The sequence below is a fragment of the Azohydromonas lata NBRC 102462 genome (genome assembly GCF_001571085.1).
In the GTDB taxonomy this organism is placed as follows: domain Bacteria; phylum Pseudomonadota; class Gammaproteobacteria; order Burkholderiales; family Burkholderiaceae_C; genus Azohydromonas; species Azohydromonas lata.
The window spans coordinates 54,085-109,937 of sequence record NZ_BCTC01000005.1; the positions used below are offsets into that span (position 1 = coordinate 54,085).

General features: G+C 70.1%; 52 protein-coding genes (2 of these 52 only partly in view). 27 read left to right on the forward strand and 25 right to left on the reverse strand.

The window, feature by feature from the left end; genetic code table 11:
• Positions 1-813, forward strand: partial view of an SIS domain-containing protein gene (locus ALA01S_RS03480; protein ID WP_066332250.1) — the 3' portion only. It extends 63 nt beyond the left edge of the window; 813 of the gene's 876 nt are visible here — the last part of the coding sequence; the start codon falls outside the window, past its left edge; the stop codon is at positions 811-813.
• A gap of 279 nt (positions 814-1,092) precedes the next feature.
• Positions 1,093-2,265, forward strand: coding sequence for a right-handed parallel beta-helix repeat-containing protein (locus ALA01S_RS03485; protein WP_066332086.1), 1,173 nt, complete (start codon positions 1,093-1,095; stop codon positions 2,263-2,265).
• A 128-nt stretch (positions 2,266-2,393) separates the two neighbouring features.
• On the opposite strand, the gene ALA01S_RS03490 is transcribed toward ALA01S_RS03485, so the two are convergent.
• The 17 genes from ALA01S_RS03490 to pilM all read right to left on the reverse strand — a co-directional run bounded on the left by ALA01S_RS03490 (position 2,394) and on the right by pilM (position 21,667).
• Positions 2,394-2,693, reverse strand: coding sequence for an STAS domain-containing protein (locus ALA01S_RS03490; protein ID WP_066332088.1), 300 nt, complete (start codon positions 2,691-2,693; stop codon positions 2,394-2,396).
• Entirely contained in the window at positions 2,693-3,307 is a 615-nt protein-coding gene (locus ALA01S_RS03495; RefSeq protein WP_373862975.1) for an MlaC/ttg2D family ABC transporter substrate-binding protein, read from the reverse strand. The genes ALA01S_RS03490 and ALA01S_RS03495 overlap by 1 nt, the downstream gene beginning before the upstream one ends.
• 94 nt (positions 3,308-3,401) lie before the next feature.
• Complete coding sequence (locus ALA01S_RS03500) at positions 3,402-4,229, reverse strand: MlaA family lipoprotein (RefSeq protein ID WP_238455679.1); 828 nt, start codon at positions 4,227-4,229, stop codon at positions 3,402-3,404.
• Between the two features lie 34 nt (positions 4,230-4,263).
• Complete coding sequence (gene mlaD, locus ALA01S_RS03505; RefSeq protein WP_066332093.1) at positions 4,264-4,788, reverse strand: outer membrane lipid asymmetry maintenance protein MlaD; 525 nt, start codon at positions 4,786-4,788, stop codon at positions 4,264-4,266.
• A gap of 47 nt (positions 4,789-4,835) precedes the next feature.
• Positions 4,836-5,627, reverse strand: a complete 792-nt coding sequence (gene mlaE, locus ALA01S_RS03510) for a lipid asymmetry maintenance ABC transporter permease subunit MlaE (RefSeq protein ID WP_084267177.1) — start codon at positions 5,625-5,627, stop codon at positions 4,836-4,838.
• Positions 5,624-6,448, reverse strand: a complete 825-nt coding sequence (locus ALA01S_RS03515; RefSeq protein ID WP_066332107.1) for an ABC transporter ATP-binding protein — start codon at positions 6,446-6,448, stop codon at positions 5,624-5,626. The genes mlaE and ALA01S_RS03515 overlap by 4 nt, the downstream gene beginning before the upstream one ends.
• Positions 6,449-6,666: 218 nt before the next feature.
• A complete protein-coding gene (locus tag ALA01S_RS03520) occupies positions 6,667-8,133 on the reverse strand; it encodes a glutamate synthase subunit beta (protein WP_066332109.1) in 1,467 nt (488 codons plus the stop codon).
• Between the two features lie 122 nt (positions 8,134-8,255).
• Positions 8,256-13,016, reverse strand: a complete 4,761-nt coding sequence (locus tag ALA01S_RS03525) for a glutamate synthase-related protein (RefSeq protein WP_066332115.1) — start codon at positions 13,014-13,016, stop codon at positions 8,256-8,258.
• A 133-nt stretch (positions 13,017-13,149) separates the two neighbouring features.
• A complete protein-coding gene (locus tag ALA01S_RS03530) occupies positions 13,150-14,049 on the reverse strand; it encodes a transposase (protein WP_238455680.1) in 900 nt (299 codons plus the stop codon).
• Positions 14,050-15,189: a deoxyguanosinetriphosphate triphosphohydrolase gene (locus tag ALA01S_RS03535; RefSeq protein ID WP_066332117.1), complete on the reverse strand. Its 1,140-nt coding sequence runs from the start codon at positions 15,187-15,189 to the stop codon at positions 14,050-14,052.
• Positions 15,190-15,301: 112 nt separating this feature from the next.
• Positions 15,302-16,396 carry a 3-dehydroquinate synthase gene (gene aroB / locus ALA01S_RS03540; RefSeq protein ID WP_066332119.1) on the reverse strand — a complete coding sequence of 365 codons (1,095 nt, stop codon included), beginning with the start codon at positions 16,394-16,396 and terminating at the stop codon, positions 15,302-15,304.
• 9 nt (positions 16,397-16,405) lie between these two features.
• Positions 16,406-17,008, reverse strand: coding sequence for a shikimate kinase (locus tag ALA01S_RS34600; RefSeq protein WP_259375500.1), 603 nt, complete (start codon positions 17,006-17,008; stop codon positions 16,406-16,408).
• A gap of 97 nt (positions 17,009-17,105) precedes the next feature.
• The gene (locus tag ALA01S_RS03550; RefSeq protein ID WP_084267178.1) at positions 17,106-18,728 is read right to left on the reverse strand and encodes a type IV pilus secretin PilQ; all 1,623 of its coding nucleotides are present in this window, start codon (positions 18,726-18,728) and stop codon (positions 17,106-17,108) included.
• Positions 18,725-19,279 (reverse strand): pilus assembly protein PilP, encoded by a 555-nt coding sequence (locus ALA01S_RS03555; RefSeq protein ID WP_066332125.1) that lies wholly within the window; start codon positions 19,277-19,279, stop codon positions 18,725-18,727. Before ALA01S_RS03555 ends, ALA01S_RS03550 begins: the two co-directional genes overlap by 4 nt.
• Entirely contained in the window at positions 19,276-19,932 is a 657-nt protein-coding gene (locus ALA01S_RS03560) for a type 4a pilus biogenesis protein PilO (RefSeq protein ID WP_084267179.1), read from the reverse strand. The genes ALA01S_RS03555 and ALA01S_RS03560 overlap by 4 nt, the downstream gene beginning before the upstream one ends.
• Positions 19,929-20,552, reverse strand: a complete 624-nt coding sequence (locus tag ALA01S_RS03565; protein ID WP_066332129.1) for a PilN domain-containing protein — start codon at positions 20,550-20,552, stop codon at positions 19,929-19,931. Before ALA01S_RS03565 ends, ALA01S_RS03560 begins: the two co-directional genes overlap by 4 nt.
• Positions 20,543-21,667, reverse strand: a complete 1,125-nt coding sequence (gene pilM / locus ALA01S_RS03570; protein WP_084267180.1) for a type IV pilus assembly protein PilM — start codon at positions 21,665-21,667, stop codon at positions 20,543-20,545. Before pilM ends, ALA01S_RS03565 begins: the two co-directional genes overlap by 10 nt.
• A 208-nt stretch (positions 21,668-21,875) precedes the next feature.
• Here pilM and ALA01S_RS03575 point away from each other — a divergent pair, with 208 nt between their 5' ends.
• Positions 21,876-24,257 (forward strand): penicillin-binding protein 1A, encoded by a 2,382-nt coding sequence (locus ALA01S_RS03575; RefSeq protein WP_084267181.1) that lies wholly within the window; start codon positions 21,876-21,878, stop codon positions 24,255-24,257.
• A gap of 95 nt (positions 24,258-24,352) precedes the next feature.
• On the opposite strand, the gene cyaY is transcribed toward ALA01S_RS03575, so the two are convergent.
• Positions 24,353-24,706 carry an iron donor protein CyaY gene (cyaY, locus tag ALA01S_RS03580; RefSeq protein ID WP_066332255.1) on the reverse strand — a complete coding sequence of 118 codons (354 nt, stop codon included), beginning with the start codon at positions 24,704-24,706 and terminating at the stop codon, positions 24,353-24,355.
• 22 nt (positions 24,707-24,728) lie between these two features.
• Between cyaY and lptM the strand changes: the two genes are divergently transcribed.
• Entirely contained in the window at positions 24,729-24,935 is a 207-nt protein-coding gene (gene lptM, locus ALA01S_RS34605; protein WP_238455682.1) for an LPS translocon maturation chaperone LptM, read from the forward strand.
• Positions 24,936-25,090: 155 nt separating this feature from the next.
• Here lptM and ALA01S_RS03585 read toward each other — a convergent pair whose 3' ends face one another.
• Positions 25,091-26,170, reverse strand: a complete 1,080-nt coding sequence (locus ALA01S_RS03585) for a porin (RefSeq protein WP_066332138.1) — start codon at positions 26,168-26,170, stop codon at positions 25,091-25,093.
• A 249-nt stretch (positions 26,171-26,419) separates the two neighbouring features.
• On the opposite strand from ALA01S_RS03585, the gene coq7 reads away from it, so the two are divergent.
• A complete protein-coding gene (gene coq7 / locus ALA01S_RS03590) occupies positions 26,420-27,070 on the forward strand; it encodes a 2-polyprenyl-3-methyl-6-methoxy-1,4-benzoquinone monooxygenase (RefSeq protein WP_066332140.1) in 651 nt (216 codons plus the stop codon).
• Positions 27,071-27,125: 55 nt separating this feature from the next.
• Here coq7 and ALA01S_RS03595 read toward each other — a convergent pair whose 3' ends face one another.
• Positions 27,126-27,548 (reverse strand): OsmC family protein, encoded by a 423-nt coding sequence (locus ALA01S_RS03595; RefSeq protein ID WP_066332146.1) that lies wholly within the window; start codon positions 27,546-27,548, stop codon positions 27,126-27,128.
• Between the two features lie 363 nt (positions 27,549-27,911).
• On the opposite strand from ALA01S_RS03595, the gene ilvA reads away from it, so the two are divergent.
• Positions 27,912-29,480: a threonine ammonia-lyase, biosynthetic gene (gene ilvA / locus ALA01S_RS03600; RefSeq protein ID WP_066332148.1), complete on the forward strand. Its 1,569-nt coding sequence runs from the start codon at positions 27,912-27,914 to the stop codon at positions 29,478-29,480.
• 78 nt (positions 29,481-29,558) lie between these two features.
• On the opposite strand, the gene ALA01S_RS34365 is transcribed toward ilvA, so the two are convergent.
• Positions 29,559-30,260, reverse strand: coding sequence for a type II secretion system protein N (locus tag ALA01S_RS34365; RefSeq protein WP_218011422.1), 702 nt, complete (start codon positions 30,258-30,260; stop codon positions 29,559-29,561).
• Between the two features lie 49 nt (positions 30,261-30,309).
• Here ALA01S_RS34365 and gspG point away from each other — a divergent pair, with 49 nt between their 5' ends.
• The 12 genes from gspG (at position 30,310) to ALA01S_RS03665 (ending at position 42,349) form a co-directional block, all read left to right on the forward strand.
• Positions 30,310-30,744 (forward strand): type II secretion system major pseudopilin GspG, encoded by a 435-nt coding sequence (gene gspG / locus ALA01S_RS03610; RefSeq protein ID WP_066332153.1) that lies wholly within the window; start codon positions 30,310-30,312, stop codon positions 30,742-30,744.
• Between the two features lie 71 nt (positions 30,745-30,815).
• The gene (locus ALA01S_RS03615) at positions 30,816-31,262 is read left to right on the forward strand and encodes a prepilin-type N-terminal cleavage/methylation domain-containing protein (RefSeq protein ID WP_066332155.1); all 447 of its coding nucleotides are present in this window, start codon (positions 30,816-30,818) and stop codon (positions 31,260-31,262) included.
• Positions 31,259-31,624, forward strand: coding sequence for a type II secretion system minor pseudopilin GspI (gspI, locus tag ALA01S_RS03620; protein WP_066332157.1), 366 nt, complete (start codon positions 31,259-31,261; stop codon positions 31,622-31,624). Before ALA01S_RS03615 ends, gspI begins: the two co-directional genes overlap by 4 nt.
• A 4-nt stretch (positions 31,625-31,628) precedes the next feature.
• Positions 31,629-32,300, forward strand: a complete 672-nt coding sequence (locus ALA01S_RS03625) for a prepilin-type N-terminal cleavage/methylation domain-containing protein (RefSeq protein WP_066332160.1) — start codon at positions 31,629-31,631, stop codon at positions 32,298-32,300.
• Positions 32,300-33,289, forward strand: a complete 990-nt coding sequence (gspK, locus tag ALA01S_RS03630) for a type II secretion system minor pseudopilin GspK (protein WP_066332163.1) — start codon at positions 32,300-32,302, stop codon at positions 33,287-33,289. Before ALA01S_RS03625 ends, gspK begins: the two co-directional genes overlap by 1 nt.
• A gap of 110 nt (positions 33,290-33,399) precedes the next feature.
• A complete protein-coding gene (gene gspL, locus ALA01S_RS03635; protein WP_066332165.1) occupies positions 33,400-34,635 on the forward strand; it encodes a type II secretion system protein GspL in 1,236 nt (411 codons plus the stop codon).
• Between the two features lie 8 nt (positions 34,636-34,643).
• Positions 34,644-35,150 carry a type II secretion system protein M gene (locus ALA01S_RS03640; protein ID WP_066332167.1) on the forward strand — a complete coding sequence of 169 codons (507 nt, stop codon included), beginning with the start codon at positions 34,644-34,646 and terminating at the stop codon, positions 35,148-35,150.
• Positions 35,147-36,028, forward strand: a complete 882-nt coding sequence (gspN, locus tag ALA01S_RS03645) for a type II secretion system protein N (RefSeq protein ID WP_307189666.1) — start codon at positions 35,147-35,149, stop codon at positions 36,026-36,028. The genes ALA01S_RS03640 and gspN overlap by 4 nt, the downstream gene beginning before the upstream one ends.
• Before the next feature lie 2 nt (positions 36,029-36,030).
• Positions 36,031-38,466, forward strand: coding sequence for a type II secretion system secretin GspD (gene gspD, locus ALA01S_RS03650; RefSeq protein WP_238455683.1), 2,436 nt, complete (start codon positions 36,031-36,033; stop codon positions 38,464-38,466).
• 48 nt (positions 38,467-38,514) lie between these two features.
• A complete protein-coding gene (gspE, locus tag ALA01S_RS03655) occupies positions 38,515-39,936 on the forward strand; it encodes a type II secretion system ATPase GspE (protein ID WP_066332169.1) in 1,422 nt (473 codons plus the stop codon).
• Between the two features lie 8 nt (positions 39,937-39,944).
• Entirely contained in the window at positions 39,945-41,165 is a 1,221-nt protein-coding gene (gene gspF / locus ALA01S_RS03660; protein WP_066332171.1) for a type II secretion system inner membrane protein GspF, read from the forward strand.
• A gap of 179 nt (positions 41,166-41,344) precedes the next feature.
• Entirely contained in the window at positions 41,345-42,349 is a 1,005-nt protein-coding gene (locus tag ALA01S_RS03665; protein WP_066332260.1) for an AAA family ATPase, read from the forward strand.
• 31 nt (positions 42,350-42,380) lie between these two features.
• On the opposite strand, the gene ydiK is transcribed toward ALA01S_RS03665, so the two are convergent.
• The 3 genes from ydiK to ALA01S_RS03680 all read right to left on the reverse strand — a co-directional run bounded on the left by ydiK (position 42,381) and on the right by ALA01S_RS03680 (position 45,437).
• On the reverse strand, positions 42,381-43,493 hold the full coding sequence (gene ydiK / locus ALA01S_RS03670) for an AI-2E family transporter YdiK (protein WP_238455684.1): 1,113 nt from the start codon (positions 43,491-43,493) through the stop codon (positions 42,381-42,383).
• Positions 43,494-43,567: 74 nt separating this feature from the next.
• The gene (locus ALA01S_RS03675; protein ID WP_066332174.1) at positions 43,568-44,509 is read right to left on the reverse strand and encodes a hypothetical protein; all 942 of its coding nucleotides are present in this window, start codon (positions 44,507-44,509) and stop codon (positions 43,568-43,570) included.
• 199 nt (positions 44,510-44,708) lie between these two features.
• Positions 44,709-45,437, reverse strand: a complete 729-nt coding sequence (locus tag ALA01S_RS03680; protein WP_066332176.1) for a Crp/Fnr family transcriptional regulator — start codon at positions 45,435-45,437, stop codon at positions 44,709-44,711.
• 127 nt (positions 45,438-45,564) lie between these two features.
• On the opposite strand from ALA01S_RS03680, the gene ALA01S_RS03685 reads away from it, so the two are divergent.
• From ALA01S_RS03685 to ALA01S_RS03725, 9 genes are all read left to right on the forward strand, one after another.
• Positions 45,565-47,505 (forward strand): AMP-dependent synthetase/ligase, encoded by a 1,941-nt coding sequence (locus ALA01S_RS03685; RefSeq protein WP_066332177.1) that lies wholly within the window; start codon positions 45,565-45,567, stop codon positions 47,503-47,505.
• 44 nt (positions 47,506-47,549) lie between these two features.
• Positions 47,550-48,365, forward strand: a complete 816-nt coding sequence (locus ALA01S_RS03690) for an ABC transporter ATP-binding protein (RefSeq protein WP_066332262.1) — start codon at positions 47,550-47,552, stop codon at positions 48,363-48,365.
• A gap of 32 nt (positions 48,366-48,397) precedes the next feature.
• Entirely contained in the window at positions 48,398-49,327 is a 930-nt protein-coding gene (locus ALA01S_RS03695) for a branched-chain amino acid ABC transporter permease (protein WP_066332179.1), read from the forward strand.
• A 13-nt stretch (positions 49,328-49,340) separates the two neighbouring features.
• Positions 49,341-50,402, forward strand: coding sequence for a branched-chain amino acid ABC transporter permease (locus tag ALA01S_RS03700; protein WP_066332181.1), 1,062 nt, complete (start codon positions 49,341-49,343; stop codon positions 50,400-50,402).
• Positions 50,403-50,510: 108 nt separating this feature from the next.
• Positions 50,511-51,824 (forward strand): ABC transporter substrate-binding protein, encoded by a 1,314-nt coding sequence (locus tag ALA01S_RS03705; RefSeq protein WP_066332182.1) that lies wholly within the window; start codon positions 50,511-50,513, stop codon positions 51,822-51,824.
• An 81-nt stretch (positions 51,825-51,905) separates the two neighbouring features.
• Positions 51,906-52,736, forward strand: a complete 831-nt coding sequence (locus ALA01S_RS03710) for an ABC transporter ATP-binding protein (protein ID WP_066332265.1) — start codon at positions 51,906-51,908, stop codon at positions 52,734-52,736.
• Between the two features lie 17 nt (positions 52,737-52,753).
• Positions 52,754-53,047 (forward strand): hypothetical protein, encoded by a 294-nt coding sequence (locus ALA01S_RS03715; RefSeq protein ID WP_066332183.1) that lies wholly within the window; start codon positions 52,754-52,756, stop codon positions 53,045-53,047.
• Positions 53,040-54,311 (forward strand): phenylacetate--CoA ligase family protein, encoded by a 1,272-nt coding sequence (locus tag ALA01S_RS03720; protein ID WP_066332184.1) that lies wholly within the window; start codon positions 53,040-53,042, stop codon positions 54,309-54,311. The genes ALA01S_RS03715 and ALA01S_RS03720 overlap by 8 nt, the downstream gene beginning before the upstream one ends.
• A 102-nt stretch (positions 54,312-54,413) precedes the next feature.
• Positions 54,414-55,382, forward strand: coding sequence for a tripartite tricarboxylate transporter substrate-binding protein (locus ALA01S_RS03725; protein WP_066332186.1), 969 nt, complete (start codon positions 54,414-54,416; stop codon positions 55,380-55,382).
• A gap of 76 nt (positions 55,383-55,458) precedes the next feature.
• Here ALA01S_RS03725 and dtd read toward each other — a convergent pair whose 3' ends face one another.
• Positions 55,459-55,853: the 3' portion of a D-aminoacyl-tRNA deacylase gene (gene dtd, locus ALA01S_RS03730; RefSeq protein WP_066332189.1), read on the reverse strand. 46 nt of this gene lie beyond the right edge of the window; 395 of the gene's 441 nt are visible here — the last part of the coding sequence; the start codon falls outside the window, past its right edge — the gene reads right to left on this strand; it ends in the stop codon at positions 55,459-55,461.

The following is a 55,853-nucleotide window of genomic DNA, read 5'->3' on the forward strand; positions in this document are numbered from 1 at the left end:
CTGCTGCTGGCCGATGCGCGCGCCTTTGCCGACCTGCCCGTGGCGCTGCTGGCCGAGCGTGCCAACGTCAGCAAGCCCACGGTGGTGCGCTTTTGCCGCAGCGTGGGCTACGGCGGCCTGGCGGACTTCAAGCGCCGCCTGGCCGGCGCGGCCAACGAGGGCGTGCCCTACGTGCACCGCGCGGTGGCCCCGGAGGACAGGCCCGCCGAGCTCATCGTCAAGGTGGTGGACAACGCCATTGGCGCGCTGCTGGCCTACCGCAACCAGGCCGCGCCGCAGGCTTTTGAGCGCGCCATGGACGCGCTGGAAGCCGCGCACCGCGCGCACCGCCGCGTGGAGTTCTACGGCGTGGGCACCTCCGGCATCGTCGCGCAGGATGCACAGCAGAAGTTCTTCCGCTTGGGCGTGACGGCCGCGGCGGTGAGCGACGGCCACGTGCAGGTGATGAGCGCCACCATGCTGCAGCCCGGCGACTGCGCGGTGATCATCAGCAACTCCGGCCGCAGCCGCGACCTGCTGGACGTGGCCGACATCGCGCGCCGGCGCGGCGCCACGCTCATCCTCCTCACGGCCAGCGCCACGCCGCTGGCCCAATCGGGCAGCGGCAACGGCGCGCACCAGATCCTGCTGGCCGTGGACCACCCCGAGGATGCCGACCGCTACAGCCCCATGGTGTCGCGCCTGCTGCACCTGCTGGCCATCGACGTGCTGGCCACCGGGCTGGCGCTGCGCCTGGGCATAGAGACGCTGCAGCCCATGCTCCAGGAGATCAAGAAGAACCTGCGCGCGCGGCGCTACGTCAACACGCCCTGAGCACGAGCGTCCGCAAAGAACAGGCGCCGGATCTTTCGCCTCACGCAGCGGCCTTTGCGCCAGGCAACAGGGTGAAACGGTCGGCAACGAATCGCGGCGGGCTCTCAACTGCCTCCGCCAAGCGACGATGAACAGGGAGACCGGGCCCTGATTTGCCCACCTCCTCCAGGCCCCGGCGACGTGCGTCTGCTCGGCCCCCTTGTGCGGCGCAGGCGCGTGTGAAGAACGCAGGCACAGCGGCGATGGGGCCGGGAGGGCCCCCTCGCCGGGATGAAGCAGATGAACAGGCGCCAACTCGTCCAATCCCTGGCTCTCGCGGGGCTGCTGCCCTCGCTGCCCTTGCCGGGGCGGACCGCCGGTACGGTACGCACGCTCTACCCGGGCATGTCGCTGAGCGCCCTGCTGGCGCAGTGCGTGGACGACGACGTCATCGAAGTCAAGCCCGGCCTCTATTCCGCGCAGGTGGGCGCCATCACGCAAAGGCGGCTGACCATTCGCGGCATCGGCTCGCCGCGCCCGGTGTTCCGGGCCGACGGGGTCTCGGCGCTGGGCAAGGGCATCCTGGTGGTGCGCAACGCCGAGAACGTGCTGATCGAGAACCTGGAGTTCCGCGGTGCGCGCGTGGCCGACCTCAACGGCGCCGGCATACGCCACGAGCTGGGCAACCTCACGGTGAGGAACTGCGCCTTCTTCGACAACGAGATGGGCATCCTCACCAACAACGACGCCAACTGCACGCTGGACGTGAGCAACAGCGAGTTCGGCTTCGCGGCCAACAGCCCGGCCGCGACCTCGCCCTACCCGCCACACCTGATCTACGTCGGCCGCATCAAGCAGTTCAGCCTGACGGGCTGCTACTTCCACGACGGCCGGGTGGGCCACCTGGTCAAGTCGCGGGCGCAGACCAGCCTGATCTCCTACAACCTGCTGGTGGACGGCCCAAAGGGCACGTCCTCCTATGAGCTGGACTTGCCCGAGGGTGGGCTGGTCTGGGTGATTGGCAACGTCATCAGCCAAGGTGCGCTGTCGCCGAACTCCAACATCGTGAGCTACGGCGAGGAGACGTCCACCCTCACTCAGCACGGCCTCTACATGGCCAACAACACCATCATCAACAACCGCAGCGCCGGCACCTTCGTGCGCGTGAGCCCGGCGCGGCTGTCTGCCGGCCTGAGCATGCGCTTTACCAACAACCTGCTGGTGGGCGCGGGCAGCGTGGCCACGGGCACGACGCCGTGGACCACGGACAACCGCCTGACCACGCTGGGCTCGCTGGTGGCGCCGGCTTCGCTGAACTTCAAGCTGCTCTCCACCTCGCCGCTGCGCGGCACCGGCGTGGTGCCGGGCTGGGCCGGCGGCCGTTTGCTCAACCCCATGGCGCAGTTCAAGTTGCCCCTGGGCACCACGCCCATCACGGCACCGGCCGCATGGTCGCCCGGCGCGTTCCAGTAAACGCACGGGGGCGCGGCGGGCGGGCTGCCCGCAGGGCTTCGACCAAAGAAAAACCCGCCGTTGCGCTCACGCGGAACCGGCGGGTTGCTTGTTTCAGGCGCGGGCCGCTGCGCCGTTGACCGTCGATCTCAGGCGGCGGCCTGCTCTTCCAGCCCCGGCAGCGCGCCGTCCACGCCGTAGAGCTGGGCCAGCTCGGCCAGCAGCTTGGGCGCACCCTTGATGCACAGGTCGCCGCCGGCAGCCTGCACGTTGCGGCGCAGTTGCAGCAGCACGGCCAGCGCGGCGGAGTCGTAGTCGCGCAGCGCGGTGGCGTCCACTTCCACCTGCGCCCCACCGCTGCCGGCCAGCGCCGGCTCCAGCCCCCGCAACGCCTGGGTTGCCGTGGCCATCGTCAAGGTATCGGGCAAAGCCAGCAGCGCCACGGTCATCAGCCCTTGCCGCCGGTCTTGTTGCGCTCGGCCAGCTTGGCGATCAGGCCATCGATGCCGCCGGAGGCAATCTCCTGCGCGAAGCTGTTCTTGTACTGATCCACCAGCCACACGCCCAGGACGTTGACGTCATAGATGCGCCAGTCGTCGCCGGCCTTCTCCAGGCGGTAGTCCAGCTGCACCGGGTCGCTGCTGCCGCGCACTTCGGTGCGGACCACGGTTTCCGCATCGGTCGCATTGCCGCGCCAGGGCTTGAGCTGGATGGTGGTGGAGCTCTTCACCTGCGTGAGCGCGCCGGCGTAGGTGCGCACCAGCAGGGTCTTGAACTCGTCCTGCAGGCGCTTTTGCTGCTCCGGCGTGGCGGTGCGCCAGGCGCGGCCCACGGTGGCGGCGGTCATGCGCTGGAAGTTCACGTGCGGCAGCACCTTGGCATCGACCAGATCGCGGATGCGCGCCACGTCGCCGCCCTGGATGGCCTTGTCGGACTTGATGGCGTTGAGCACGTCGTCCGAGAGCTGGCGGACGAAGGCGTCAGGCGCCACGCCCTGCGCATGCAGCGAGCCGGCCAGCAGGAAGCTGCCCAGGAAAGCGAAGAGGGTCAGAAACTTTCTGATCACGGAGAGGTTTCCTTCAGAGGTTGCGGGGCACCGAAGCCGGCGTCCCGGTCACTTCAACGCGCGAGAGCGCCGAACGGTTCACTCGCTGCCTTCACTGCGCCGGCGCGGGTGCCGGGGCAGGCGTCGCGGGCGGCGGCGCGGCAGGGTTCAACGTGGCAGGAGCAGGCTGCGTGCCGGCGTCGCCGGCGCCGGTGTCGTCGTCCTGCTCATCCGGCTGCTCCGGCGGGTTGCCGTCGTAGACCTGGCTGCGCCGGCGCGCGAGGTAGCCGTCGCGGATGAACTGGTACTTGTCCAGCGCGATCTGGTCCACCACGTCGGTGGCGCCCAACAGCTCGGAGCGGCGGTTGATCACCTGCAGCGAGGTGGCCATCACGCGGTCGGACGTGGAGCTGAACAGCACGCTGCTGGGCGTGGTCTGCAGGTCCAGCGTCAGGCCGGCCGTGTCGCGCAGCGAAGACGGGCCCAGCAACGGCAACACGATGTAGGGGCCGCTGCCCAGGCCCCAGCGGCCCAGGGTCTGGCCGAAGTCCTCGCTCTGGCGCTCCAGGCCCATGGGCGTGGCCCAATCCACCAGCCCGGCCAGGCCGAAGGTGGAGTTGACCAGCACGCGGAAGGTCATGGAGATGCCCGCCTCGCCCTTGCCCTGCAGGAACTGGTTGATCGCCGACCAGGCGTCGGAGAAATTGCCCATGAAGTTGCTCACGCCGGTGCGCACCGGCGAGGGCACGACGTCGCGGTAGGCCGTGGCCACGGGCTTGAGCACCGTGCGGTCCAGCCCTTCGTTGAAGTTGAAGATGGAGCGGTTGAACCCCTCCAGCGGGTCGACGGGCGAGGACGCGGCCTGCTGCGCCTGGGCCTGCGCGGCGCCGCCGGCACACAGCAGCGCGGCGGCCAGCAGCAGGGTCATGTTCTTCTTCACGGCTGCACTCCTCTTTTGGGCCGGCTGCAAGGAATCAGGGCTTGGCTGGGGCTGCGGGAGCCGGCGCACCGCCGCCATTGCCGTTGCCGGTGCCACCACCGGCGTCGGCCGCCTTGCTGAACAGGAACTGGCCGATCAGGTTTTCCAGCACCACGGCCGACTGCGTCTGCGTGATGACGGTCCCGGGCTCAAGCATCTTGTCGTCCGCGCCGGGCTCGATGCCAATGTACTGGTCGCCCAGGAGGCCGGAGGTCAGGATCTTGGCCGAGGAGTCGCGCGGAAACTCCACGCCCTGGGACACCTGGAAGGTGACCTCCCCCATGTAGGTCTTGGGGTCGAGCTTGATGGACTCGACGCGGCCCACGGTCACGCCCGCGCTGCGCACGGCCGCGCGCGCCTTGAGGCCGCCGATGTTGTCAAAGCGCGCCTTGAGCTGGTAGGTCTGCCCGCCGTTGCCGATGTTCGTGAGGTTGGCCGCCTTGAGCGCCAGGAACAGCAGCGCCGCCAGACCCAGCAGCACGAAGCCGCCCACCATGATTTCGATACTTTTCTTAGCCATGAATTACCAATGTCGAATGCGGAGCCGTCGAGGACGCTGCGCGGACGTCAGCGCGTGGAAAACATCAGCGCCGTGAGCACGAAGTCCATCGCCAGGACTCCCAGCGAGGAGATGACCACCGTGCGCGTCGTGGCGTAGGCCACGCCCTCCGGCGTGGCCTCGGTCTCGTAGCCCTGATAGAGCGCGACGAAGGTGCAGATCACGCCGAACACGGCGCTCTTGACCAGGCCGTTGCCCACGTCGCGCCACACGTCAACGCGGTCCTGCATGATCGACCAGAAGTTGCCCGCGTCTATGCCAATGAGCAACACGGCCACGACGTAGGCGCCCATGATGCCGATGGCCGAGAACATCGCCGCCAGCAGCGGCATGGCCACCACGCCGCTGATGAAGCGCGGTGCCAGCACGCGGGCGCGCGGATCGACGGCCATCATCTCCATCGCGGAGAGCTGCTCGCCGGCCTTCATCAGGCCGATCTCGGCGGTCAGCGACGTGCCCGCGCGGCCTGCGAACAGCAGTGCCGCCACCACGGGCCCCAACTCGCGCACGAGCGAGAGGTTGACGATGAGGCCCAGCGACTCCGTGGCACCGTAAGTCACCAGCGCGTAGTACATCTGCAGCGCCAGCACGAAGCCCACCGAGAGGCCCGACGCCAGGATGATGAGCAGCGACAGATTGCCGATGGCGTGCAGTTGCGCAGTCACCAATGAGAAGCGCGCCAGCGCCGCCGGCGTGGCGCGCAGCAGGTCCAGGAAAAAGAAGGCTGCATGGCCCAGCGAGCGCAGCATCAAAAGGGTGCCCGCGCCCAGGCGCGCCAGCGCATCCAGCGGTGTCTTCATGCCTTGGCCCCCGTGCGGCCCACGCCGAAGTCTTGCGCCAGCGGCGGCGCGGGGAAGTGGAATTTCACGGGGCCGTCCGGCTCGCCGCGGACGAACTGGCGCACCTCGGGGTCGGTGGAGGCCATGAGCTCAGCGGGCGTGCCCTGCGCCACGATGCGGCCGCCCGGCGCGGCCATCAGGATCACGTGGTCGCTGATGGCCATGCACTCCGGGATGTCGTGCGACACCACCAGCGAGGTGGCGCCCGTCGCATCGTTGAGCTTGCGGATGAGGTTGGCCGCCACGCCCATGGAGATGAGGTCCAGCCCCGCGAAGGGCTCGTCGTACATGATCAGCTCGGGGTCCAGCGCGATGGCCCGCGCCAGCGCGATGCGCCGCGCCATGCCGCCGGACACTTCGGAGATGCGCAGCCGCGCCGCGCCGCGCAGCCCAACGGCATTGAGCTTCATCAGCACGATGTCGCGTATCAGCGCATCGGGCAAATCCGTGTGCTCGCGCAACGGAAAGGCGACGTTGTCGTACACGTCCAGGTCGGTGAACAGCGCACCGAACTGGAACAGCATGCCCATGCGCCGGCGCAGCTTGAGCAGTTGGTTGCGGTCACGCGCGTTGATGACTTCGCCGTCAAAGCGAACCTTGCCGGAGGACGCCGCGTTGATGCCCCCGATAAGCCGCAGCAGCGTGGTCTTGCCGCAGCCGGAGCCTCCAAGAATGGCCGTGACCTTGCCGCGGGGGAAGCGCAGCGTCACGTCGTTGAGGATCAGCCGACGGGCGTCATAGCCGAAGCTGACATGGTCGATCTCGATCAGGGATTCCGGCATCGGGCAGGCAGTGAACAGCGGGCCACGGCCCGTGCAATCGAAAAAAAGAAAGGCCCGCTGGTACCTTTTTGTTACCAGCGGGCCTCGATTGTCTCACGCATGCCGGCAAGGCGCCGGCAGCGTTGGTGCGACGCAGCAAGCCCTGGGCCTGCCCGCGCCCTGCAACATGGCGGCAACACGGCCGTGTACACGAACACACGGCCTGCCGCGGGGCACTTTCAGCGCGGCAGGTCGCTGGCGCCCATCAGGAACTCGTCGATCGCGCGGGCGGCCTGGCGGCCTTCGCGGATGGCCCACACCACCAGGCTCTGGCCGCGGCGCACGTCGCCGGCGGCGAAGACCTTGGCCACGTTCGTGGCGTAGCCGCCGGTGAAGTCGGTCGTGGCCTTGGCGTTGCCGCGCGCATCACGCTCGACGCCGAAGCCTTCCAGCAGCGTGTTCACCGGGTTGGTGAAGCCCATGGCCAGCAGCACCATGTCGGCCTTGAGCACCTGCTCGGAGCCCGGCACCTCGACCATCTTGCCGCCTTCCCATTGCACGCGCACCGTCTTGACGCCGGTGACCTTGCCCTTCTCGCCGACGAATTCCTTGGTGGCGATCGCGAACTCGCGCTGGCAGCCTTCCTCGTGGCTGGAGGAGGTGCGCAGCTTGTACGGCCAGTAGGGCCAGGTCAGGTCCTTGTTCTCCTGCTCCGGAGGCATGGGCAGCAGCTCGAACTGCGTCACGTTCACGGCGCCGTGGCGGTTGCTGGTGCCCACGCAGTCGCTGCCGGTGTCGCCGCCGCCGATGACGATGACGTGCTTGCCGTCGGCACGCAGTTGGCCCTTGACCTTGTCGCCGGCGTTGACCTTGTTCTGCTGCGGCAGGAACTCCATGGCGAAGTGCACGCCGTCCAGGTCGCGGCCCGGCACGGGCAGGTCGCGCGAGACCTCGGAGCCGGCGGCCAGCAGCACGGCGTCGAACTCGGCCTGCAGCTGTTCGGGCGTCACGCGCTCCTTGGCCCAATTGGTGACCTTGGAGCCCTTGGGCAGCTCGCCGACGATGACGCCGCAACGGAACACCACGCCTTCGGCCTTGAGCTGCTCGGTGCGGCGGTCGATGTGCGACTTCTCCATCTTGAAGTCGGGGATGCCGTAGCGCAGCAGGCCGCCCACGCGGTCGTTCTTCTCGAACACCACCACGTCGTGGCCGGCGCGCGCGAGCTGCTGCGCCGCGGCCAGGCCGGCCGGGCCGGAGCCGATGACGGCGACCTTCTTGCCCGTCTTGAACTTGGGCAGCTGCGGCTTGACCCAGCCCTCGGCCCACGCGCGGTCGATGATGGCGTGCTCGATGGACTTGATACCCACCGGGTCGTCGTTCACGTTGAGCGTGCACGAGGCCTCGCAGGGCGCCGGGCAGATGCGGCCGGTGAACTCGGGGAAGTTGTTGGTCGTGTGCAGGACCGTGATCGCGTTCTTCCAGTCGTTGCGGTAAACGAGATCGTTGAAGTCCGGGATGATGTTGTTGACCGGGCAGCCGTTGTTGCAGAACGGCGTGCCGCAGTCCATGCAGCGGGCGCCCTGCACCTGCGCCTGCTCGGCGGTGAGACCGATCACGAACTCCTTGTAGTTCTTGACCCGCGTCTCGACGACCTCGTAGCCCTCCTCGATGCGCTCGTATTCGAGGAAGCCGGTGACCTTACCCATGATGTTTCTCTACCTTCGCTGATCGTTGGCTGCCGCCGCCCACCGCGGCGCTCCCCACAGGGGGCGCTCGGGTGGCGGCGGCCTTGCCGGCGCGGCGGCGGATGCCGCGGCCGGCCTCCCCTTTACTTCGCCGGGACGCTGCCCGCGGCCTTGCTCTCCACCGCCTTGGCCTTGGCGATGGTGGCGCCGGCCTCGCGACGCGCCGCCATCTCGCCCAGGGCGCGCTTGTACTCGTTCGGGAACACCTTGACGAACTTGGCGCGCGAGGCGGCCCAGTTGTCCAGGATCTCGCGAGCACGCAGCGAGCCGGTCCACTTGTGGTGGTCTTCCACGAGCTTGCGCAGCAGGGCTTCGTCAGGCTGGCCCTTGTGGAAGGTCACCTCGTCCTGCGCGGCGCGCTGCTCCTCGGCGGGCAGCACCTTCTCCAGCGCGACCATGGCGGTGTTGCAGCGCTTGGCGAACTGGCCGTCCTCGTCATAGACGTAGGCCACGCCGCCGCTCATGCCGGCAGCGAAGTTGCGGCCGGTCTTGCCCAGCACGACCGCGGTGCCGCCGGTCATGTACTCGCAGCCGTGGTCGCCCGTGCCTTCCACCACCGCGGTGGCGCCGGACAGGCGCACCGCGAAGCGCTCGCCCGCGACGCCGCGGAAGAAGGCCTCGCCGGCCGTGGCGCCGTACAGCACCGTGTTGCCCACGATGATGTTCTGCGTCGCGTCGCCGCGGAACTCGATGCTCGGACGCACCACGATGCGGCCGCCCGACATGCCCTTGCCGGTGTAGTCGTTGGCTTCACCGATCAGGTAGAAGGTGATGCCCTGGGCCAGGAAGGCGCCGAAGCTCTGGCCGCCCGTGCCTTCCATCTGCACGAAGATGGTCTGGTCCGGCAGGCCCTCGGGGCGGTGGCGGATCAGCTCGCCCGACAGCATGGCGCCCACGGAGCGGTTGACGTTGCGCGCCTGCTCCATGAACTGCACCTTCTCGCCGCGCTCGATGGCCGCCTTGGCCTTCTCGATGAGGCGCTGGTCCAGGGCCTTTTCCAGGCCGTGGTCCTGCGTCTCGACGTGCAGGCGGGGCACCTCGGCCGGCACGGCCGGCTGGTGGAAGATGCGGCCGAAGTCCAGGCCACGAGCCTTCCAGTGCTCGATGCCCTTCTTCATGTCCAGCAGGTCGGCGCGGCCGATGAGCTCGTCGAACTTGCGGATGCCCAGCTGCGCCATGATCTGGCGAGCCTCTTCAGCCACGAAGAAGAAGTAATTCACCACGTGCTCGGGCTTGCCCGAGAACTTGGCGCGCAGCACCGGATCCTGCGTGGCCACGCCCACCGGGCAGGTGTTGAGGTGGCACTTGCGCATCATGATGCAGCCCTCGACCACCAGCGGCGCGGTGGCGAAGCCGAACTCGTCGGCGCCCAGCAGCGCGCCGATGACCACGTCGCGGCCCGTCTTCATCTGGCCGTCGGCCTGCACGCGCACGCGGCTGCGCAGGCGGTTGAGCACCAGCGTCTGCTGCGTCTCGGCCAGGCCCAGCTCCCAAGGCGTGCCGGCGTGCTTGATGGACGACCAGGGCGAGGCGCCCGTGCCGCCGTCATGGCCGGCGATCACCAGGTGGTCGGCCTTGCACTTGGCCACGCCCGCGGCGATGGTGCCCACGCCCACTTCCGACACCAGCTTGACCGACACGTCGGCGCGCGGGTTGGCGTTCTTGAGGTCGTGGATGAGCTGCGCCAGATCCTCGATCGAGTAGATGTCGTGGTGCGGCGGCGGGGAGATCAGGCCCACGCCCGGCACGGAGTAGCGCAGGAAGCCGATGTACTCGGACACCTTGCCGCCGGGGAGCTGGCCGCCCTCGCCGGGCTTGGCGCCCTGGGCCATCTTGATCTGGATCTGGTCGGCGCTCACCAGGTACTCGGTGGTCACACCGAAGCGGCCGGAAGCGACCTGCTTGATCTTGGAGCGCAGGCTGTCGCCGGCCTTCATGGCGTAGTCGGTGACGACCACGTCCGTGCCCACCACGTCCGACACCTTGGTGCCGTCGGCAATGGGAATGCCCTTGAGCTCGTTGCGGTAGCGCGCCGGGTCCTCGCCGCCTTCGCCGGTGTTGCTCTTGCCGCCGATGCGGTTCATGGCGATGGCCAGCGTCGAGTGGGCCTCGGTGCTGATGGAGCCCAGCGACATGGCGCCGGTGGCGAAGCGCTTGACGATGTCGGCTGCGGACTCAACCTCTTCCAGCGGAATGGCCTTGCTGGGATCGAACTTGAACTCGAACAGGCCGCGCAGCGTCAGGTGGCGCCTGGACTGGTCGTTGATGAGCTGCGCGTACTCCTTGTACGTCTCGTACTTGCCCGCACGGGTGGCGTGCTGCAGCTTGGCGATGGCGTCGGGCGTCCACATGTGCTCCTCGCCACGCACGCGCCAGGCGTACTCGCCGCCGGCGTCCAGCATGGAGGCCAGCAGCGGGTCGTCGCCGAAGGCCGCGCGGTGCATGCGGATGGCTTCCTCGGCGATCTCGAACACGCCGATGCCGCCCACCTGCGTGGCGGTGCCGCGGAAGTACTTGTCCACCACGGCCTTGTCCAGGCCGATGGCCTCGAAGATCTGGGCGCCGCAGTACGACATGTACGTGCTGATGCCCATCTTGGACATGATCTTGGAGAGACCCTTGCCGATGGCCTTGATGTAGTTGTAGATGGCCTTCTCGGCGCTCAGGTTGCCCGGCAGCGACTGGTGCATCTCCACCAGCGTCTCCAGCGCCAGGTAGGGGTGCACGGCCTCGGCGCCGAAACCGGCGAGCACGGCGAAGTTGTGCACTTCGCGGGCCGAGCCCGTTTCCACCACCAGGCCGGCGGTGGTGCGCAGGCCCTCGCGCACCAGGTGCTGGTGGATGGCCGACAGCGCCAGCACGGCGGGGATGGCCACCTGCGTGCGGTCCATCTTGCGGTCCGTGATCACCAGGATGTTGTGGCCGCCCTTGATGGCGTCCACGGCCTCGGCGCACAGCGACGCGAGCTTGGCTTCCACGCCCTCGTGGCCCCAGGCCAGCGGGTAGACGATGTTCAGCTCATAGGTCTTGAACTTGCCGTGCGTGCTCTTCTCGATGGAGCGCAGGCGGGCCATGTCGTCGAAGTCCAGCACGGGCTGGGACACTTCGAGGCGCATCGGCGGGTTGACCGCGTTGATGTCCAGCAGGTTCGGCTTGGGGCCGATGAAGCTGTTCAGGGACATCACGATGGCTTCGCGGATCGGGTCGATCGGCGGGTTCGTGACCTGGGCGAACAGCTGCTTGAAGTAGTTGTAGAGCGGCTTGTTCTTGTCGGAGAGCACGGCCAGCGGGCTGTCGTTGCCCATGGAACCGGTGCCCTCTTCGCCGGCGGTGGCCATGGGCGCCAGCAGGAACTTCATGTCTTCCTGCGTGTAGCCGAAGGCCTGCTGGCGGTCCAGCAGCGTTTCGCCGAACTGCGGCAGCTCGCCCTTGGCGTCCACCGAGTCGAGCTTGATGCGCACGTTCTCGATCCACTGGCGATAGGGGCGCGCGCTGGCGAACTGGTTCTTCAGCTCTTCGTCATTGACGATGCGGCCCTGCTCGAAGTCGATCAGGAACATCTTGCCCGGCTGCAGGCGCCACTTCTTGATGATGCGGTTCTCGGGGATGGGCAGCACGCCCGTCTCGGAGGCCATGATCACCAGGTCGTCGTCGGTGACGATGTAGCGCGCCGGACGCAGGCCGTTGCGGTCCAGCGTCGCGCCGATCTGCTTGCCGTCGGTGAACACCATGGAGGCCGGGCCGTCCCAGGGCTCCATCATGGCGGCGTTGTATTCGTAGAAGGCGCGGCGGCGCTCGTCCATCAGCGTGTGCTGCTCCCAGGCCTCCGGGATCATCATCATCGCCGCGTGGGCCAGCGGGTAGCCGGCCATGGTCAGCAGCTCCAGCGCGTTGTCGAAGGTCGCCGTGTCGGACTGGCCTTCGAAGCTGATCGGGTAGAGCTTGGGCAGGTCCTCGCCCAGCACGGGCGACTTCATCACGCCTTCGCGGGCGCGCATCCAGTTGAAGTTGCCCTTGACGGTGTTGATCTCGCCGTTGTGGGCCACCATCCGGTACGGGTGGGCCAGCGGCCACTCGGGGAAGGTGTTGGTGGAGAAGCGCTGGTGCACCAGGGCCAGGGCCGAGACGGTGCGCTCGTCCTGCAGGTCCAGGTAGTACTGGCCGACCTGGTCGGCCAGCAGCAGGCCCTTGTAGATGATCGTGCGGCAGCTCATGCTGGGCACGTAGTACTCGTGGCTGTGCGTCAGGCGCAGCTTCTGGATGGCCGCCGACGCCGTCTTGCGGATCACGTACAGCTTGCGCTCCAGCGCATCGGGAACGATCAGGTCCGGGCCGCGGCCGATGAAGACCTGGCGGATCACGGGCTCCTTGGCACGCACCGTGGGGCTCATGGGCATCTCACGGTCCACCGGCACGTCGCGCCAGCCCAGCAGCACCTGGCCCTCGGCACGGATGGCGCGCTCCATCTCCTGCTCGCAAGCCAGGCGGGAAGCGTGCTCCTTGGGCAGGAAGATCATGCCCACGCCGTACTCGCCCGGCGGGGGCAGCTCGACGCCCTGCTGGGCCATCTCGGCACGGTAGAGCTCGTCGGGGATCTGGATCAGGATGCCCGCGCCGTCGCCCATGAGCTTGTCGGCACCGACCGCGCCGCGGTGGTCCAGGTTCTCCAGGATCTTCAGACCCTGGCCGACGATGCTGTGCGCCTTCTGTCCCTTGATGTGGGCCACGAAGCCGACGCCGCACGCGTCCTTTTCACCGGTGGCCTGGTACAGGCCGCCTTCAGCCAGCGCCGCGATCTCGGCAGCCGTTGCAGTGTTGTTAGTGGGACCGGCAGCCGTGCTCATGGCGCTCTCCATCAGGAAATCAGGGAAGACGCGGAGACTAGACGAGGATGCCCCCCGATTCAAGCGATATAAAACAGGGTCAGACCACTTTTATTTCTCGCACCGTGAGTGTGCAGAAATAAATGGGGACAGTTCACTTTGGTGCCTGATTCCTCAATCCGTTCAAGGATTTAGCGGTCGCACGGCGACGGGTGGCGCGTTTGCCGGCCTGCTTTGTACCGGCTGGAACACTGCTTGCGGATGCAGTTTCGGAAAGCGATGTGACCAACTTCGCGCTGCCGTCGTGTGGGCTCTTTGCGACAGCCTGGGTGCCGGTCTTGGCGGCGGGCGTGGTGGCCGCCGGCGCGGCTGCCTTGCGGGGCCGCCCGCGCGGGCGCGGCTGCAGGGGCCGTTCGGTATGCGCCGACAGCGCGGCGATGAAGGCCGCGTCGCCCAGCACCCAACCCTTGAGCGTGGCGTCCATGAGCGTGAGCGCCTGCGCTTGCGGCAAGCCGGCTTCCAGGCGCGCGCGGTGCGCCAGCTCGCGCTCGAACGGCGTGTTGCCCGTGGCCCAGAACAGCGGGTGATCCGTCACCAGCGGATCGCGCCGGCGGCCGATGTGGTGGGCGGCGCTGGACCACGGCCAGTCCAGCGCGCTGCCGGCCAGGCCCAAGTGCTGCGGCTGCCACTCCACCAGCGTGAGCAGCGGCAGGAAATGGCGCTGCGCCTGCACCACGGTGGCGCGGTAGCGCCCCTCCCACAGCGTGCCGGCACGGCCGTGGCGGCGGTTGAAGGCGGCCACGTAGCGGCGCCCCAGCGCCTGCATGGCGGTGCTCAGGCCCTCGCCGCTCTCCGGGGTGAGCAGCAGTTGCAGGCTGTCCTCCAGCAGCACGTAGCCGTGCAGCGCGACGCGGTGCAGCCGCAGCGCCTCGCGCAGCATGTCCAGGCAGCGCTGGCGGTCCTCGTCATCGACGAACAGCGCCTGCCCGCCGTTGCCGCGCAGCACCAGGTGGTGCAGTTGGCCGGCCAGCGCCAGGCGGGGAAGGCGCGCCATCTACGACAAGCCCTCGAACGCCGGCGCGCCGGTGAGGCGCGCGTGCTCGCGCAGGGCGAAACGGTCGGTCATGCCGGCGATGTAGTCGGCCACGGCGCGCGGCAGGTCGGCGCGCTGGGCGAAGTCGGCCGGCATCTCGGCGGGCTGCTCCAGGTAGGCCGCCACCAGCTCGTGCACCACGCGCTTGGCGCGGCCGGTGGTCTCCATCACTTGCGGATGGCGGTAGAGGTGGCGCATCAAGAAGCTTTTGAGCTGGCGGCTCTCGTCGCGCATGGCGTCGCTGAAGCACACCAGCGGCGGCGCGCGCCGCACGTCGTCGGCGCTTTGCGGCGCATGGCGCTCCAGGCGCGCGCGCGTGGCGTCCATCACGTCGTACATCTGCTGCGAGAGCATGCGGCGTATGGCCTCGAACAGCAGCCGCCGGCCGGCGAGCCTGGGATGCTCGGCCAGCGCCTCGTCGTGAAAGCGCGCGAACAGGGGCACCGCCCTCATCTGCTCCACCGACAGCAGCCCGGAGCGCACGCCGTCGTCGATGTCGTGGGCGTTGTAGGCGATCTCGTCGGCCAGGTTGGTGAGCTGCGCCTCCAGCGAAGGCTGCGTGCCCTCGATGAAGCGCCGCGCCACGCCGCCGGGCTCCTGCGCCTCCAGCTTGCGGGCGTTGCTTGGGCTGCAGTGCTTGAGGATGCCCTCGCGCGTCTCGAAGGTGAGGTTCAGCCCGTCGAAGTCCGGATAGCGCTGCTCCAGCGCGTCCACCACGCGCAGGCTTTGCAGGTTGTGCTCGAAGCCGCCGTGCTCGCGCAGCGCGTCGTTGAGCGCGTCCTGCCCGGCGTGGCCGAAGGGCGTGTGACCCAGGTCGTGGGCCAGGGCGATGGCCTCCACCAGGTCCTCGTCCAGCCCAAGCGTGCGGGCGATGGAGCGCCCAAGCTGCGCCACCTCCAGCGAGTGCGTGAGCCGCGTGCGGTAGAGGTCGCCCTCGTGGTTGAGGAAGACCTGGGTCTTGTAGACCAGGCGGCGGAAGGCCGTGCTGTGGACGATGCGGTCGCGGTCGCGCTGGTAGTCGCTGCGCGTGGGCGCGGCCGGTTGCGCGTGCCGCCGCCCGCGGGTGCGCGCCGGGTCGCTGGCATAGGGCGCCAAGGGCATGGATTCATCCTCCTTGTCAGGTCCGGCGCAGGGTGCCGGACCTTTGGGCCGGGCAGGCCGCGGGCCTTGGGCCGCTTGCCCAAGCCCGGCGGCGCGTGGCGCTTCAGGCTGGTCAGGCGCTGCAGGCCGCGATCACCTCGCGCACCAGCGCTTCCGGCGCGGTGCGCTGCACGGCCTTGCCCAGGCCGTCGATCAGGACGAAGCGGATCTCGCCCGCCAGCGCCTTCTTGTCCAGCCGCATGAGCGAGAGCCACTGCTCCATGGGCAGCGCGGGCGCGCGCACGGGCAGCCCGGCGCGCTCCACCAGCGTGCGCAGGCGGCGCGGGAAGTCCGCCTGCACCAGGCCCAGCCGGGCCGAGAGCTCGGCGGCCATCACCATGCCGCAGCCCACGCCCTCGCCGTGCAGCCACTCGCCGTAGCCCAGGCCCGCCTCGATGGCGTGGCCGAAGGTGTGGCCGAAGTTGAGGATGGCGCGCAGGTCGCTCTCGCGCTCGTCGGCGGCCACCACCGCCGCCTTGATCTCGCAACTGCGCCGCACGGCGTGGGCCAGGGCCGCCTTGTCCAGCGCGCGCAGGGCATCGAGGTGGGCCTCGATCCAGTCCAGGAAAGCCGGGTCGGCAATCGGCCCGTACTTGATGACCTCGGCCAGGCCGGCGGAGAGCTCGCGCGGGGGCAAGGTGTCCAGCACGTCCAGGTCGCAGATCACGCGCTGCGGCTGGTAGAAGGCGCCCACCATGTTCTTGCCGCGCGGGTGGTTGACGGCGGTCTTGCCGCCCACCGAGGAGTCCACCTGCGCCAGCAGCGTGGTGGGCACCTGCACGAAGGGCACGCCGCGCATGTAGCAGGCCGCGGCGAAGCCGGTGATGTCGCCCACCACGCCGCCGCCCAGGGCGTACAGCACGGTACGGCGGTCGCATTCGTTTGCCAGCAGCGCGTCGAAGATGCTGTTGAGCGTGGCCCAGTCCTTGTATTCCTCGCCGTCGGGCAACACGACCTGCAGCACGCGCGCGTGGTGCGGCGCCAGCGCCTGCTGCAGCCGCTGGGCGTACAGCGGCGCCACGGTGGTGTTGCTGACGATGAGGGCCTGCGAGGCGCGCGGCAGGCCGGCCCAGGACGCGGGGTCGGACAGCAGGCCGCAGCCTATGCGGATGTCGTAGCTGCGCTCGCCAAGGTCAATGCGCAGCTCGCTGGTGGGGACGGAGTTCATGCGGAAATTTTAGGCAGGGCCCGGCTCGGGGCCGACAGCGGGGGCGGCAAAGGGTTCGACGTGGGGATCGATGGGCGAAGGCACGCGCGAAGCATCTACCAGGCCGGCAAGCTCCAGCTGCATCAGGATCATCTGCAGCAGCGCCGGCACCGAGGGCCGGCCGGTCTCGATCACGAAGTGCGCCGCGCGCAGGTAGAGGGGGTCGCGCTCGCGGAAGAGGTCGCGCAGCCGCTTGAGCGGGTCCTTCACCTGCAGCAGCGGCCGCGTGGTGTCGTGGCGCAGGCGCCTGAAAAGGTCTTCCGGCGTGGAGCGCAGGTAGATCACGTGCGTGTGCTCGCGCAGGATCTGGCGGTTTTGCTCGCGCAGCGGCGCGCCGCCGCCGGTGGCCAGCACGCAATGCGGGCCGCGCGACAGGCGCTCAATGGTCTGCGTCTCCAGGTCGCGGAAAGCCGGCTCGCCGTGCAGCTCGAAGAAGGAGCGGATGGACATGCCGATGTGCGCCTCGATCTCGTGGTCGGAGTCGAAGAAAGGCAGGCCGAGCTGCTTGGCGAGCTGGCGGCCGACGGTGGACTTGCCACCACCGGGCATACCGACGAGGGAGATCAAGGGCACGGCGCGGGAAGCGGCGCGAGAAGCGCGCTGCGGGCTTGCGAAAAGGCGCGAGTATGACGCGGCGGCGCCTTCGCGCCGCTGACGCGCCGGCGCGGCTTCAGCGAGCGGGCGTGCGTTCGTCCGGTCGTTGGGCGGGCTGCGCATCCTCGCGAGCGGCCGCGCGGCCGGCCACCACGCTGGGCGTGATGAACACCAGCAGCTCGGTGCGGTTGTCCACGCGCACACTGTCGCGGAACAGCGCGCCGATGCCGGGCAGGTCGCCCAGCACGGGCACCTTGTTGACGTCCTTGCGCTCCTCCTGGGTCAGGATGCCGCCCAGCGAGACGGTGCCGCCGTCCTCCACCAGCACCTGCGTGCGCACGCGCTTGGTGTTGATGGCCGGGCCCGTGGGGGTGAGCGCGCCGCGGCTGTCCTTGCTCACCAGCACGTCCAGGATGACCTGCCCGTCCGGCGTGATCTGCGGCGTCACTTCCAGGCGCAGGCTGGCCTTCTTGAACTCCACCTGCGTGGCGCCGCTGGAGGTGCCGGACTGGTACGGAATCTCCTCGCCCTGCTCGATTTCGGCCTTGACCTGGTCGGCCGTGACCACGCGCGGGCTGGAGACGACGCGGCCCTTGCCGTCGGCCTCCAGCGCCGAAAGCTCCAGGTTCAGGAAGCGGTGCGCCGCGGCGCTGTAGAGCGTGAGCGCCAGCGTGGCCGGCGTGGCGGCCGTGCCCAGCGCGCCGGCGTTGGCCGGCAGGTTGACGAAGCGGGTGTCGTTGTACGTGGCCGTGGCGCCCTGCCCGGTGCTCGCGCCCACGGCGTTGTAGTTGCCGCCGGGCGCGATGAAGCTGCCGCCGCCCAGGCCGAAGCCCGGGCGCTGGCCCGCGGCGCCGCGCAGGTCGGAGGCGCCCAGGCGCACGCCCAGGGCGCGGCCGAAGCGGTCGTCGGCTTCGACGATGCGCGCCTCGATCAGCACCTGGCGCACGGGAATGTCCATGCGCGCGATCAGCGCCTGCACGTCGGCCAGCCGTGCCGGCACGTCGGTGACGAAGAGCTGATTGGTGCGCGGCTCCGCCAGCACGCTGCCGCGCGCGGACAGCAGCCGGGTCACCGGCGGCATGGCGCCCGCGCCGCCGAACAGGGGTGCCAGCGCCGCGGCCGTGACGCCGCCGGGCGCGGGCGTTGCCGCCGGCTGCTGGCCGCCCAGGGCGCGGGCCACGGCCTCGGCCTTGGCGTAGTTGAGCTGGAAGGCACGGGTCTGCAGCGGCTCCAGCTCGGCCACCCGCTTCTGCAGCTCCAGCTCCGACGCCTCGCGCGCCAGCAGCTCTTCGCGCGGCGCCACCCAGATCACATCGCCGCTGCGGCGCATTGATAAGCCCTTGGCCTGGAGGATGGTGTCCAGCGCCTGGTCCCAGGGCACGTCCTTCAAACGCAGCGTGACGCTGCCGGTGACGGTGTCGCTGGCCACGACGTTGATGCCGGTGAAGTCGGCAATCACCTGCAGCACCGAGCGCACCTCGATGTTTTGAAAGTTCAGCGAGAGCCGCGCGCCCCCGTAGCGCGCCGAGGCGCCGGGAATGGGGCGCGGCGCGGCAGCGGGCGCCGCCACGGCCACGGTGGCCGCCGTGTCCGGGGCGGTGGTCGCATCCGCCTGCTGCGTGCGGGCCGGCGGACCCCAACTGCCCACCGCCAGGGCGCAGGCCAGGGGCACAAGGCGTGCGGCAGCCGGACTCCTCATCGTCCCGTCTCCTGCAGTGCCAGCATGGCGCCGCGTTCGCTCCAGGCGCCCGCGGCGTCCCGCACGCGCTCGCGCAGCGTGATGGCGGTTTCGGTGATGGCCGTGATGCGAGCGCCCTGCGTGCCCAACCGGTTGCCGACCTGCACCGTGTGAATGGCGCCGGGCGCCTGCACCAGCGCCTGCGTGCGGCCGTCGCCCGCCAGGCTGCCCACCATGCGCAGCGACTCCAGGGGGAAAGCCTCCAGCGGCTCGCGTTCGCGGCCCGGGTCCGGCACGTCTGCTGCGCCGCCCGCGGGGGCCGACGCCGCAGCGGGCGCGGGATCGAGCCTGTGCGCGTCGAACGGGTTCTGCACCGGCTCGACGCCCTCGGCAACGAAGGCCACGGCGGTTTCCGGTGCGGGCACAGGCAGCACCAAGGGCGGCAGGGCCGGTGCGGACGCGGCTTGGCGTTCGCGCTCCATCCAGGCCTGCAACTCACCCGTGTCGGCGCCGCAGGCGGCCAGCAGCGCTGCGGCGAGTGCCACGGCGGCGCGGGGCAGCACGCGGCTCATGGGCGCGCCTCCGCCGGGCGCACGGCCTTGTCCGCGTCCGCGGGCTGGGCCAGGGCGCGCGCCGTGGCTTCCAGGACCAGCCCCGCGTCGCGCGCGGCGGCCAGTTGCAGGTCGTGCAGCGCCACGGGCGGCTGCAGCGCCGCGACGTCCGCGGCAAAGGCGCCCAGCGCGTCGTAGCGGCCCACCAGGCGCAGCGTGACGGGCACCAGCGCCGGCACGGCGTGCGGCTGCGCCGGCTCCGGGCGCATGAGCTCCACTTGCAGGCCATGCCGCAGCGCGGACTGGTGCAGCGCGGCTTCCAGGGTTTCAGCCCGCCCGGGTTCGATCCGCCGTTGCTGGGCCGCTTCCCATTCGCGCAGCGCCTGACGGCGGCGCTGCAGCGGCTCCACCTGTGCGGCCTGCGCCAGCTTGGCCGTGTAGGCCTGGCGCAACTCGGTTTCGCGGGCCTGGGCGGCGGCGAGATCGCTGTCGGCTTGCGCGGACAGCAGCAGCCACGCGGGCGCCGCCACGGCCAACGCCACGGCGGCCTGCAGCGCGCGGCGCGGCCACAGGGGCCACGAGGCGGGGTCGGACCCATCCAGCCCAGGCCTTGGGGACCCACTGCCCGCAGGCGCCGGCCAAGCTGCGTTGCGGAACCAGGCGCCGCGCGTCACGACGCCACCTTGCCGGCACGGCCGGCCCCGGGCGCCTCCCCGCCGGCCACGCCACTGGCGGCCCGCGCGAGCGGCTGCAACCGCAGCTCCAGCGTGAAATCGAAGCGCCGCCTCGGCTCCGGGCCGGGCGCGGCAACGGCTTTCATCTCCACCAGCGCGGGTGGCGGCAGTGCCGGGGCGGCCTGCGCCAGCGCCTCGGTGAGCGCCGCTACGCCGGGGCTGTCCAAGGTGGTGCCAGAGAGCGTGGCCCCTTCTCCCCGCTGGCGCAGCGCGGTGAGCTGCACGCCGGGCGGCGTGTGCCGCGCCAGCGCCTGCAGCAGCCGCACGGGCCGCAGGCGCTCGGCCTGCGCGGCGGCCCAGGCGTCCTGGCGGGCCTGCAACGCGGCGATGTCGGCGCGCAGCCGCGCGGCGGCCTGCAGCGGTGCATCCAGCGCGGCGCTCCCGGCGAAGAGCAAGTCGTTGCGCCGCTCCTGGGCGGCGGTGCGCATTTGCAGGCCGGCACAGCCCAGCAGCGCCAGCAGCAGCCCCGCGCCGGCCGAAACGGCCAGGGAGTGCCGAAACGCCTGGCGCCGCTGGCGGCGGCGCGCTTCGCGGTGGGGAAGCAGGTTGATCAGCAGCATGGGTAAAAGCGGCGCAATGCCAGCCCGCAGGCCGTCAGGCAGCCCGGCGCCAGCGCAGCCAGGCGCTCGGCAGCCAGGCCATCCGCCCGCGCCATGCCCGCGAAGGGGTCGGCCACGTGCGTTTCCAGGTGGGTGAGACGGGCCACGCACGCCTGCAGGCCGGGCAGCGCGGCGGTGGCACCGGCCAGCACGATGCGGCAGGCGTCGTGGCACGGGCTGCTGGCCAGGCCGATGCGCAGCGCCCGCGCCAGCTCCTGCGCCAGCCCGTCCGCGAACTCGGCCTGCAGCATGGGCGCCAGCGCGGCGGGCACCGTACCGGCAAGCTTCATCTGCTCGGCGGCGTCGAAGCCCAGGCCGCAGTGCCGGGCAATGAGCCGCGTGAACTGCGCGCCGCCCACGGGCAGTTCGCGCGCGTACAGCACCTCCTCCCCGCGCAGCAGTTTGAGCAGGGTGGCAAAGGCGCCTATCTCGAACAGCGCCACCGCCGCCGGCCCTGGCCCGGCGCCCGCCGCATCCGCTTGCGGCCCAACCGGCAGCGACGCGGCGATGCGGGCCAGCGCGCGGTGCGCGGCATGGGGCTCGACGTCCAGCACCATCGGTTCCAGCCCCGCGGCCTCGGCCACGCCCTGGCGGTCCTGCACGCGGTCTTGGCGCGAGGCGGCCATGAGCACGTCCACCTGGCCTGCGGCCTCGGCGGGACCCAGCACGCAGAAGTCCAGCCCCATCTCGTCCGGCGCGAACGGGAAGTGGTGCTGCGCCTCGGCCTGCACCCGCTGCTCCAGCGCCGCCTCGGTCAAACCGGCAGGCAGGCTCAGGCGTTGGGTGACCACGCCCGCCGCCGGCAAGGCCAGCGCGGCGCGGCGCGTACCGGTGCCGCAGCGCTGCACGGCGCGGCGCAGGGCGGCGGCCGCGGCGTCGAAGTCCTCGACCTGTCCGTCGTTCATGACGCCCTTGTCCAGCGCCTCACACGCCAGCGCCTGCAGCACCGGCCGTTCGGCGCTGCCGCCCAACTCCACCACGCGCACGCTGGCGTTGCCCAGGTCCACGCCCAGCAACGACGCCTGGCTGCCGCCACGCCGCAGCCCTCGCAGCAATCCGCGCAGGAAAGGTCTCATCTGAAACGCGTCGTATCCATAAGTAACTGAATGCTATGCGCCGCTTTTGCTGCGCTGCACTAGGGAAAAGACCGTGTGGGAAGACACGCAGGCCTCGTGCGCACCTTGCGGTGCTGCCGTACACCGGCTCGGGATTGGGGCTTGGCGCCGGGACGCGAGGGGGCGTTTTCTATAATTGAAGTCTTTTCTGCCTGGCCGAGCCCGCCTCATGACCGAACCCGGGCGTCCGCCCAACTCCTCTTCCAAACCCGCCTCCCCCACCCGCCGCAGCCCTTTGTCCCGCTGGCTTTTACGCCCGCTGATGGTGCTGCTGGGTGCCTGCACGGCGCTGGCGCTGTCGGTGGCCGTGTTGGGCGCCATTGCGCTGGCAGTGGCCTATCCGCAACTGCCGCAGATCGACGGCTTGGCCGACTACAGGCCCAAGCTGCCCATGCGCATCTACTCCGCCGACGGGGTGATGCTGGCCGAGTTCGGCGAGGAGCGCCGGCGCTTTCTCCCCATCGCGCAGATCCCCAAGGTGATGCAGGACGCGGTGCTGGCCATCGAGGACGCGCGCTTCTACCAGCACGGCGGCGTGGACTACCTGGGCGTGCTGCGCGCGGGCCTGGCCAACTTCGGCGAGTCGCGCAGCCAGGGCGCCTCCACCATCACCATGCAGGTGGCGCGCAACTTCTACCTCTCCCGCGAGAAGACGTTCACTCGCAAGATCTACGAGATCCTGCTCGCGCTCAAGATAGAGAACCAGCTCAGCAAGGAGCGCATCCTTGAGCTGTACATGAACCAGATTTACCTGGGCCAGCGCGCCTACGGCTTCGCCGCCGCGAGCGAAACCTACTTCGGCAAGCCACTGGAAAAGGTTTCGATCGCCGAGGCGGCCATGCTGGCCGGGCTGCCCAAGGCGCCCTCGGCCTACAACCCCGTGGCCAACCCGCGCCGCGCCACCATTCGGCAGCAGTACATCATCGACCGCATGCTCGAAGGCGGCTTCATCACGCAGGCGCAGCACGATGAGGCCAAACATGAGGAGCTGCACTACCGCACGCCCTCGGACGTGGCCGTGCACGCCGAGTACGTGGCCGAAACGGCGCGCCAGCTCATGTTCAGCCAGTACGGCGACGAGGCCTACACGCGCGGCTTCAACGTGCAGCTCACGCTCAATGCCGAGGACCAGAAGGCGGCCTACCAGGCGCTGCGCCGCGGCCTCATGGACTACGAGCGGCGCCAGGTCTACCGCGGCCCCGAGGCCTACGTGGACCTGCCCAACGACCCCAAGGAGCTGGACCTGCGCATCGCCGAGGCGCTCAATGACCACCCGGACAACGACGACCTGCGTGCCGCCGTGGTGCTCGAAGCTTCGCCGCGCAAGGTGGTGGCGGTGCTGCAATCCGGCGAGTCCATCACCGTCACGGGTGACGGCCTCAAGCCCGTGGCGTCGGGCCTCTCCGACAAGGCCGCGGCGCAAAAGCAGATTCGCCGCGGCGCCGTGGTGCGTGCCGTCAAGGGGCCCAAGGACACGTGGACGCTGACGCAGCAGCCCGAGGTCGAGGGCGCCTTCGTGGCACTGGACCCGCGCGACGGGGCCATCCGCGCGCTGGTGGGGGGCTTCGACTGGCGCAAGAACAAGTTCAACCACGTCACGCAGGCCTGGCGCCAGCCGGGCTCCAGCTTCAAGCCGTTCATCTACTCCGCGGCGCTGGAAAAGGGCTTCACGCCGGCCACCATCGTCAACGACTCCCCGCTGTTCTTCGATGCCGGCACCACCGGCAGCCAACCCTGGGAGCCCAAGAACTACGACGGCACCTTCGACGGCCCCATGACGCTGCGCCGCGCGTTGGCCAAGTCCAAGAACATGGTTTCCATCCGCGTGCTGCAGAACGTGGGCACGCACACGGCGCAGCAGTGGATCACGCGTTTTGGCTTCGAAGCCGAGAAGCACCCGGCCTACCTGACCATGGCGCTGGGCGCAGGCTCGGTGACGCCCATGCAGATGGCCACCGCCTACAGCGTGTTCGCCAACGGCGGCCACCTGCTCAACCCGGTGCTGATCCGCCGCGTGACGGATGCCGACGGCCGCGTGCTGCACGACAGCCCGCCGCAGGCGCTCACGGACGACAACCGCGTGCTCAACGCCCGCAACGCCTTCGTGATGGACAGCCTGCTGCAGGAGGTGGCGCGCTCCGGCACCGCCGCCAAGGCGCAGGCCACGCTGCGCCGTCCCGACCTCTACGGCAAGACCGGCACCACCAACGATGCAATGGACGCCTGGTTCGCCGGCTTCCAGCCCTCGCTGGCCGCGGTGGTGTGGATCGGCTACGACCAGCCACGCAAGCTGGGCGACCGCGAAACCGGCGGCGGCCTGGCGCTGCCGGTGTGGATCGAGTTCATGGGCCGGGCGCTGCGCAACGTGCCCGTGCAGGAGATGGAGGCGCCGCAGGGCGTGGTCAACGTGGGCGGCGAGTGGTTCTACGAGGAGTACGCCCACGGCGAGGGCGTGACCGGCGTGGGCTTGGGCGACAAGCCGCCGGCCGGCGCGGAACCCGCGGCCTCGGAGGAGGAACGCAAGTCCATCCTGGACCTGTTCAAGCGCTGACTCTTTTCTCAAGCGCCGTACCAGCGAAAACGCCGGCCCAGGGGCCGGCGTTTTTCTTGGCGGCGGCGTTCAGCGCATCACCGGGGCGCGACTGTTCAGGGGTTGAAGCGCAGCGGCTTGCCGCCCTGGGCGGTGGCGGACTCGGAGAGCAGGTCGAAGAAGTCGCGGCCCTCGCGCTCCAGCCAGCGCCCGCCTACGCAGCGGAAGTGGTAGCCGCCGCTGCGCGCGGCCAGCCACAGCTCCTGCAGCGGCGGCTGGGTGTTGATGACGATCTTGCTGCCGTTGGCAAACGACAGCTCCAGCAGCCCGCCGGTGCGCGCGGCGTCGATGTCGATCACGTCGTCCTGCAGCCAGCGGTCGATCTGTGCTTCCACGCTGGCGAGCACGGCCTGGGCGATGCGGTGGTATTCGGCGTCGGAGAGCTGGTCGGCGGCGGGGGTGTCGCTCATGGCGGTGGGTAAGATTTGGGAGATGAAGACGAAAGCCCGATCGAGTGTAGCGGCGCGGTGCGCCGGGTCCGGGGTCAAGCTGCTGCTGGCCGTGGGTGTTTTGGCCGGCGTCGTGGCCTGCGGCCAGAAGGGGCCGCTGCGCTTGCCGCCGCCACAGAGCGCGCCTGCAGCGGCACCGGCAGCGTCCGCGGCCTCTGCGCCAGCGTCAGGCCCGGCCGCCACGCGCTGATTTCACGATCCACGAGAGCCGCCGCGCCCACAAGGCCACGGCGGTTTTTCATGCGCCTGGTTGCACGCGCACAGAAAAGAAAAAAGGCGTCCCGAAGGACGCCTTGAGGCAAGGGCCGCCGCACGGGCCGGCCCGGAATTTCTGATTCTGAAGAATTAGAAAGCCTTGCGCAGGCCGATTTCGACGCCGCGCTTCTCGTTCACGTTGTCCTTCAGGTCGCCAGTGGCTTGCTGGTAGGCGGTGAACAGCGTGGTGGTCTTGGACAGCGAATAGGTGGCGCCCACGGCGGCACGGCCGATGGTCTTGTCGCCCACGACCACGCCGGTGGCGTCGTCGTACTTGGCGCGGACGTAGTTGGCACCGATGGTGAAGGCACCAACCGGCACGCCAACGCCCACGGTCCAGGTACGCAGCTTGTCGGCGGTCAGAGTGCCACCAGACTGGAGCACGTTGCCGCTGCTGGCGCTGTTGGCCAGATCCTTGCCTTGCTGGAAGCCGGCGTAAACGCGGGCCATGCCGAAGTCGTAGTTGGCGCCCAGGGTCCAGGTCTTGTTGGCCTTGTCCTCACCAGCCACGGCCGTCAGCAGCTTGTTCTGCTCGTAGGCCAGGGCCACGTTCAGCGGACCATTGGCATAGACAGCCTTCAGGCCGTAGTAGCGGTCTTGAGCCTTCTCGTCAAAGCCGTACATGCCCTGCAGGCGGAAACCGCCGAACGAAGGCGAGATGTACTGGAGAGCGTTGTCGATACGCGGCGAGTCGATGAACAGCGGGAGACCGCCGCCAACGACGGTGTACTTCACGCCCGTGTGAAGGAACATCGTGTTGCCGAACGGGTTGTTCAGCGCGACCGTTTCGTCGTTGAACGTGTACTGGCGGCCCAGGCGAACTTCACCGGCAGAAGTGGAAGCCAGCGAGATGAACGCTTGGCGGCCGAAGAGGCGGTTGCCTTGAGTCGAGGCACCAGTATCAGCAGCGAAGCCCGACTCCAGAACCACGTTGGCCTTCAGGCCGGAACCCAGGTCTTCCGACACGCGCAGGCCCCAACGCGAACCAGGACCCCACTCCACGCCGTCAGCCAGCTTGGTCAAGCTCTTGCCGGCGTTGGGGCTCAGGTCGCCCGACTTGACGTGTTGCACGCTCAGGTCCACCAGGCCGTACAGGGTCACCGACGATTGGGCCGAAGCAGCACCGGCGAACGCACCCAGCGTGGCCAGGGCGATCAGGGATTTCTTCATTTGCAGTATCTCCATCCAGGGTTGTTACCAGAGGTCCCGAAGCGGCGCCCTAATGGACCGGGCGCTCAAGTGCTGATCAGGCCTACCTCCTCATCGGAAGCTGGCGCTATTGCAACAGAGGGGGTTTCGGCTTGCCAAGGACGAAGGCCAAAAAGAGGCTTTGCTTGTTGTCCTCACACAACGGCAGCGGCACGTCATGTCGATGCCATACTTTCATGCTTCCCTGGCTGCTTTCCGTGCCCTGCTCCCATGTCCCGTTCGCTCAGTGCCCTTGACCTTTGGTTGACCTCGCTGGACCGCGCGTTGCGCACCGTCACCAGCAGCGTGCATGCGGCCCAGCCCGTGCCAGCCGCCACCGGCGCGGCCGCCGGCATGGAAACACCGCTGAGCGAGGACGAAAAGCGCGAGGCCGCGGCACTCATGCGCGTGAACCACGTGGGCGAGGTCTGCGCGCAGGCGCTGTACCAGGCACAGGCGCTCACGGCGCGCTCGGCCGGATTGCGCGACCAGATGGCCCAGGCCGCGCGCGAGGAAATCGACCACCTGGCCTGGACACAGCAGCGGCTGGACGAGTTGGGCGCGCGGCCCAGCCTGCTCAACCCGCTGTGGTACGCCGGCGCCTTCGGCATAGGCCTGCTGGCCGGGCGCCTGGGCGACCGCGTGAGCCTGGGTTTCGTGGTGGAAACCGAGCGCCAGGTCGAGCAGCACCTGGCCAGCCACCTGCAGCGGCTGCCGCAACACGACACGTCCTCGCGCGCCATCGTCGAGCAGATGAAGGTGGACGAGGCCCGCCATGCCGACAACGCACTGGCCGCTGGCGGCATGGAACTGCCCGCGCCGGTGCGCGGCCTCATGCGCGCCGCCGCCAAGGTCATGACGACCACGGCGCACTACATCTGACGGCCCACCCCAGGCGCCGCGACCACGGCGCCGGCGTGGTGGGCCGGCGGTTTCCTCAAGCCTCGACGATCTCGTAGCCCGTCGTCACCTCGGCCGTGCGGCCGAGCATGATGGTGGCCGAGCAGTACTTCTCGTGCGACAGCGCAATGGCGCGCTCCACGGCGGCGGCCGGCAGCTTGCGGCCGCTGACGATGAAGTGCAGGTGGATCTTCGTGAAGACCTTGGGGTCCGTCGCCGCGCGCTCGGACGACACCTTGAGTTGGCAGCCGCTGACCTCGTGGCGGCCCCGCTTGAGGATGAGCACCACGTCATATGCGGTGCAGGCGCCGGCACCAGCCAGCAGCGTTTCCATGGGTCGCGGCGCCAGATTGCGGCCGCCGCCGTCGGGCGCGCCGTCCATGGTCAGCAGATGGCCGCTGCCGGTCTCGGCCACGAAAGCCATGCCGCTGGCGGGCACCCAGTTGATCGTGCATTCCATCGTCTCAAGCCCCGTGGCAGGGCTCCCTGCTGAAAAGCCGTGCATTTTGCAACGCGCCTGCGCCTGAAATTGCGTTCGGAACAAGGGTTTTTGCGGATGGAGATATTGCGCCGCAACAAGATCGCAGATACACTGAAGGCGTTGTCTGCATCGGGACATACCCGAGTTGGCAGACGCAGGTTGTCTCCTCCACCTCCTCCATTGGTGGATTCAAGCCCAGGGCAAACCCCCTGGGCTTTTTTTTGGCCGCGCAAGGCACGCGTTGCCGGGCACGGCCCCCGTGAGCAGCGTCTTGTCAGGCCTGTCCGGCGGCGGCGCTTATGATCCGTGGTTTTGCTGCAACAGCCCTAGGAGTCATCACCCATGGTCGGTCGCCGACCCCCTGCACAGCGCCGCAAGGCCGCGGCCCCTGGGCCGGACTACCTGAAGAAGATCCTGACCGCCAAGGTCTATGACGTGGCCGTGGAGTCGCCGCTGGACGCCGCGCGCAACCTGTCGCGGCGTCTGGGCAACCATGTGCTGCTCAAGCGCGAGGATCAGCAGCCCGTGTTCAGCTTCAAGCTGCGCGGGGCCTACAACAAGATGGCCCACCTGTCGGCCGAGCAACTGGCGCGCGGCGTGATTTGCGCCTCCGCCGGCAACCACGCGCAAGGCGTGGCGCTGGGCGCCAAGCGGCTGGGCTGCAAGGCCGTGATCGTCATGCCGGTGACCACGCCGCGCGTGAAAGTTGACGCCGTGCAACAGCTCGGCGGCGAGGTGGTGCTGCACGGCGACAGCTACTCCGACGCCGCGCTGCACGCCAGCGCGCTGGAGAAGGAGCGCGGCCTGACCTTCGTCCACCCCTTCGACGACCCGGACGTCATCGCCGGCCAGGGCACCATCGCCATGGAGCTGCTGCGCCAGCACCAGGGCCCGCTGGACGCGGTGTTCGTGGCCATCGGCGGCGGCGGGCTCATCAGCGGCGTGGCGTCCTACATCAAGGCCGTGCGGCCGGAGATCAAGGTCATCGGCGTGCAGACCGTGGACTCCGACGCCATGCTGCGCTCGGTGCGCGCCAAGAAGCGCGTGCAGCTCAGCGACGTGGGCCTGTTCGCCGACGGCACGGCGGTCAAGCTGGTGGGCGAGGAAACCTTCCGCATCGCGCGCGAGCTGGTGGACGACTTCGTGGTGGTGGACAACGACGAGGTCTGCGCCGCCATCAAGGACGTGTTCCAGGACACGCGCAGCATCGTCGAGCCCTCGGGCGCCATGGGCGTGGCCGCGATCAAGAAGTACGTCGCGCAGCACAAGCTCAAGGGTCACACCTTTGCCGCCATCACCTGCGGCGCCAACATGAACTTCGACCGGCTGCGCTTCGTGGCCGAGCGCGCCGAGGTGGGCGAGCAGCGCGAGGCGCTGTTTGCCGTCACCATCCCCGAGGAGCGCGGCTCCTTCCGGCGCTTTTGCGAAGTCATAGGCACGCCCTTGCATCCGCGGGCAGTCACGGAGTTCAACTACCGCATCTCCGACCAGAAGGTGGCGCACGTGTTCGTGGGCATAGGCATCAGCAAGCGAGAGGAAGCCGACAAGCTGGCCCGCAGCTTCGAGCGCCACGGCTTCACGACGCTGGACCTCACCGACGACGAGCTGGCCAAGCAGCACGTGCGGCACATGGTGGGCGGGCGTTCGGAGCTCGCGCGCGACGAGCGGCTGTTCCGCTTCACCTTCCCGGAGCGGCCCGGGGCGCTGATGCGCTTCCTGGAGGCCATGCAGCCGGAGTGGAACATCAGCCTCTTCCACTACCGCAACCAGGGCGCCGACTACGGCCGCATTCTGGTGGGCATCCAGGTGCCGCGCGGCGACCGCACGGCGTTCAAGCGCTTCCTGGACACGCTGGACTATCCCTGCGTGGACGAAACCGACAACCCGGTGTACCGGCTCTTCCTGCGCTGAAGCCTCGGGGCGGGCCGGCGGCGGCGGCTCGCTTCAAGGCAAGGCCGCACCGCTGACCCGCGGTTAAGCCCAAAACTCTCAACCGCCCTGGTTTTGCGGATCGGGCACGGGCTGCTGCTCCATCTCCTGCTGAGGCACGGCCATGTCCTGCGGCGGCATCTCCTGTGGAATGGGCTGCTGCTGCGGCATGGGTTGCGGCGCCATGGGTTGGCGCATGCCGCCCTGCACGCCCGGGTAGCCCTGGCCCGGCGCCATCCCGCCGCGCTGCAGGGCACCGCCCATGGGCGCGCCTGCGCCCGGCACGCCGGCAGGCGCTTCGCTGCCCGCCGGCGGCAGCACGCCCGTGCTGGCCACGGGCAGCGGCGGCAGCTCCAGCTGGATTTGCGCATTGCCGCCCCGCGGCCCAAGCTCGGCGCCGCGGATGCGCACGGACTGCAGCACGTAGCGGTCGTCCACCGCAGCGCCCACGCGGTAGGTGCGCGGCGGCTTGCCGTCCACGGCGATCACGGCCAGGCCTTCACGCGTGCCGGTGTCGCGCGGAGCCACCACCCCCACGAGCTGAAAGCGGCCGGCGTCGGCCGAGACCACGGGCTCGGCCTCGGCCTGCGCCGGACGCTCGCCCAACAGCCGGCCCAGATCGCCGCGGGCGCCCGCAGCGGTGGACACGGCCACCGCCTGTGCCGGCACGGCCGGTGCGCGCGGCCCAAGCCGCAGCGCCCAGAACACGATCGTGGCGGCCACGGCGGCCCAGAGAATGAAGGCGATCAGGCGGGCTTGCATGCGGCGATTATCATGGCCGCCCTTCGACTTGTTGACTTGCGTGGCAGCCATGCGTGTTTCTTCGTCTCTTCGCCGGCGCGAGCGCGGCTTCACGCTCATCGAGCTGATGGTGGTGCTGGTCATCATCGGCGTGCTGGCGGCGCTCATCGTTCCCAACGTCCTCAACCGCGCCGACGATGCCCGCGTCACCGCCGCGCGCACCGACGTGAACAACCTGATGCAGGCCCTCAAGCTCTACAAGCTCGACAACCTGCGCTACCCCGACTCGGCCCAGGGCCTGGACGCCCTGGTGCACAAGCCCACCACCGGTTCCGTGCCGCCCAACTGGCGCCCCTACCTGGAAAAACTGCCCAACGATCCCTGGGGCCACCCCTACCAGTACGTCAACCCGGGCGTGAAGGGCGAGATCGACGTCTTCAGCTTCGGCGCCGACGGCCAGCCAGGCGGCGAGGGCAACAACGCCGACGTCGGCTCCTGGCAGTAAGCATTCGACGTCCGCCCGGCGGCGCGCACCGCCTCCATCCGCAGCACCGCCCGGCGCCCCCGGCAGCTCCCATGAAACGCCTGCAGCGCGGCTTCACCATCATCGAGCTGCTGGTGGTCGTGGCCATCATCGCCATCGCCGCCGGCGTCACCAGCTTGGCGCTGCGCGACAGCGACGCCAAGGCGCTGGACCAGGAGGCCGCGCGGCTGTCGGCCCTGCTCGAATCGGCCCGCGCCCAAGCCCGCGCCGGCGCGCTGTCGGCGCGCTTCGAGCTGGCGGCGCAGGGCAACACCGAGGGCGCTTTCCGTTTCGTGGGCCTGCCCCCGGCGGTCAAGATGCCCTCCAACTGGCTCAACGAGCGCACCACCGCCGAAATCGTGGGCGCGCGCGCGCTGCGCCTGGGCCCCGAGCCGCTCATTGGCGCGCAGCGCATCGTGCTGCGCTTGGGCGAGCGCAGCCTGGTGCTGGCCACCGACGGGCTGGGCCCGTTCGCCATGGTGGAGACGCCTCAGCCATGAAGCACGGCGCGGCGGCGGGCTTCACGCTCATCGAGGTGCTGGTGGCGCTGGCCATCGTGGCCATCGCGCTGGGCGCGGGCATGAAGGCCTCCGGCTCGCTCGCAGGCAACGCGCAGCGCCTGGCCGACGTCAGCGCCGCGCAGTGGTGCGCCGAGAACCAGCTCACCGAAATGCGCCTGACCCGCCAGTTCCCCGGCATAGGCGACACCGAGTTCGCCTGCGAGCAGTTGGGCCGCCAGTACGGCGGGCTCATGAAGGTGCGACCCACGCCCAACCCCAACTTCCGGCGCGTGGACGCCATCGTCAAGGACGAGGCCGGACTGACGCTGCTGGTCATCTCCACCATCCTGCCGAGGCTGTGAGGCCATGAGACGCGCGCGCAACACGGCCCAACGACACCAAGGCGGCTTCACGCTGGTGGAGGTGCTGGTGGCGCTGGTGGTGATGGCCGTGATGGCGGGCCTGGCGTGGCGCGGCATTGACGGGCTGGCGCGCGCGCGGGAGGTCACACAGTCCAACCTGGAGGCCACCGAGCGGCTCAACACCGTGATGGCGCAACTGGAAGCCGACCTGCTGGCGGTGTACGACACGCAAGGCGTCGTCCCTGCCGTGAGCTGCGACGGCGCCACGCTGCGCATGACGCGCACCGCCCCCGACCAGGAAGGCGTGCAACTGGTGGCTTGGCAACTGCGCAGCCCACAGTGGACGCGCTGGGCCAGCCCCGCGGCGCTGCGCAGCGGCGAGCTGCAGGAGCACTGGCTGCGCAGCCAGCAACTGCTGGGCAACGAGACGAATCAACTGTTGCTGCTCGGCGGCGTGACCGGCATGCAGGTGTACTTCTTCCGCGGCAACGCCTGGACCAACTGCCAGTCCAGCGCCGGCACCGCGACCGCGGCCACGGGCACGCCCGGCACTTCGGCCGGCACGGGCACGCCGACCCAAGCCACCCCGCCACCGGCGGGCGTGCGCATCGTGCTCACGCTGGCGCAGCCGCGCACGGGCACGCTCACGCGCTCCTTCGCGCTTGGGCCGCAGTGATGGCCTGGCGTCGCCCACTCCTCCTACCCCACCGCCGCCAGGCGGGCGCGGCGCTGCTCGTGGCCATGATCCTGGTGACCGTGGTGAGCACGCTGGCCGCCGGCATGGTGTGGCAGCAGTGGCGCGCGGTGGAGGTGGAGGCGGCCGAGCGCGCACGCACGCAGTCGGCCTGGATACTCAACGGCGCGCTGGATTGGGCGCGGCTCATCCTGCGCGAGGACGGCCGCACCGGCAAGATGGATCACCTGGGCGAGCCCTGGGCCGTGCCGCTGGCCGAGGCGCGGCTGTCCACCTTCCTGGCCGCCGAGCGCAGCGAGAACGCCGACGACGGACCCGAGGCCTTCCTCTCCGGCGACATCACCGACGCCCAGTCCCGCTACAACCTGCGCAATCTCATCAATGCCGATGGCAAAGTGGACCCGGCGCAGCTGACCGTGCTGCAGCGGCTCATGGCCAACACCGGGCTGTCGTCGGGCCTGGCCGCCCAGATCGCCAACGGGCTGCAGCAAGCCCTGGCGCAGCCGCCGGACGCGCAGGCGCCGCTCATGCCGCGCAGCATCGAGCAGTTGGGCTGGCTGGGCGTGGACGAAGCCACGCGCGCCAAGCTCGCGCCGTGGGTGGTGTTGTTGCCCGACCCGAGCACCAAGGTCAACCTCAACACCGCCCCGCGCGAAGTGCTGGCAGCCGTCATAGGCGTGGACGTGGCCAGCGCGCAGCGCCTGGTCATCGCCCGCGAGCAGTCGCCCTTCGACGATAAGAGCAAGGCCGCGAACATGCTTCCAGCCACCGGCAGCCCCGCGCCCAAGTTCGACGACACCGACGTGAAATCGAGTTACTTCGAGGTGCGCAGCCGGCTGCGCCTGGGCGATCAGGTGCTGGAGGAGCGCTCGCTGGTATCCCGTGACAGCAACAACAACGTGCAGCCCATTCGGCGCCAGCGCGTGAACCTCGCGCTCACCCAGGCCGGGGCAGGAACTGCCGCCCGTTAACGTCTCCGTTACGCAACTGAGGTAGCCTGCCGCCCCGAGCGCCGGCTGCCCGGCGGCGGCCGCCCGCTACAGTGCCTGCGACGCAGCGAACTCAGTCAGCATCAACTCACATGTCCATTCTTGTGGTCCAAATCCCGCCCCGCGAACGGCTGAGCGTCGCCGGAGGCGAGGCGGCAGTGCGTGGCGGCGAATTCAGCTACGTCCTGAGCCCCGACGGGCTTGCCATGGGCAGCAGCGGCCGCTGCTCGCCAGCCCTGCTGCCCAAGGCCGACACCGTGCTGGCACTGCTGTCCGACACCGATTGCAGCTGGCTGCGTGCCGCCGCCCTGCCCAAAGCGCCGGCGGGCAAGCTGCGCGCGGCGCTGCTGGGCCTGCTGGAGGAGTCGCTGCTGGACGATCCGGAACTCGTCCACCTGGCGCTGGCGCCCAAGGCCACGCCGGGCGAGCCCACCTGGATCGCCGCCATGCACAAGCCCTGGCTGGCCACGCAACTGGCGCAGCTCGAAGGCGCCGGGCTGATCGTGGAGCGCGTGCTGCCCTGCGCCTGGCCGGACGCCACGCAGCCGCACGGCCACTTCAGCACCGTGCCCGGCAACGACCCGCAGGCGCCGCTGCGCCTGACCTGGAGCGACGCCGACGGCGTCACCGCGCTGCGCCTGCAAGGCGGCATGGCGCGGCAACTGTTGTCGCGCTGGCAGGAAGGCCCCGCCCGCTGGACCGCCACGCCCGCCGCCGCCACCGAGGCCGAGCGCTGGCTGGGCACCCCCGTGCAGTTGCTCGGCGACGAGGAGCGCGCCCTGGAGGCGGCCCGCTCGCTGTGGAACCTGCGCCAGTTCGACCTGGCGCCGCAGCACCGCGGCATGCTGGCGCTGCGCGACGCCTGGCGCCAGTTCCGCAGCCCGCCCTGGCGCCCGGTGCGCTGGGGCCTCGCAGGGCTGGCGGTGGCCCAACTGCTGGGCATGAACCTCAGCGCCTGGCAACTGCATCACGGCATACAGCAGCGCAAGCTGGCCATGGACCAGGTGCTGCGCGGGACCTTCCCGCAGGTGCGCGCCGTGCTGGACGCGCCGCTGCAGATGGAACGCGAAACCCAGGCGCTGCGCACGGCCGCCGGCCGCCCCGGCGAGTCGGACTTCGAGTCCCTGCTCTCGGCCGCCGCGCTGGCCTGGCCGCAGGGGCGGCCGCCGCTGGAGGGGCTGAAATTCGAGCCGGGCCGGCTGACGCTGCCCGCCACGGGCTGGAGCCCCGCCGAGATCGAAAACTTCCGCGCCCAGCTGCGCCCGGGCGGCTGGGCCGTCGAGGCCAGCGACGGGCGCCTGACGCTGCGGCCGCAGGGGGGCGTATGAACAAGGCCATGGCTTCCCGGGAACTGCAGCGCCTGCAGGCGCTGCGCGAGCAGTTGCGTGCGCGCTGGCGCGCCCTGGCACCGCGCGAGCGCCGGCTGTTGAGCGTGGCCGGCGTGCTGCTGGGCGTGCTGCTGCTGTGGCTGCTGGCCGTGCAGCCGGCCCTGCACACGCTGCGCGAGGCGCCGACGGAGATTGACCGCCTGGAAACCCAGTTGCAGCGCATGCAGCGCCAGGCCGCAGAGGCGGGCGAGCTGCGCAACACCACGCCCGTGGCACCGGCGCAGAGCCTGGAAGCGCTGCGCGCGGCCACGCAGCGCCTGGGCGAGCGGGCCAAGCTGGTCGTCGCCGGCGAGCGCGTCACGGTCACGCTCACCGGCGTCGAAGGGCAGGAGTTGCGCGACTGGCTGGCCGAGGTGCGCAGCGGCGCCCGCGCCCGCCCGGTGGAAGTACAGCTCACGCGCGCCGGACAGGGCTTCAACGGCAGCCTGGTGCTGGCCCTGGGAGGCACGACTTGAAGCGCGCCCTGCCCTGGCGCCGCCGCGGCGGCCCGCGCGCCGATGCGCTGGCGCAGGCTGAAGCCGCGCTCACGGCCCAGGCCTGGCAGCGCATGCACCGCGCCAGCCGGCGCTGGGCCCTGTGGGGCGCGCTGGTGGGCACGCTGCTGGCGCTGGTGCTGTTCGCGCCGGCGGCATGGCTGGCGCAGGCCGTGGCCTCGGCCAGCAACCAGCGCGTGCTGCTGGTGCAGACGCGCGGCACGCTGTGGAACGGCAGCGCCGCGCTGGTGCTCGGCGCCGGCCCCGACAGCCGCGACGCCGTGCTGCTGCCCGGCCGGTTGGAGTGGACGCTGCGCCCGGCCGGCCTGCAGGCGGCGCTGCGCTTGCGCCAGGGCTGCTGCATGGAGCAGCCGCTGCTGCTGACGCTGCAGCCCGGCCTGGGCCGCGTGCGCGCCACGCTGCAGCCGCCGCCGGGCGGCCGCCTGGGCCAGTGGCCCGCAGCCTGGCTGGCCGGCCTGGGCACGCCCTGGAACACGCTGCAGCTCGGCGGCCTGCTGAGCATGAGCTCGCCGGGCCTGCAGTTCGACTGGGCGCAGGGCCGGCTGGCCATGCAGGGCAGCGCGCAGATCGAGGTGCTGGGCATGTCCTCGCGGCTGTCCACGCTGCAGCCGCTGGGCAGCTACCGGCTGCTGGTGCAGGGCAGCGGCCAGGCCACGACCATGGAGCTCTCCACGCTGCAAGGTGCGCTGCAACTCTCGGGGCAAGGCCAGTGGGCCGGGTCCCGGCTGCGCTTCAGCGGCGAGGCCCGCGCCGCCGAGGGCAGCGAAGCCGCCTTGAACAACTTGCTGAACATCATCGGCCGGCGCCAGGGCGCGCGGGCCATCATCACGATCGGATGAGAATGAAGAAGATGCGCCCCATTTCCGCGCCGCAACGGCGCTCGTCCTTCTTCCTGGCGCGGCCGATTTCCTGCGCCGTGGTCGCCACGCTGCTGCTGCCGCCGCCGCTGTGGGCGCAGCAACCCCGCGCCGCGGCTTCAGCCCCGGTCCCGGCGCAGCCCAGCGGCCCGGCACTGAACTCGCGCACGCCGGTAACGCTGAACTTCGTCAATGCGGAGATCGAGGCCGTCACGCGCGCCGTCGCGGCCATGGTGGACCGGCAGATCCTGGTCGATCCGCGCGTGCGCGGCCAGATCACGCTCTACAGCGAGCAGCCGCTGACGGTGCGCCAGGCCTACCAGAACTACCTGGCGCAGTTGCGCGGGCTGGGCTTCACGGTGGTGGAAAGCGGCGGGCTGCTCAAGGTGGTGCCGGAAGCCGACGCCAAGCTGCAGGCCGGCACCGTGTCGGTTGGGCCGCCTGTGCAGCGCGGCGACCAGGTGCTCACGCAGATCTTCAGGCTCAACCACGAGAACCCCAACAATCTCGTGGCGGTGCTGCGGCCGCTGATCAGCCCAAACAACACCATCAACGCCAACCCCAGCACCAACACGCTGGTGATCACGGACTACGCGGACAACCTGCAGCGCATAGGACGCATCATCGCGGCGCTGGACCAGCCGGCCAACACCGACGTCGAGATCATCCCGCTGCGCTACGCCGTGGCCAGCGACGTGGTGACGCTGGTGCAGCGCCTGGCCGATGCCAGCGCCGGCGCGGGTGGCGTGCCGGGCGCGGCCCCGGGCGTGGCCGGCGGCGGCACGTCCATCCTGGCCGACCCGCGCAGCAACTCGCTGCTGGTGCGCGCGGCCAGCCCGGCGCGGCTGGCGCAGATACGCGCCACGGTGGAGAAGCTGGACCGCCCCATGGACGGCATGAGCGACGCGGGCAACATCCGCGTCGTCTACCTCAAGAACGCCGACGCCGTGCGCCTGGCCACCGTGCTGCGCGCGGCCTTCGCGGCGCAGACCCAGGCCGGCACGGGCGCGGGCGGTGCCGGCGGCGCGGGGGGAGGCATTGCCTCCGGCGCGGCCGCGGCCCCCGTGGCGCAGCAGCCCGTGGCGGCCCAAACCAGCTTCGGCGCCACCGGCGCGGGCAGCGGCACCAGCACCGGGCTGTCAGCCCAGGCCACCTCGCCGGTGCAGGCCACCGCACAGCCCAACACCGGCGGCTTCGTGCAGGCCGACCCGGCCACCAACTCGCTCATCATCACGGCGCCGGAGCCGCTGTACCGGCAACTGCGCGCCGTCATCGACCAGCTCGACTCGCGCCGCGCGCAGGTCTACGTCGAGTCCATGATCGTGCGCGTGGACGCCACCAAGCTCGCGCAGTTCGGCTTCCAGTGGCAAGGCATCCTGGGCAAGGAAGGCGACAAGAACTTCCTGTACTCGGGCACCAACTACAGCAACAACAACAACAACGTCTTCAGCATCATCCAGGGCGTCAACAGCCTGGTGGGCGGCTCGACGTCCAGCACCAGCAGTACGGGCTCGCTGCCCGGCGCGGGCTTGAACGTGGGCCTGGTGCGCCGCGTCAACGGTGCGGTCACGCTGGTGTCGCTGGCCAACTTCCTGCAGAACGACGTCGGCGGCAACGTGCTGTCCACGCCCAACCTCGTGGCGCTGGACAACGAGGAAGCCAAGATCGTCGTGGGCCAGAACGTGCCCTTCGTCACCGGCACCTTCACCAACACCGGCACGGGCACCGGCGCCATCAACCCCTTCCAGACCGTGGAGCGGCGCGACGTGGGCCTGACCTTGCGGCTGCGCAGCCAGATCGGCGAAGGCGGCACGGTGCGCATGACCATCTTCCAGGAGAACTCCGCCGTGGTGCAGGGCGCCACCACCGTCAACGGGCCGACCACGGACAAGAGCTCCATCGAGACCTCCGTGGTGGTGGACGACGGCCAGATCCTGGTGCTGGGCGGCCTCATGCGCGATGAGTACGCCGACAGCGAGGACCGCGTGCCCGGCCTGGCCGACCTGCCGGTGGTGGGCGCCCTCTTCAAGAGCCGCAACCGCCAGCGCGTCAAGAGCAACCTGCTGGTGTTCCTGCGCCCGGTGGTGCTGCGCACGCCCACGGACGCGCAGGCCCTCACGCTGGACCGCTACGACGCCATACGCGCCATGCAGCAAGGCAGCCAGCCGCAGCCCAGCTCGGTCACGCCCGTCAACGACGCGCCGGTGCTGCCCGTGCAGCCCCAGGTGCCCGGCCGCGGCTCGCCCATCGTGCCGGTGCGCCCCGTGTCGCCGCACGACGACAACACGCCGCCAACGCCAGCCCCCGTGCCTTTGCCGCCGCCGGCCAGCGCGCCGCCCGTGCCGTCCTCGATGGACGCGCCGGCCGCGCAGCCCCAGCCCGTGCCCGACGCCCGCGTGGACACGCCGCAAGGCCGCTGAAGGGCGGACTGCCGCACACGCCCCACCCGCAGTACCGAGGACCAAGCCATGGGTCGCTACCCCCTGCCCTACGCCTTCGCCAAGGCCAACGCGCTGCTGCTCGAAAGCGACGGCAGCCAGTTCACGCTGTGGAGCGGCGACACCACGCCGGCAGCGGCGATGTCGGAGGTGCTGCGGCTCTACGAGGTCGGCACCTTCGAGCGCGAGGCCGGCGCGACGCTGTCGCAGCGCATCGCCGCGGCCTACGCCGGGGGTGAGTCCAGCGCCGCGGCCGTGGTGGGCGAGGTGGAAAGCGCCGTGGACCTGAGCCGCATGATGCAGGACCTCCCCGCCGTGGAAGACCTGCTGGAAGCGGCCAACGACGCGCCCATCATCCGCATGCTCAACGCGCTGCTGACGCAGGCGGCCAAGGACGGCGCCAGCGACATCCACATCGAGCCCTACGAGCGCAGCTCCTCCGTGCGCTTTCGCGTGGACGGCACGCTGCGCGAGGTGGTGCAGCCCAACCGCGCGCTGCACGCGGCGCTGATCTCGCGGCTGAAGATCATGGCCGAGCTCGACATCGCCGAAAAACGCTTGCCGCAGGACGGGCGCATCTCGCTGCGCATTGGCGGGCGCGCCATCGACGTGCGCGTCTCCACCCTGCCCAGCGCCCACGGCGAGCGCGCCGTGCTGCGCCTGCTGGACAAGGGCGAGTCCAAGTTCTCGCTGGAGGGCCTGGGCATGAGCGGCAACGTGCTCTCCACCTTCGACCGCCTGGTGCACCAGCCCCACGGCATCGTGCTCGTCACCGGCCCAACCGGTTCCGGCAAGACCACCACGCTCTACGCCTCGCTGGGCCGGCTGGACACGGCCACCACCAACATCCTCACGGTGGAGGACCCGGTGGAATACGAGCTGCCGGGCATTGGGCAGACGCAGGTCAACGCGCGCATCGAGCTGACCTTCGCCAAGGCGCTGCGCGCCATCCTGCGCCAGGACCCGGACGTGATCATGATCGGCGAGATCCGCGACTACGAGACGGCGCAGATCGCCATCCAGGCCTCGCTCACCGGCCACCTGGTGCTGGCCACGCTGCACACCAACGACGCGCCCAGCGCCGTCACGCGGCTGACCGACATGGGCATCGAGCCCTTCCTGCTGTCCTCCAGCCTCCTGGGCGTGCTGGCGCAGCGCTTGGTGCGCAAGCTCTGCCCGGACTGCAAGCGCCAGGACGACGTGGGCCGCTGGCACCCCGTGGGCTGCCCGAACTGCGGCCACAGCGGCTACCGTGGCCGCACCGGCGTGTACGAGCTGATGGTGGCCGACGAGCAGGTGCGCGCCCTCATCCACGGCCGCGCCCCCGAGGCGCAGATGCGCGCCGCGGCCGAGGCCGCGGGTCTGCGCTCCATGCGCGAGGACGGCGACCGGCTGGTGGCCGAGGGCGTCACCTCGCCTGAGGAAGTGCTGCGCGTCACGCGCGAAGGCTGAAACGACCCATGCCCGCCTACCGCTTCGAGGCCCTCAAGGCCGACGGCAAGACCAGCACCGGGCTGCTGGAAGCCGACAACGCCCGCGCCGCCCGCGCCCAACTGCGCGCGCAGGCGCTGGTGCCGCTGCAGGTGCAGCCCGTGGCCGCGGGCTCGGAAGGCGCGGCCGGCGGCGCGGCGCGCTGGCGGGGGCGGGTGTTCGGCAACACGGCGCTGACGGTGTGGACGCGCCAGCTCGCCGGGCTGGTGTCCTCCGGGCTGCCGCTGGAGCGCGCCCTCACGGCGCTGGCCGACGAGGCCGAGGACCCGCGCCAGCGCGAGCTGGTGGCGCACCTGCGCAGCGAGGTCAACGCCGGCTCCTCCTTCGCCCGCGCGCTGGCCGGCGCGCCGCGCGAGTTCGACGACGTCTACCGCGCCGTCGTTTCCGCAGGCGAGCAAAGCGGTGCGCTGGGCACCGTGCTGGAGCGCCTGGCCAACGACCTGGAGGAGCGCCAGGCGCTGCGCGCGCGGCTGTTGGGCGCCACGCTCTACCCGGCCATCGTGTCGGTGATCGCGGTGGTGATCGTGGTCTTCCTGGTCACCTACGTCGTGCCGCAGGTGGCCTCGGTCTTCACCAGCTCCAAGCGCGCGCTGCCGGCACTCACGGTGGCCATGCTGGCGCTGAGCGACTTCGTCCGGCACTGGGGCTGGCTGATGCTGGCGCTGCTGGTGGCCGGCGGCATAGGCCTGGCCGCGGCGCGGCGCAATCCGGCCTTCCGCGAGCGCTTTGACGCCGGCTGGCTGCGGCTGCCGCTGGTCGGCCGCCTGGCGCGCGGCTACAACGCGGCGCGCTTCGCGGGCACGCTGGCCATGCTGGCCGACGCGGGCGTGCCCATCCTCAAGGCGCTGCAGGCGGCCGCCGAGACCCTCTCCAACCGCGCCATGCGCGCCGACGCGCTGGACGCCCTGGTGCAGGTGCGCGAGGGCGCGCCGCTGGCGCTGGCGCTGGCGGCGAAAAAACGCTTTCCGGGCCTGCTGCCCATGTTCGCCCGCCTGGGCGAGCAGACCGGCGAGCTGCCGCAGATGCTGGGCCGCGCCGCCGCGCAGCTCGGCGCCGAGGTGCAGCGCCGCGCACTGGCGCTGGCCACCATCCTGGAGCCGCTGCTCATCGTGGGCATGGGCGGCGTGGTGATGCTCATCGTCCTGGCCGTGCTGCTGCCCATCATCCAGCTCAACACCTGGGTCAAGTAAGCGCCCTGGGCGCTGCGTCGCGGCGGCACAACCGTGAACTTCGTCCGCACCACCGTCTGCACAACGGGCCTGTCTCTTGCTTAAATGACAGGGAAACAAGGCGCCGCGGCACTGGCCATCCGCGCTGGTTGGCGGTTGGTGGGCAGCGGGCGCCTCGCGAAGTGCAAGGAGGTGTGTTCATGGCTGCCCCGTCGACCGATCTCGTTCCTTCCCCGCCGCCCAGCGCGATTCCGATCGCCAGCCTGCGCAACCTCTACCGTGTCGATGAGGTCGAGCGCCGGCTGACCAAGCTGCCCCCGCGCGAGCACGAGCACCTGCGCAGCACCTATGAGCGCATGCTGGAAAAGGGCCCCGAGCGCTTCCAGGTCAAGCCTTCCGGCCTGCCGGCCATGCAGCACCTGTACGAGGAGCTGCCCAACTTCCGCGAGGTGCTGGACGACGTGCGCCGCCAGCTCGCGCTCTGCCACGACAGCCGCGACGCGCTGGAAATCACGCCCATGCTGCTGCTTGGGCCGCCCGGCATAGGCAAGACGCACTTCGCCCGCGCCGTGTCGCAGTTGCTGGGTACCGGCCTGGGCTTCATCTCCATGAGCTCGCTCACCGCCGGCTGGGTGCTCAGCGGCGCCTCCAGCCAATGGAAGGGAGCACGCCCGGGCAAGGTGTTCGAAACGCTGGTGGACGGCGCCTACGCCAACCCGGTGATGGTGGTGGACGAGATCGACAAGGCCCGCGCCGAGCAGGCCTACGACCCGTTGGGCGCGCTCTACGGGCTGCTGGAGCACGACACGGCGCACAGCTTCACCGACGAGTTCGCCGAGGTGCCCATAGACGCCAGCCAGGTGATCTGGATCGCCACGGCCAACGACGAGCGCGGCATTCCCGAGCCCATCCTCAACCGCATGAACGTGTTCGAGGTGCAGTCGCCGGACCATGACGCGGCGCGCAGCATCGCGCTGCGGCTGTACGCGGGCATACGCGCCACGCACGACTGGGGCCGGCGCTTCGAGGCCGAGCCGCTGGAGGAGGTGCTGGAGCGGCTGGCGGCCATGGCGCCGCGCGAGATGCGCCGCACCTGGATGACGGCCTTCGGCAACGCCCGCCTGGCCGGGCGCGACCACATCGAGCTGGCCGACCTGCCCGGCGCCGCCGCCAAGCGCACGCCCATGGGTTTCACGGCGCAGTAGCCCGCCACGGCGCCCCGCGCAGACCGCCCCGTCAGGCCGTGGGCGGCTCCTTGGGCGGCGGCCGCGGCGCCACCACGGCTGCCGCCAGGCCGTCCGAGGCCGGCCGCGCCCAGGCGTCCAGCAGCGTGTAGGCCACGGCCAGCACCACCGGGCCGATGAAGATGCCCACCAGGCCGAAGGCCAGCAGCCCGCCGATCACGCCGGTGAAGATGAGCAGCAGCGGCAAGTCCGCCCCCAGCCGTATGAGCACCGGGCGAACGATGTTGTCCATGGTGGCCACCACCAGCGACCACACCGCCAGGAACACGCCCCAGCCGGTCTCGCCGCTCCAGAACACCCACACCGTGGCCGGCACCAGCACCGGCAGCGCGCCGATCTGCGCGATGCAGAGCATGAACATGGCCATGGTCAGCAGCCCCGCCATGGGCACGCCGGCCAGCGCCAGCCCAACGCCGGCCAGCAGCGCCTGTATCAGCGCCGTGCCGCCCACGCCCAGGGCCACGCCGCGGATGGCCTGCGCAGCCAGCTCCACCACGGCCACGCCCTGCTCGCCCCCCAGCCGCCGCGCAAAGCGCACCAGCGCCGCGGCCCAGCCCTCGCCCGTGGCGTACATCACCGAGGCCAGCGCCGCGGTCACTAGGAACTGCAGCAGCAGCCGCCCAACGCTGCCCACCTCCAGCAGCAGCCAGCGCGTGAGGTTGCCCGCGTAGGGCGTGAGCAGGTTGAACAGGCCGTCCACGCCCAGCGAGACGGCCTCGGACCAGGCGCGCTTGAGCTGCACGCCGACAAAGGGCAGCCCGGAGAGCCACTGCGGCGGCGTGCGGGGCGGACGCCAGGTGGTGAGCAGCCGCACGGCCTCGCCGATCTGGTCGATGTGGTTGATCAGCGCCGCCACCGCCAGCGTCAGCGGCAGCAGCAGCAGCACGACCAGCAGCAGCGTCATCACCGTCACCGCCAGCCAGCGCCGGTTCCACAGCCGGCGCTGCAGCGTCAGCAGCAGCGGCCAGGTGGAGACCACCAGCATGGCCGCCCAAATGCCCGGGCCGAGGAAGGGGCGCAGTATCCACAGCGAGCCGACGATCAGCGCCGCGATGAACAGCACGCCCAACGTGGTGCGGGGCAGGTCTTGGGAGGGCATGGACATGGGCGGCGCGCGTCGTTGGCAAGGAACCCGGGGATGCTACCCACCCCGTCCCCGGGGATCGCCTTGCCAGGGGCTCAGTACGACAGGCCGGTGGTGCTGGCGTCAGGCGTGCCGCCGGTGTTGCCGGCGCTGAAGTACTGGTAGATGAAGTGGCCGGTATCCGCTTTCACGAGCACGCGTTCGCCAAAAGCCGCTTCACGGATTTGCAGCACGCCGCCGGGCTGAAGGCTGCCGCCCACCAGCTTGGTGAAGGACGTGGGCTGGGTCAGGACGTAGTCGTGGCCGTTCACCCTCACGTTGCCGTGCACGGCCACGCTGGAGCTGTCCGCGGAAGTCGCCACGTCAACCGCGTAATCGGCTCGCACCGCCGTGCTGCCCTCGTTGAAGGTGGCATTGCTGAGGCTGATGGACAGCGTGTTCACGGTCCCGATGGCAAAGCTCACCGCCGCGCCGCCACTGAGGGTGGCCCCATCCGCATTCAGGCCGTTGAAGCTCAGCGACAGCGAGCCGGACGAAGCGCCGTACCCCGTCACCGAAATGCCCAATCCGCCATTGATGGGCATGCCGTCCACGACGCAGCCGTGGAACTGGAGGTTGGCGGAATCGCCCTGCGACAACCGGCCGTTGTTGTCGGCGTCCGAAACCGATCCGTCCACGTATCCACCGTCCGGACAAGACACAGGCTTGGTTTGCGTCGCCTGGGCCTGCTCGCGCCCGCTGGCGCCCTGGTCCAGCAGGCGCTGGAGCAGGCCCACGGGGTCGGCGGGGATGCTTGAAGCCTGGCCGGCTTCCTGAATTCCCTCCAGGCTGGAAATACCTCTCAGGCCGTCGGCTGCGGCCAGGACGGCAAGCATGGAGTCCGACACCGAGCCGGCAACCTCCTGGTAGGTCGTGGCCGTGATGCCCGGCGACGTGGGTGCCGGCTCGGAACTGCCCCCGCCTCCACCGCCGCAAGCGGACAACAACAGGCCGGCTGCGCAGGCCACGGGCAGCAGCCGCATCGAGATCTTGTTCATGCTTGTTTTCCTGGTTTGAGATGTCCCCTGCCGCGCCACCACGGCGCCGGCAGCAGGACGCGGCCCCCTCGACCGCCGCCGCGCATTGTGGAGAAGCCCGCAACCGGAGCGCCTCGCGCCGCTTGCGGCACATCAAGACCCGGGTGCAAAGCGCCGCCAGCCGGCCGCGGCCGCACCCACGCGCCACGGCAACGCGGGCTCAGTCCGCCGGCCCGTAGTGGCGCAGCTTGTCGAGTGCCAGCACGCGCACGCCGCCGTATTCGATGCGGATCACGCCCTCGGCCTGCATGCTGCGCAGCGCGCGGTTGACGCGCTGGCGCGACAAGCCCACCAGGTAGGCCAGCTCCTGCTGCGTGATGCGCAGCATCTCGCCCACGCCCGGGTACAGCACCGGATCGAACAGCGCGGCCAGGCTGCGCGCCACGCGGGCATCGGGCTGCGTCAGCCGGTCGATGTCGCGCGCCGCGATGAACTGGCCCAGCCGCTCGTTGAGCTGCTGCATCAGGAAGCGGTTGAAGCCCAGGCTGCTCTCCAGCAGCCGGTCGAAGCAGTCGATGGGCAGCCCGGCAATGACGCTGCGCCGCAGCGCCTGCACGTTGAAGCGGTAGCCCTCGCGCTTGAGCGCCGTGCCCTCGCCGAACCAGCCGCCCGGCGGCACGCCCATGTAGGTCACGGTGGTGCCGTGGGCGCCGTCGTTGCCCACCTTGAGCAGCCCGTCCAGCACGCCGAACCAGTAGATGGGCGGGCGCCCAACCCGGCACAGCAGCTCGCCGGGCTCCACCTCCACCACGCGCAGCGACGCCAGCGCCTGCTCGCGCGCCCCGGGCTCCAGCCGGGACAGCCACGGGATGCCCGGCAGCTCTTGAGCCCGCGGCATGCGCGAGCGGGAAAGCAGCGGGGCCGAGGGCGTGAGGTCGGTCAAGGCCATGCGGGAAACCCCCTTTGGGACAGACCCGGAGATTGTCGCCGTCGCGACAACTCGGCGTCAAAGTGCCGCCCAGAATCCGTGCACTTCGCCGCCACACCGGGGGCGAAGCCGCTGTCGGGAGACGCCGTTGACGACTTTTCCTCACCTGCTGCTTGAACATGCCGCCCAACGCCCGCAGGCCCCCGCGCTGCGCGAGAAGGACCTGGGCATCTGGCAAACGCTGACCTGGGGCGAGCTTGCGGAGCTCGTGCGCGCGCTGGCGCATGGCCTGTCCGCGGCCGGGCTGCGGCGCGGCGAGCACCTGATCGTCGTGGGCGAGAACCGGCCGCGGCTGTACGCGGCCATGCTGGCGGCGCAGTCGCTGGGCGCGGTGCCCGTGCCGCTGTACCAGGACGCGGTGGCGGCGGAGTTCGTCTTCCCGTTGCGCAATGCCGAGGCGCGCTTCGTGGTCGCCGAGGACCAGGAGCAGATCGACAAGTTCCTGGAGATCCGCGAGCAGTGCCCGCTGCTGCAGGGCCTGTGGTTCGATGACCCGCGTGGCCTGCGCAACTACCGCGAGCCGGGCCTGGCCTCGCTGGATGCGCTGGCGGAGTCCGGCCGCGCCCACGCCGCGCAGCACCCCGGCTTCTTCGAGGCCGAGGCGCGCCGGGTCCAGCCCGCCGACGTCGCGGCCATGTTCTACACGTCGGGCACCACCGGCACGCCCAAGGGTGTGGTGCACACCCACGCCTCGCTGCTGGACCGCGCGCAGGCCGGCGCGCGCTTCGACAAGCTCACCGCCGCCGAGGAGGTGCTGGCCTACCTGCCGCCGGCCTGGATAGGCCAGAACATCTTCAGTTATGCCCAGTGGCTGGCTTGCGGTTACGTCGTCAACTGCCCTGAGTCGGCCGCCACGGTGTCCATCGACCTGAAGGAGATTGGGCCGACCTACTACTTCGCGCCGCCGCGCGTCTTCGAAGGCCTGCTCACCAGCGTCATGGTGCGCATGGAGGACGCCGGCAAGCTCAAGCGCTGGCTGTTCGAGCGCTTCATGGCGCTGGCCCGCCGCGTGGGCCCGGCCCGCCTGGACGGCAAGCCGCTGCCGCTCACCGACCGACTGGCCTGGAAGCTGGGCGACTTGTGCATCTACGGTCCGCTGCGCAACCAGTTGGGCATGTCGCGCGTGCGTGTGGCCTACACCGCGGGCGAGGCCATTGGGCCGGACCTGTTCAGCTTCTACCGCGCCATAGGCGTCAACCTCAAGCAGCTCTACGGCTCCACCGAGACGGCGGTGTTCGTGTGCTTGCAGCCCGACCACGAGGCGAAGGCCGATACGGTGGGCGTGCCGATCGAGGGGGTGGAGCTGCGCATTACCGCCGACGGCGAGGTGCTGGTGAAATCCTCGGGGCTGCTGCAAGGTTACTTCCGCAACCCGCAGGCCACGGCCGAGGCGCTGCAGGACGGGTGGTTTCGCACCGGCGACGCCGGCTTCCTGGACGCGGGCGGCCACCTCAAGATCATCGACCGCGCCAAGGACGTCGGCCGGCTCAAGGGCGGCGCTTTCGACGGCGCCATGTTCGCGCCCAAGTACGTGGAGAACAAGCTGAAATTCTTCCCGTACGTGAAGGAGGCCGTGGCCTTCGGCGACGGGCGCGACCAGGTCTGCGCCTTCGTCAACATCGACATGGAAGCCGTGGGCCATTGGGCCGAGCGCCGCAACCTGCCCTACACCGGCTACACCGACCTGGCAGCCAAGCCGCAGGTGCTGGAGCTCATCCGCGGCTGCGTCGAGCAGGTCAACGCCGACCTGGCGCGCGACGAGCAGCTCGCCGGCTGCCAGGTGCACCGCTTCCTGGTGCTGCACAAGGAGCTGGACGCCGACGACGGCGAGCTCACCCGCACGCGCAAGGTGCGCCGCGGCTTCATCGCCGAGCGCTACGCGCCGCTGTTGCAGGCCCTCTTCGAAGGGCGCGAGAGCCAGTTCATCGAAACCCCGGTGAAGTTCGAGGACGGGCGCAGTGGCGTGGTCAGCGCCACGCTGCGCATCGCCGACGCCAAGACCTACCCCGTCGCCCGGAGGGCCGCTTGATGAACGCCATCGTCAGCTCCGAGCTGCTTGCCCAGCCCGCCACCATGCCCTCGCCCGACCTGGAGCCGCCCGCCGCCACGGGGCGCCGCATCGGCGACGTCATCCTGGCCGTCAACCACATCACGCTGCGCTTTGGCGGCGTCAAGGCGCTCACCGACATCAGCTTCGACGTGAGGGAGCACGAGATCCGCTCCATCATCGGCCCCAACGGTGCCGGCAAGAGCTCCATGCTCAACTGCATCAACGGCGTGTACCAGCCGCAGGAAGGCTCCATCACCCTGCGCGGCAAGAGTTTCAAGAACATGAACCCGCGGCAGGTCGCGGAAGCGGGCGTGGCCCGCACCTTCCAGAACCTGGCCCTGTTCAAGGGCATGAGCGTGCTGGACAACATCATGGCCGGGCGCAACCTGCGCATGAAGGCCAACATCTTCCAGCAGGCGCTGCGGCTGGGCCCGGCGCTGCGCGAGGAGATAGCGCAGCGCGAGAAGGTGGAACGCATCATCGACTTCCTGGAGATCCAGCCCTGGCGCAAGACCCCCGTGGGCCGCCTGCCCTACGGCCTGCAAAAGCGCGTGGACCTGGGGCGGGCGCTGGCGATGGAGCCCTCGGTGCTGCTGCTGGACGAGCCCATGGCGGGCATGAACGTCGAGGAAAAGCAGGACATGTGTCGCTTCATCCTCGACGTCAACGACGAGTTCGGCACCACCATCGTCCTCATCGAGCACGACATGGGCGTGGTGATGGACATCTCCGACCGCGTCGTGGTGCTGGACTACGGCAAGAAGATCGGCGACGGCGCACCGGATGAAGTGCGCAGCAACCCCGACGTCATCAGCGCCTACCTCGGCGCCGGCCACTGACCGCGGCAGCGGCGAACGCAGGAACGACATCCATGGGCTTTTTCCTTGAAACCCTGATCGGCGGCCTGATGGTGGGCATGCTGTACGCGCTGGTGGCCCTGGGCTTCGTGCTCATCTTCAAGGCCAGCGGCGTCTTCAACTTCGCGCAGGGCGCGATGGTGCTGTTCGCGGCCCTGGCCATGGCGCGCTTCTCGGAGTGGCTGCCGGCGTGGCTGGGCATCGAGAGCCGGCTGCTCATCAACGTGCTGGCCGGGCTGTGCGCCGCCTCGCTCATGGTGCTGGTGGCGTGGATGGTGGAGCGCTTCGTGCTGGGCAAGCTGGTCAACCAGGAGGGCATCACACTGCTCATGGCCACGCTGGGCATCGCCTACCTGATGGACGGCACGGGCCAGCTCATCTTCGGCAGCTCGACCTACAAGATCGACGTGGGCATGCCCAAGGACCCGCTGTTCGTCCTGGACAGCGTCTTCCCCGGCGGGCTGCTCATCAACCAGGAGGACCTCGCCGCCGCGGCCGTCGCCGCCGCGCTGGTGGCGGTGCTCTCGCTCTTCTTCCAGAAGACCGGCACGGGCCGCGCGCTGCGCGCCGTGGCCGACGACCACCAGGCCGCGCAATCCATCGGCATCCCGCTGTCGCGCATCTGGGTCATCGTCTGGTCGATCGCCGGCGCCGTGGCGCTGGTGGCGGCCATCATCTGGGGCTCCAAGCTGGGCGTGCAGTACTCGATTTCGCTGGTCGCGTTCAAGGCTTTCCCGGTGGTGATCCTGGGCGGGCTGACCTCGGTGCCGGGCGCCATCATCGGCGGGCTGATCATCGGCGCGGGCGAGAAGCTGTCTGAAATTTATGTCGGCCCCATGCTTGGAGGCGGCATAGAGAACTGGTTCGCCTACGTGCTGGCGCTGGGCTTCCTGCTGGTGCGGCCGCAGGGACTGTTCGGCGACCGCATCATCGACCGCGTCTGAGGAAGGCCAAGCCATGCTTTACCGCGAAAACGGCCAGTTCAAGCAGAGCTACGCCGCCGACCTGCAGATCTTCCCCGTGCTGCAGGACCGCGTGGCCGTGCTGGCCCTGGTGGCCTGCGCCATCTTCCTGCCCTTCGTCGCCAGCGACTACCTGCTGCGCGCGGTGCTCATTCCGTTTCTGATCCTGTCGCTGGCCGCGCTGGGCCTGAACATCCTGGTGGGCTACTGCGGGCAGATCTCGCTGGGCACGGGCGCCTTCATGGCCATCGGCGCCTACGCCGCCTACAACCTGCACGCGCGCGTGCCCGGCATGCCGCTGCTGGTGTCGCTCATCGGCGGCGGGCTGGCGGCCACGGTGTTCGGCGTGGCCTTCGGCATCCCCAGCCTGCGCATCCGCGGCCTGTACCTCGCGGTGGCGACGCTGGCGGCGCAGTTCTTTACCGACTGGTTCACCAACCGCGTCAAGTGGGTCACCAACGACTCGGCCTCCGGCTCGGTGAGCGTGGGCGACCTGCAGTTCCTGGGCCTGGCGCTGGACACGCCCGCGCGCCGCTACCTGCTGTGCCTGGGGCTGGTGATGGTGTTCGCGCTGCTGGCCAAGAACCTGGTGCGCGGCGCCATAGGCCGGCAGTGGATGGCCATGCGTGACATGGACGTGGCCGCCGCCGTCATCGGCATCCGCCCCATCTACGCCAAGCTCAGCGCCTTCGCGGTGAGCTCCTTCATCGTGGGCGTGGCCGGCGCCTTGTGGGGCTTCGTGCACCTGGGGAGCTGGGAGCCCGCGGCCTTCGGCCTGGAGCGCTCGCTGCAGCTGCTGTTCATGGTGATCATCGGCGGGCTGGGCTCGATCTCCGGCGCCTTCCTGGGCGCGGGCTTCATCGTGCTGCTGCCGCTGCTGCTGAACTACGCGCCGCACTGGCTGGGCCTGCCCATCTCCACGGGCACGGCCTCGCACCTGGAGCACATGATCTTCGGCGCGCTGATCGTGTTCTTCCTCATCGTCGAGCCGCACGGCCTGGCGCGGCTGTGGCTCACCGGGCGCGAGAAGCTGCGCCTGTGGCCCTTCCCGCATTGACCGCACCGAGCGCCCAACACCAACCGCATGGACCACGGCGCCCGCCCGTTGCGTGCGCCCCCGCTTTCCCGACCGCACAGACCAAGACACCGGAGAAGGAGACAACGCATGAAGCTCAAGACTTTCGCACTGGCCGCCGCCACCGCCGCCGCCATGCTGGCCGCCCCGCTGTCCACCGTGGCCGCGCCCGCGGACCAGGGCGAGCAGTTCATCCCGCTGCTGGTCTACCGCACGGGCCAGTTCGCGCCGCTGGGCATTCCCTGGGCCGATGGCAAGCAGGACTACCTGAAACTGGTCAACGCGCGCGACGGCGGCGTCAACGGCGTGAAGCTGGTGTTCGAGGAGTGCGAGACGGCCTACGACGCGGCCAAGGGCGTGGAGTGCTACGAGCGGCTCAAGGGCAAGGGCGGCGGCGCGGCGGGGTTCGACCCGCAATCCACCGGCATCACCTTCGCCGTGACCGACAAGGCCTTCAACGACAAGGTCTCCATCGAGACCCTGGGCTACGGCCTGTCGGCCTCGGCCGACGGCACGGTGTTCGAGTGGAACTTCCCGCTGCTGGGCACCTACTGGACGGCCGCCGACGTGATGCTGCAGGACATCGCCAAGAAGGCCGGCGGCCTGAAGGGCAAGAAGATCGCCCTCGTCTACCACGACTCGCCCTACGGCAAGGAGCCCATCGCGCTGCTGCAAAAGCGCGCCGCGCGCGACGGGTTCGATCTCGCCCTCTTCCCCGTGACGCCTCCCGGCGTGGAGCAGAAATCCACCTGGCTGCAGATCCGCCAGCAGCGCCCGGAGTACGTGCTGTTCTGGAGCGCGGGCGTGATGACGCCCGCCGGCATCCGCGAAGCCCAGGCCAGCGGCTACCCGCGCGACAAGATCTACGCCATCTGGTGGGCCGGCTCCGACCACGACGTGAAGGACTTGGGCGACGCGGCCAAGGGCTACAACGCCATCACCATCCACAACAGCGCCGCGCGCGACAAGGTCCACGACGACCTGAAGAAGTACGTCTACGACAAGGGCCAGGGCGCGTCCGCCGGCGAGATCGGCGCCATGGCGCACACGCGCGGGATGATGATCGCCATGCTGCAGGTCGAGGCCATTCGCACCGCGCAGGAGAAGTACGGCAAGGGCAAGGTCATGACGCCGGAGCAGGTGCGCTGGGGTTTCGAGAATCTCAACCTCACCGCGGAGCGCCTGAAGGCGCTGGGCTTCTCGGAAATCATGCGGCCGGTCAAGACCAGCTGCGAGAACCACATGGGCACCGACTGGGCCCGCGTGGCGCAGTGGGACGGGGCCAAGTGGAACGTCACCAGCGACTGGTACCAGGCTGACAAGTCGCTCATTGACCCGCTGGTCAAGGAAGCCTCGGCCAAGTACGCCAAGGACAAGGGCCTCAAGGTCCGCAGCTGCAACTGACCCGGCAGCCGCCGCCGCACCTTCGCTCCACCACCGCCACGAGAGGCCCAGCCCATGCTTCCTGCTGCCGCCGCCACCTCCATGCCGGCCGCCGCCGCGGCGCCCGGCGCCCAGCCGCTGCTGGACGTCAACGGCATAGAGGTCATCTACAACCAGGTGATCCTGGTGCTCAAGGGCGTCTCGCTGCGCGTGGACGAGGGCGCCATCGTGGCGCTGCTGGGCGCCAACGGCGCGGGCAAGACCACCACGCTGCGCGCCGTCTCCAATTTGCTGCGCGGCGAGCGCGGCGAGGTGACCAAGGGCGCCATCACGCTGCGCGAGCAGCGCATCGAGGCGCTCTCGCCGGCGGAGCTGGTGCGCCGCGGCGTGGTGCAGGTGATGGAGGGGCGGCACTGCTTCGCCCACCTCACCATCGAGGAGAACCTGCTCACCGGCGCCTACACGCGCACCGACGGCAAGGCGGCCGTCGCGCGCACGCTGGAAAAGGTCTACGACTACTTCCCGCGCCTGAAGACGCGCCGCCACTCGCAGGCCGCCTACACCTCCGGCGGCGAGCAGCAGATGTGCGCCATCGGCCGCGCGCTGATGTCCGAGCCGCGCATGGTGCTGCTGGACGAGCCGTCCATGGGCCTGGCGCCGCAGATCGTGGAGGAGGTGTTCTCCATCGTCCGCGACCTCAACCAGCGCGAGCGCGTGAGTTTTCTGCTGGCCGAGCAGAACACGCACATGGCGCTGACCTACGCCGACCACGGCTACATCCTCGAAAACGGCCGCGTGGTGATGGACGGCGCGGCGGCAGCGCTGCGCGAGAACGAGGACGTCAAGGAGTTCTATCTGGGCATGGGCGGCGGCGACCGCAAGAGCTTCAAGGACGTCAAGAGCTACAAGCGCCGCAAGCGCTGGCTGGCTTGATGCACCGGGGTAAAGCCATGAGCGACGACCTCTTCGCCCCACCGCCCTTCCATGCCGACGAGGGGCTGCAGCGTTTGAAACGCGAGTTGCGCGGCCTGGGGCTCACCGAGCGCGAAGGCCGCTTCGAGCGCCGCGGCCAGCCCATCGCCCGCGTGTGGCTCGACGGCGCGCAACTGCGGGCGGCCCGCGTGCGCCAGCCGGCGCGCAGCCCGCAATGGGTGGAAAAAAGCATTCAAGACCATGCCGCGCTGCGCGACTTCGTCGCCGAGCTCAAGCGCGAGCTCGCACGCTGGGGGGACCGTGATGACTGACTTCTACGACGCGCTGGAAACGCGCGAGCCGGCCGCGCGCGAGGCGGCCCTCCTGGCCGCGCTGCCCGGCGTGGTGGCGCAGGCCCAGGCGCACAGCAGCGCCGCGGCCGAGCTGCTGGCCGGCGTGGACGCGCGCGAGGTCACCAGCCGCGCGGCACTCGCGCAGTTGCCCGTGCTGCGCAAGTCCGAGCTGCTGCGCCGCCAGCGCGAGCGCCGCCATGGCGACCCCTTCGGCGGCTTCACCACCGTGGGCTGGCGCGGGCTGGCGCGGCCGCAGGGTGCGCGGCGCGTGTTCCAGTCGCCCGGGCCGATCTACGAGCCCGAGGGCCAGGCGCCGGACTGGTGGCGCATGGCGCGGGCGCTGTTCGCGGCAGGGTTCAGAAGCGGCGACTTGGTGCACAACAGCTTCAGCTACCACCTCACGCCGGCGGGCTCCATCATGGAAACCGGCGCGCACGCGCTGGGCTGCACCGTCTTTCCCGGCGGCGTAGGCAACACCGAGCTGCAGTTGCAGGCCATGGCCGAGCTGGGCCCGCACGGCTACGTCGGCACGCCCAGCTTCCTGAAGATCCTGCTGGAGCGCGCGGCCGAACAGCGGATCGCGCTGCCCGCCCTGGTGAAGGCGCTGGTCAGCGGCGAGGCCTGTCCGCCCTCGCTGCGCGCCTTCTTCGCCGGGCACGGCGTGCAGGCCTTCCAGTGCTACGCCACGGCCGACCTGGGGCTCATCGCCTACGAGACGGAGGCGCGCGAGGGGCTGGTGGTGGACGAGGGCGTGATCGTGGAAATCGTCCAGCCCGGTGGCAGCGAGCCCGTGGCGCCGGGCGACATCGGCGAGGTCGTCGTCACCACCCTCAACCCGGACTACCCGCTCATACGCTTTGGCACCGGCGACCTCTCCGCCGTGCTGCCGGGCGGGTGCCCAAGCGGGCGCACCAACGTGCGGCTGCGCGGCTGGCTGGGCCGCGCGGACCAGGCCACCAAGGTGCGCGGCATGTTCGTCCATCCGGGGCAGTTGGCGCAGGTGGCGCAGCGCCACCCGGGGCTTGGGCGGCTGCGGCTGGTGGTCAGCGGCGAGCCCGCGGCCGAGCGGCTGCTGCTGCGCGTGGAAATACCGCAGGCGCAGGCACCGGCCGGAGAGTTGGCGCAGCAGCTTGCGGCCAGCGTGAGGGAAGTCACGAAGCTGCGCGCCGAAGTGGAACTCTGCGCACCGGGCAGCCTCCCAGACGACGGCAAAGTCATTGAGGACGGCCGCCGTTACGAGTAACGGTTCTTAAGTCCTCGGAGCACCTGGCCGATACGCAGCCCAGCCCGCTTGGCGGCACCCGCCGCCGCGGATAGCCTGCAGTTCCACCTTGAGGTAGTCCCGATGAAAAAAATCCTGTTCGCCACCGCGGCGCTGGTCGCCGCTTCTGCCGCGCTGGCGGAGTACCCGGAAAAGCCCATCACCATCGTCGTGCCCTTCTCCGCGGGCGGGCCGACCGACAAGGTGGCGCGCGACCTGGCCGAGGCGCTGCGCGTGCCGCTCAAGGCCACCATCGTCATCGAGAACGTGGGCGGCGCCGGCGGCACGCTGGGCACGGCCAAGGTGGCCAAGGCTGCGCCGGACGGCTACACGCTGCTGCTGCACCACATCGGCATCGCGACCGCGCCCGCGCTGTACCGCAGCCTGAGCTTCAAGCCGCTGGAGGACTTCGAGTACCTGGGCCTCATCAACGAAGTGCCCATGACCGTCATCGGCAAGCCCGGGCTGCCGGCCAACAACTGGGGCGAGCTCACCAAGTGGCTCAAGGACAACCAGGGCAAGGTCAACCTGGCGCACGCGGGCCTGGGTGCGGCCTCGCACCTGTGCGGGCTGCTGTTCCAGCAAAGCCTGAAGATGGAAATGACCACCGTGCCCTACAAGGGCACCGGCCCGGCCATGACCGACCTCATGGGCGGCCAGGTGGACCTGATGTGCGACCAGACCACCAACACCACCGCGCAGATCGCCAGCGGCAAGGTCAAGGCCTACGCCGTGACCACGCCCAAGCGGCTGGCCACGCCGACGCTGGCCAAGCTGCCCACGCTGGACGAGTCCGGCCTCAAGGGCTTCAACGTCAGCATCTGGCACGGGCTGTACGCGCCCAAGGGCACGCCCAAGGCCGTGGCGGACAAGCTCAACACCGCGCTCAAGACGGCGCTCAAGGACCCGGGCTTCGTCAAGCGCGAGGAGGAGCTGGGCGCCGTCGTCGTGAGCGACGCGCGCACCGGCCCGGCCGAGCACAAGAAGTTCGTGGGCGACGAGATCGCCAAGTGGGGGCCGGTCATCAAGGCGGCTGGGCAGTACGCGGACTGATCCCCGCCTACGCGTCTCCCATGAGCAAAGCCGCCCGCGGGCGGCTTTTTCACGTCCGCTTCAGGGACGTTCCTCGTCAGGCGATGTGCATGGGAATGGTCACCGGCCCGTCGTTGACCAGTTCCACCTGCATGTCCGCGCCGAAGATGCCGGCGGCCACCTGCGGGTGCCGTTCGCGCGCGAGCTGCAGCACGCGCCCGTAGAGCTGCCGGCCCAGCTCGGCCGGCGCCGCGCCAGTGAAGCTCGGCCGGTTGCCGCCGCTGGTGTCGGCCGCCAGCGTGAACTGCGAAACGATGAGCAGGCCGCCGCCCACGTCCTGCACGCTGCGGTTCATCTTGCCGGCCTCGTCGCTGAACACGCGCAGCTTCAGCAGCTTGTCCACCAGCTTCACGGCCTGCGCCTCGCCGTCCGCGGGTTGGGCGCACACCAGCACCAGCAGGCCCTGGGCGATCTCGCCCACGGTGTCGCCGG

What these genes read in the sequence shown, in the direction of transcription:
- ilvA (WP_066332148.1), top strand. Translation starts at nt 27,912, where the DNA reads ATGGTCGGTCGCCGACCCCCTGCACAGCGCCGCAAGGCCGCGGCCCCT.
- mlaD (WP_066332093.1), bottom strand. Translation starts at nt 4,788, where the DNA reads ATGGCTAAGAAAAGTATCGAAATCATGGTGGGCGGCTTCGTGCTGCTG.
- mlaE (WP_084267177.1), bottom strand. Translation starts at nt 5,627, where the DNA reads ATGAAGACACCGCTGGATGCGCTGGCGCGCCTGGGCGCGGGCACCCTT.
- ALA01S_RS03525 (WP_066332115.1), bottom strand. Translation starts at nt 13,016, where the DNA reads ATGAGCACGGCTGCCGGTCCCACTAACAACACTGCAACGGCTGCCGAG.
- ALA01S_RS03615 (WP_066332155.1), top strand. Translation starts at nt 30,816, where the DNA reads ATGAAACGCCTGCAGCGCGGCTTCACCATCATCGAGCTGCTGGTGGTC.
- ALA01S_RS03695 (WP_066332179.1), top strand. Translation starts at nt 48,398, where the DNA reads ATGGGCTTTTTCCTTGAAACCCTGATCGGCGGCCTGATGGTGGGCATG.
- lptM (WP_238455682.1), top strand. Translation starts at nt 24,729, where the DNA reads ATGAAGACGAAAGCCCGATCGAGTGTAGCGGCGCGGTGCGCCGGGTCC.
- ALA01S_RS03550 (WP_084267178.1), bottom strand. Translation starts at nt 18,728, where the DNA reads ATGAGGAGTCCGGCTGCCGCACGCCTTGTGCCCCTGGCCTGCGCCCTG.
- coq7 (WP_066332140.1), top strand. Translation starts at nt 26,420, where the DNA reads ATGTCCCGTTCGCTCAGTGCCCTTGACCTTTGGTTGACCTCGCTGGAC.
- ALA01S_RS03710 (WP_066332265.1), top strand. Translation starts at nt 51,906, where the DNA reads ATGCCGGCCGCCGCCGCGGCGCCCGGCGCCCAGCCGCTGCTGGACGTC.
- gspD (WP_238455683.1), top strand. Translation starts at nt 36,031, where the DNA reads ATGAAGAAGATGCGCCCCATTTCCGCGCCGCAACGGCGCTCGTCCTTC.
- gspI (WP_066332157.1), top strand. Translation starts at nt 31,259, where the DNA reads ATGAAGCACGGCGCGGCGGCGGGCTTCACGCTCATCGAGGTGCTGGTG.
- ALA01S_RS03490 (WP_066332088.1), bottom strand. Translation starts at nt 2,693, where the DNA reads ATGACCGTGGCGCTGCTGGCTTTGCCCGATACCTTGACGATGGCCACG.
- ALA01S_RS03640 (WP_066332167.1), top strand. Translation starts at nt 34,644, where the DNA reads ATGGCTTCCCGGGAACTGCAGCGCCTGCAGGCGCTGCGCGAGCAGTTG.
- ALA01S_RS03515 (WP_066332107.1), bottom strand. Translation starts at nt 6,448, where the DNA reads ATGCCGGAATCCCTGATCGAGATCGACCATGTCAGCTTCGGCTATGAC.
- ALA01S_RS03720 (WP_066332184.1), top strand. Translation starts at nt 53,040, where the DNA reads ATGACTGACTTCTACGACGCGCTGGAAACGCGCGAGCCGGCCGCGCGC.
- ALA01S_RS03725 (WP_066332186.1), top strand. Translation starts at nt 54,414, where the DNA reads ATGAAAAAAATCCTGTTCGCCACCGCGGCGCTGGTCGCCGCTTCTGCC.
- pilM (WP_084267180.1), bottom strand. Translation starts at nt 21,667, where the DNA reads ATGAGACCTTTCCTGCGCGGATTGCTGCGAGGGCTGCGGCGTGGCGGC.
- ALA01S_RS03555 (WP_066332125.1), bottom strand. Translation starts at nt 19,279, where the DNA reads ATGAGCCGCGTGCTGCCCCGCGCCGCCGTGGCACTCGCCGCAGCGCTG.
- gspE (WP_066332169.1), top strand. Translation starts at nt 38,515, where the DNA reads ATGGGTCGCTACCCCCTGCCCTACGCCTTCGCCAAGGCCAACGCGCTG.
- cyaY (WP_066332255.1), bottom strand. Translation starts at nt 24,706, where the DNA reads ATGAGCGACACCCCCGCCGCCGACCAGCTCTCCGACGCCGAATACCAC.
- ALA01S_RS03715 (WP_066332183.1), top strand. Translation starts at nt 52,754, where the DNA reads ATGAGCGACGACCTCTTCGCCCCACCGCCCTTCCATGCCGACGAGGGG.
- ALA01S_RS03595 (WP_066332146.1), bottom strand. Translation starts at nt 27,548, where the DNA reads ATGGAATGCACGATCAACTGGGTGCCCGCCAGCGGCATGGCTTTCGTG.
- aroB (WP_066332119.1), bottom strand. Translation starts at nt 16,396, where the DNA reads ATGAACTCCGTCCCCACCAGCGAGCTGCGCATTGACCTTGGCGAGCGC.
- ALA01S_RS03485 (WP_066332086.1), top strand. Translation starts at nt 1,093, where the DNA reads ATGAACAGGCGCCAACTCGTCCAATCCCTGGCTCTCGCGGGGCTGCTG.
- ALA01S_RS03520 (WP_066332109.1), bottom strand. Translation starts at nt 8,133, where the DNA reads ATGGGTAAGGTCACCGGCTTCCTCGAATACGAGCGCATCGAGGAGGGC.
- ALA01S_RS34365 (WP_218011422.1), bottom strand. Translation starts at nt 30,260, where the DNA reads ATGCAAGCCCGCCTGATCGCCTTCATTCTCTGGGCCGCCGTGGCCGCC.
- ALA01S_RS03665 (WP_066332260.1), top strand. Translation starts at nt 41,345, where the DNA reads ATGGCTGCCCCGTCGACCGATCTCGTTCCTTCCCCGCCGCCCAGCGCG.
- ALA01S_RS03705 (WP_066332182.1), top strand. Translation starts at nt 50,511, where the DNA reads ATGAAGCTCAAGACTTTCGCACTGGCCGCCGCCACCGCCGCCGCCATG.
- ALA01S_RS03530 (WP_238455680.1), bottom strand. Translation starts at nt 14,049, where the DNA reads ATGGCGCGCCTTCCCCGCCTGGCGCTGGCCGGCCAACTGCACCACCTG.
- gspF (WP_066332171.1), top strand. Translation starts at nt 39,945, where the DNA reads ATGCCCGCCTACCGCTTCGAGGCCCTCAAGGCCGACGGCAAGACCAGC.
- ALA01S_RS03575 (WP_084267181.1), top strand. Translation starts at nt 21,876, where the DNA reads ATGACCGAACCCGGGCGTCCGCCCAACTCCTCTTCCAAACCCGCCTCC.
- ALA01S_RS03535 (WP_066332117.1), bottom strand. Translation starts at nt 15,189, where the DNA reads ATGCCCTTGGCGCCCTATGCCAGCGACCCGGCGCGCACCCGCGGGCGG.
- ALA01S_RS03700 (WP_066332181.1), top strand. Translation starts at nt 49,341, where the DNA reads ATGCTTTACCGCGAAAACGGCCAGTTCAAGCAGAGCTACGCCGCCGAC.
- ALA01S_RS03625 (WP_066332160.1), top strand. Translation starts at nt 31,629, where the DNA reads ATGAGACGCGCGCGCAACACGGCCCAACGACACCAAGGCGGCTTCACG.
- gspL (WP_066332165.1), top strand. Translation starts at nt 33,400, where the DNA reads ATGTCCATTCTTGTGGTCCAAATCCCGCCCCGCGAACGGCTGAGCGTC.
- ALA01S_RS03675 (WP_066332174.1), bottom strand. Translation starts at nt 44,509, where the DNA reads ATGAACAAGATCTCGATGCGGCTGCTGCCCGTGGCCTGCGCAGCCGGC.
- gspG (WP_066332153.1), top strand. Translation starts at nt 30,310, where the DNA reads ATGCGTGTTTCTTCGTCTCTTCGCCGGCGCGAGCGCGGCTTCACGCTC.
- ALA01S_RS03585 (WP_066332138.1), bottom strand. Translation starts at nt 26,170, where the DNA reads ATGAAGAAATCCCTGATCGCCCTGGCCACGCTGGGTGCGTTCGCCGGT.
- ALA01S_RS03565 (WP_066332129.1), bottom strand. Translation starts at nt 20,552, where the DNA reads ATGCTGCTGATCAACCTGCTTCCCCACCGCGAAGCGCGCCGCCGCCAG.
- ALA01S_RS03690 (WP_066332262.1), top strand. Translation starts at nt 47,550, where the DNA reads ATGCCCTCGCCCGACCTGGAGCCGCCCGCCGCCACGGGGCGCCGCATC.
- ydiK (WP_238455684.1), bottom strand. Translation starts at nt 43,493, where the DNA reads ATGTCCATGCCCTCCCAAGACCTGCCCCGCACCACGTTGGGCGTGCTG.
- ALA01S_RS03680 (WP_066332176.1), bottom strand. Translation starts at nt 45,437, where the DNA reads ATGGCCTTGACCGACCTCACGCCCTCGGCCCCGCTGCTTTCCCGCTCG.
- gspK (WP_066332163.1), top strand. Translation starts at nt 32,300, where the DNA reads ATGGCCTGGCGTCGCCCACTCCTCCTACCCCACCGCCGCCAGGCGGGC.